The organism is Pollutimonas rozaliensis (assembly GCF_048751585.1).
Classification (GTDB): domain Bacteria; phylum Pseudomonadota; class Gammaproteobacteria; order Burkholderiales; family Burkholderiaceae_B.
Genome location: NZ_JAZHOB010000006.1, coordinates 230,148 through 286,628, shown reverse-complemented (window position 1 = coordinate 286,628; position 56,481 = coordinate 230,148). Strand labels below are relative to the sequence as shown.

The window sequence follows — 56,481 nt, the reverse complement described above, 5'->3', positions numbered from 1 at the left end:
TAACCGCCAACCAGATATCCCTGCTTCATACTCTGCCTCCTTCCGAATCCACCGGCGCCGAAACGCCGGTCCGCCCCGATCCCCCCACCTTCGCGTCGGCCCTGGGCAAAGTCCTGAGAGGCCGCTAGGTGCCGTTCCCCCCTATTCATTCCGCCATCGCGCCGCCGCGCGGCCGCCGCATGCCGGCCCTGCCCCTGGCCGTTCTGCTGGGCCTGCTGCTGGCGCTGCTTTGGTTTCCGTCCAGCTCGCTGGCGCAAGCCACGCTGCCGGCCATTACGTCGACGACCAACCAGAACGGCAGCCAGACCTGGTCGCTGAGCATCCAGACACTGGTCCTGCTGACCATGATGTCTTTCCTGCCGGCCATGCTGATGATGATGACGGGCTTCACGCGCATCATCATCGTGCTGGGCCTGCTGCGCAATGCGATGGGTACCGGCGCCTCGCCGCCCAATTCCGTGTTGATCGGCTTGTCGCTGTTCCTGACCTTCTTCGCCATGTCGCCGGTGTTCGACCAGATCTACAGCACGGCCTACCAGCCGCTCAGCACAGGGGTCATTTCCTTCGAGGAAGCCCTGGACCGGGGCATCAAGCCGCTGCACACTTTCATGCTGCACCAGACGCGGGAAACGGATTTGAGCATGTTCGCCAACATGGCCAATGTGCCGGAGATAGACAGCCCCGAACAGGTTCCGCTGCGTGTCCTGGTGCCGGCCTTCGTCACCAGCGAGCTGAAGACGGCGTTCCAGATTGGGTTCACGATATTCATACCTTTCCTCATCATCGACCTGGTCGTCGCCAGCGTGCTGATGGCGCTGGGCATGATGATGGTGCCGCCGGTCACGATTTCGCTGCCGTTCAAGCTTATGCTGTTCGTGCTGGCCGACGGCTGGCATTTGCTTCTGGGCTCTCTGGCCCGAAGCTTCTATCAGTAGGGGTAGGCGCATGAATTCCGAAACCGTCATGTCCATGACTTACCTTGCCATGAAAGTCGCGCTGACCATGGCGGGTCCGTTGTTGCTGGTCACCCTGGTCGTCGGCCTGTTCATCAGCATCTTTCAGGCTGCAACGCAGATCAACGAAATGACCTTGTCGTTCATCCCCAAGCTTCTGGCGGTCGGCGCGGCGCTGGTCCTGCTGGGCCCATGGCTTATCACCACCATGGTCGACTACATGCAAACCCTGTTTTCACAGATTCCCGGCCTGGTGTCCTGATGCCGCGCCCGCGTGATTCGCTTGCCCGATTCCGGCGCCCACGGCCCGCATACGGAGTCGCCGCAGCGCCCGGCCTATGATTTCGGTCGACATCGAACAGCTCTATGCGTGGATGAATGCCTTTCTATGGCCCTTCTTCCGCATCCTGGCGCTGGTGGGCACAGCCCCCCTGCTGAGCGACTCGGCAATACCTCTACGAGTAAAGGTAGGTTTCTCGGTTCTGCTGACGGTGGCCATCGCGCCCGCCCTGGCCCCCATGCCGTCTGTGCCCACCGCATCGTTCGCAGGCCTGTGGATAGGCTTGCAGCAGGTGCTTATCGGCATGGCGCTGGGACTGGTCATGCGCATCGTGTTTGCCGCTGTGCAAACCGCCGGTGAATTCATCGGCCTGCAAATGGGCCTGTCCTTCGCGTCTTTCTTCGATCCCGCCACGGGCGCGAACACGGCGGTGCTGGCGCGCATCATGAACATCGTCGCGATGCTGCTGTTTCTGGCGCTAAATGGCCATTTGATGATGCTGGGCGGCATTATCCGCAGCTTCGACGTGCTGCCCATACAGGTGGGGTCGCTGGACCCCAACGGCTGGGGCATATTGTTTGAATGGAGCTCGGAAGTGATGGTATCGGGCATGCTGCTGGCGCTGCCGCTCATCATCGTGCTGCTGACCATCAATCTTTCGCTGGGCATCCTGAACCGGACCGCTCAGCAGCTGTCGGTATTCGCCGTGGGCTTTCCCATCAGCCTGATGACCGGCCTAGTTTTGCTGGCTGTCGTGCTGCCCCAGTCGGCGCCCTTCCTGGCCCGCTTTTTCGAGCGCGGCTACAGCACCATGGCGCGCCTGGCGCAGGCCCTGGCAGGGTCTTGAAGACGAGTACCGCCGCATCGGTCAGTAAAAAGTAAAAAAGCGCCGCGATGAATCGCGGCGCTTTTCCTTGCTGCTGCCGAGTGATCAGGAGTAGGAGCTTTCCAGAGCGTTGTAGCCGGTGGGACCCGATACTTCCACCGCCTTGGCCTGCATGTCGATGACTTCATTGGCATTGATCTTGAACACCGCCACCGCTTCGGCCAGGCGCGTGGCCTGATCCTGCAGCGAGCCGGCCGCCGCCGCCGCTTCCTCGACCAGCGCCGCGTTCTGCTGCACCACGCTGTCCATCTGCGTGACCGCCTGGTTCACCTGCTCGATCCCGTCGGACTGCTCGTGCGAGGCCGAGGAGATCTCGCCCATGATGGTCGTGACCCCTTGCACCGAACCGACCACCTCTTGCATGATCTCGCCCGCCTGGCCCGCCTGCTTGGCCCCGGCCGCCACCTTCAGTTGCGATTCTTCAATCAGCACCTTGATCTCCTTGGCCGCCTGCGCGCTGCGCTGCGCCAGCGAGCGCACTTCGCCCGCCACCACCGCAAAGCCCTTGCCCTGCTCGCCCGCCCGCGCCGCTTCCACCGCCGCGTTCAGCGCCAGAATGTTGGTCTGGAACGCAATCCCGTCGATCACCCCCACGATCTCGACCATCTTGCCCGAGCTGGTGGAGATCTCGCTCATGGTGTCCACCACCGCCGAGACCGCCTGGCCTCCGCGCGCGGCCACATCGGACGCGCTCTTGGCCAGCGTGTCGGCCTGCGTGGCGTTATCCGTGTTCTGGCGCACCGTGCTGGCCAACTGCTCCATGCTGGCCGCCGTCTCTTGCAAGGACGCCGCCTGCTGCTCGGTGCGGCTGCTCAGGTCCGTGTTGCCCATGAAGATCTCGCGCGAACCCAGCGTGATCTCTTCCACGCCCTGGCGCACCGTGCTCACCGTGCGCGTCAGGCTTTCCTGCATGCGCCGCAAGGCTTCGTACAGCACGCCGATCTCGTTGCGCGAACGCACCTCCACCCGCTGGGTCAGATCACCGCCCGCAATCCGGTCGAAATGCGTGCCGGCTTCGACCAGCGGCCTGACCACGACGCGGCCGAAGACGATGCGCATGATGATCATCAGCACAAAGCCGATGATCACCGCGACGCCGATGGCTATCAGGGCCTGGCTGAAGCTGGCCACGGCATCATCGTAGAAACCGGCCTGCACTTTGTCGACGTGCTTCACGAAAGCCTCGATGGATTGATCGAACGCTTCGCTGCGGGCGATGCCGAATTCATTGTTGACGAAGTAGAAGGTGGTGTAGTCCTGGCTTTCCAGGGCTTGCACCATAGGGTCGATGCCATCGTCCAGGTAAGGCCGGTAGGAACTGACGATGCGGGTCGCCAGGCGGCGGCCGTCGGCTGTCTCGGGCGTATCCTTGCGGAACTCGTCGTAACCCTTCTGGACATCTTCAAGCTTGCCGTGTGCGGCCAACAGCATGGCCTTGCCGGCCTCGCTCAGTTTGGCGTCATTGTTCGCGGCGGCTTCCTGCTGGTAGCGCGCGGCCACCAGCAGCGATACGCGCGCGCTGAGCATATCGTTGCCCAGCTTGTACACGCTCTGCGCCAGCTTGTTCTGCTTTTGCATGGCATTGACCTGATTCAGGTTGTTCTGCAGAAACCAGGCGCCCAGCCCGCCCACCGCCACGATAAGAATCATGAAAGTGGCCAGAACCAGCATCAAAATGGAGCTGACTTTGGCATCGCCAAAACGGAACCCGCGCTTGCCGCGTGCTTTGCTTTTCTTTTCAGTGATGGGAGACTGCATCGAGTTGGACATAATTAAACCTGAATAGCGTTATGGGTGCATGAGCACAAGCAGAAACTGCTGTTTTTATAGATCTACTGCAATACCGGGTAAGTATGCGCGGGCTTGGGTATGACGCCGGATAACGATGCGTCGGACGTTGCGGCAGGGTTGCTGCCATCGGCGGAAACAGCGCCTGCCGAATGTTCTGGATTCACCGTTGCCGCGGCCGGCGCCTGGCGCACCCGCGTGTCGTAGGGAACGGTCTGATTTTGTTCGCCATATTCATAGGCGCGCGGAATATTCACGCTTTTCACAACATGCTGGAAACGGCCGTCCGGCCCGAAGGCCAGCCATAGTTCCTGATTGAAGTACACGGCGTCGGTGGCCAGCGTCAGCTTGTGCGACCAGATGGCCAGGGCTGATCCGTCCTGTTGCCGATAGACATTGACCGGCTCCGCATGCAGCAGCACACTGGCCTCGGTCATGGTGGTCTGGCCGGGCGCCAGCAATGGCATGGCGGCCGAATCAAAATTATTGCCCGTGGTGCTGCATGCGCTCAAGCCCAGCATGCCCGTCAGGGCAAGCAGCAAGGCTGGAAAGAAGCGGCGAAGCAAGCCATGCGCCGGCATGATCAGAACTCGACCCAATCGTCGTCGCTGGCCGACTGGCGGCCCGATCCCGACTTCATCACATAAGAAGGCTGAGCCGGCGCAGCGGCTTGGGCCGGAGCCGGCCGGCTTCCAGCGGAAGGCCGGACAGCCGCCGCCGGCTTGGCATCTGGGGCCGGCTTGTCAGCAGCCGGTACGCGAATATCCGCTTCCGAATTGCGCCGGGCGGGCGCCGCAGCCCCATGGCCCACTAGAGCGGCGGCCGAGCCAGGCTGAGGCCTGCCAGCCGCGGGCGCGTTGGCCACGGCGGGACGCTGCTTCGGCGCGGCGGCGATCTGCTTGGCGGAAACGTCAATCACTTCCCTGCCCGTCGTCTTGAATGCCGACACTGCGCCGCTGACGCTGGATACCTGTTCGCGCAGGCTGGCGGCGGACGATGCGGCCTCTTCGACCAGCACCGCATTCTGCTGCGTGACCATGTCCATCTGGGACACGGCGCGATTGATCTGATCGATGCCCGACGATTGTTCCGTGGTGGCGGCGGAGATTTCACCCATGATGTCGGTGACGCGCGCCACCGAGCTGACGATCTCTTGCATGGTGTCGCCCGCGCGCTCGACCTGCGCCGAGCCTTCGGACACCTTCTTGACCGAATCTTCGATCAGGCCCTTGATTTCCTTGGCCGCCTGGGCGCTGCGCTGCGCCAGGGCGCGCACTTCGGACGCCACGACGGCGAAACCCTTGCCTTGTTCGCCGGCGCGCGCCGCTTCCACGGCGGCGTTCAGCGCCAGAATATTGGTCTGGAACGCGATGCTGTCGATGACGCCCACGATGTCGGATATCTTGCGCGAGCTGGCCGAAATGCCTTCCATGGTGGAGATGACCTCGCCCACGGCCTGGCCGCCGCGCTGCGCGACGTCGGAGGCCGTGGCCGCCAACTGGTTGGCCTGACGGGCGTTGTCGGCGTTCTGCTTGACGGTGCTGGCCAGCTCTTCCATGCTGGCGGCGGTTTGCTGCAAGGCCGCGGCTTGCTGCTCGGTTCGGCCGCTTAAATCGGTGTTGCCGGCAACGATTTGCTGTGACCCGGCATGGATTTGCTCCATACCCATCCGCACCGTGCCGACCATGCGGCCCAGGCTGTCCTGCATGCGCTTGAGCGCAAAATACAACATGCCGATTTCATTTTCGGACTCGACTTCGATGCGCTGAGTCAGGTCGCCCGCCGCCATGTGCTCGAAGTGCTGGCCCACTTGCTTTAGAGGACGCAGAACCGCGCGCGACAAGACGACATAAGCCAGCAAGGCCAGCACCACGGCCAACACGGCCAGCGCCACGAAAGCATAATGTGTCCAGGTGAAATGCTGCTCCAGCGATTGCAGGGCACCGGCATTGCCGCCGCCGCTCACCAGCGCGAGCACCGTGGACTGGCTGTTCCAGCCGACCCCCACGGCGACAAGAGTCAATACCGAGAGGAAAATCACAACGATGGAAAGCGTGGCTTTAAGTTGCAATTGCTTGAGGCTCATCTATTATTCTCACTTCACACCAAAACGACGGGAAATCTGTCCGGCGGTGTCTCCGCTCCGGATTAAGCGTCCTGCTAGTTCGAACCCATGTTGAACAGGCTGAGCGACTGGATTTTTCGGAAAGCCAGGGAAGCCGCTTCCAGCGCCGAGGAACGAAGCTGCAATTGCGTCGTGGCGGTGTAGTAGTCCAGGTCTTCCATTTTTGATAACTGCGAGCTATAGCCCAGGCTGCGCTGGGCGCCGTTGGCATCCAGCGCATCCAGTTCATTCATGCGTGAACCCACCGACGCGCGCACGGTCAACACGTTGTTGTAGTTGACGTCGATGCGCTGTATTGCGGTGGCCAATGTGTTCTGGAAGGCCGCCGTAGCAAATTCGTCGCCCTGCATGGGGTTTTCCAGCGCGGCGATGATGCTGTCCAGGGTGTCGAAGATGTTCAGGTTGGTATTGGTGCCTGCGGCTGTGGCCTGGACCTCGATAGTATCGCCGGCGATGGGCGCCCCCGATACCTGCAACTGCATGCCGTTGGACAGTTCCAGGGTATTGGATGCCAGGGGATCATAAACGCCGTTGCTGATATTGGCCGTGACATTGCCGTCGCCGTCGGTCATGTCCACTTCATAGGTCGTAGGCGACGTGAACCGGACAGTAAACTTGTTGGCCGGATCAGCCAATGAAGGATCGGACACGCGCGGCGTGCCGACAATTACGCTGGGATCAAGCGCCGCGCCCGGTGTCGCCGTATACGCCGGAGCGCTGGCGGGTTCAACGACGAACTTATCGCCCACCGCCGGCTGTCCGGAGAACTCCACCTGCACGCCGCCTTGCAGCGCAATCGACTTGGTGCTTCCGGCCGCATAGCCCGTGCCCGTATAGCTATAGACCGCGGCACCGGAGGAATCCGACACATCAACCGTATAGTCCGTAGCGGACGTAAACGTAATGGTATAGGTCTGCCCAATGCCCGCACCCGCCGGATCGGTAATCGATGGCTTGCTGATCAGACCAGTGCCGGCGTTGGCGGCACCGGCCGTCGATAGATAAACACTGGTTCCAGGCGCGGCGCGATCGAAGATATCCGAGCCAACGTCGCTGCCGGCGATGCGCCGGGTCTGGTCGGCCTGGATGTTGCGCTGGTTCTGATCGCCCATGTAGACGATTTTGCCGTTCACTTCCTGGAAGGCGGCGGTATTGCCCTTGGCGCCCGAGAACAGATACTGTCCGCTGCCGTCCGTGGCGTTGGCCAGGCCCAGAAGGTTGGTGCGCGCGCTGGCCAGCACATTGCTGAGCGTGGCGCGGTCGGCGTCGGCCATGGTGCCGTTACCCGCTTCGATCAAGCGTGTCTTGATGTCCTGCAGCAGCGTGGTAACCGAATTAAGGGTGTTTTCCTCGATGCCCAGGTTGCTCTTGGCAACGTCCCGATTATCGGCAAAGCGCTTGTTCAGCGATTGCGATTGGCTGATGTTGATGGCTTGCGCCGCCGCCAAGGGATCGTCGGCAGGGGTCACCATGCGTCGGCCGCTGCCGATCTGCTGATACAGGTGCATCAGGTCGGACTGCTGCGCGTTGATGGAATTCAGTCCCGTCTGAAAAAACAAGGTGGAACTAATACGCATGGTGAAAATCCTGAAAAAATAAGCGACTAATCAATCAAAAATGCAGGGCGTCCAATTAACTGCGCAAACTCAGCAGGGTATCGAACAAGGTGGAACTGACATCGATCAGTCGTGATGCCGCGCGGAACTGCTCTTGATAGCGGTCCAAATTGACATATTCTTCGTTGAGGTTCACGCCCGACACCGCCTGCTGCGCCGCGTAGTTCTGCTGAATCAGCGTAGCTTGGGCCTTGGCTTGGGTAGCATTCTGCTGAGTCAGCACCCCAACCTTGTTGACGATCTGCGAAAACGACTCGTTCAGGCTCATGGCGCCGTTACCCAGAAGCTTCTTGGTTTGCAGCTCGGCCAGGGCCAAGGCATTGTCGCCATTGGCTGTGCCGGTGCCGGGCGCCGAGGCGGCGATCTTGGCCGGGTCGTTGATGGCCAGCGACAAATTCGCCGCTGCCGCGCGGGTGGGCTGCACCAGCCAGGAATCACCCACGGCGGGCGCGCCGCCGGTGAAGTCGAAGCTTACTCCGTCAACCGTACCGGTGGTGCCGGTCAGCGCGGTGGTCGTGCCATTGGGAATGCTGGTAACTGTATAACCGGTGGCGGTACGTTCTACCCGGTAGTCTTGACCCGTAAGCTGATTGGCGTCGGCCAAATCGATATTCAGCACCGCTGCGCCGGCGTTGCGAGCGCCGGGGAGGGCTTCGACTGTACCCAAGTTGAAGAAATCGCCGCCGCCCACGCCGTTCAGATCTTCGCCTTGCTTATGCAAGGCGTTGACGGCGGTGGCCAAACCTACGGCCAGACGGCCCAGGTTGTTCTGCACGGTATCCAGCGCATCGCGGCGGTAGGCGATAAGACCGCCCAGCGTACCGCCCTTGATGCGGCTTTCGTCCAGCTCGAGCTTCAGGGTGCTGCCGTTGGGGCCGGGCGCCGAGTACGCCACGACAACGCGCGCCGGATCGTCGGCCGAAGGCTGCGCATGCAGCGGGAATAGCGTGTCGCCCCCTAAAAGAATCTGGCCGTTGCCCACAGTAAGGCTGAAACTGCTGTCTTGCTCGATGACCTTCACTTCCACCAGTTGGCTAAGCTCGGAAACCAGTTGATCGCGCTGGTCCAGCAGGTCGTTGGGCGCGTGCTGCGATGCGGTGGCGTACGCCGTGGTGATTTGAGTATTCAGATCGCGTATGCGTTCGGCATAGCTGTTGATTTGGGTTACGACCGTGGTCAACTGGGTATTGATGTTATTGCGCTGGCTGTCCAGAAAGGCATTGCTGTCGTTGATCTGGCCCACCAGACTGCTGGCGCGGCCCAGCAGTTCCTGGCGCGCGGCGCTATCGGCCGGCGCCGATGCCACAGCCTGGATGCCGTCGAAGAATTTTTGCAGGGCGGGTGTAATGCCCACGGTGCGATCGGCGAACAGGTTATTGATCTGGGTGATTTCATTGCCATAGGTGGCGATGGACGCGCCCGTGGTCTGCGCATTGACCAACTGGCGGTACAAAAAGCCGTCGTAGGCGCGCTGCACCGTAACGGCCTGCACACCGCGGCCGATGTAACCGGCGCTGGTAGAGGCGGCACCGGCCGTTGCAACCAACACGGACTGGCGGTTATAGCCTTCGGTGGCCGCATTGTTGATGTTGTGGCCGGCCGTTTGCAAGCGGTTTTGCGCCGCCGTTAAAGCGCTAAGACCCAGATTGGATAGATTCATGAAGGATTCCGCGTTCAGTCAGCTGGACTATCATCCATCTGTATTTAAATACTATGTACCGTATTAACGGCTGCAGCTCCAAAAGGTTTAGCTCTGTGCTCAACCTCGGTTTGGCCTATCCGCCCTCAGCCCGCCCGCTTGATCGACCCCGAGTCGAAGTAAGACATGATGGAGATCAGCTTTTCCGCATACGCCGGGTCGGTTGCATAGCCGGCCGCCTGTATCTTGCGGGCGGCATCTTCGGCCGACGTGGCGGCAACGACCTCGCTATAGCGCTCATTTTCGCTTATCAAGCGTGCATAATCGGCAAAGGACTCGGCATACGAACCGTAGGCTCGGAATGGTTGCGTTACCTTTTTGGCCACACCGTTTTCAAACTCGGTGGTCGTGATATGCACGACATCGCCTTTCCAGCCAGACGTCGCTTTGATGCCGAACAGGTTGTAACTGGTGGAGCCGTCGGGTCGCATGATTTCGCGTTTGCCCCAGCCCGACTCCAGCGCCGCCTGGCTAAGGATCAGTTTTTCCGGCACGCCGCTTTGATTGGCGGCCACGCGGGCCGCGCTGGACATCTTGGAAACAAAGCTTTGAATGTGATCGGGCGCGCCCTTGATGGCCGAATAGATTTTTTCGGTAAACGGGTTACGGGTCAACAGATTGATCAGACTGTCTATCGACGAGGCATCGTTGCGGCGGCCGTCCCCTATCCGCGACGTCAGGCCGGGCAGGCGCGAGCTGGCCAATTCCGGCGGCGTCGATCCGCCGGCGATGACACCGGATGGCCCGCCCTGTGCGGCCTGGATCTGATCCAGCAAGGCCTGGGCCAGGCCTATGCCCGGATTGGCCAGTTGCAAAGACATCTGCTCATCGCTCATGCTCTGCGCCAGCCGGGTCTGCTGGCTGTCGAACGCGCCGGGCGCCACCGAAACCTGCCGCGCCTGCTTGAGCATTTGCTGGATGAACAAGGCCTCGAACTGCTGCGCCACTTCTTTCTGGGCCTCCGGCGACGCGCCTGCGCCCGATCGAACGCCCTGCTTCAGGCTGTTCAATCCGCTGAAGTCAAGCGAAGAAGCAATGTTGCCGTGGCTGGGACGGGGAATGTACTGTACGAATGCCATATCGCCCCCTATATGATTTCCAGGTCGGCGCGCAAGGCGCCGGCACTCTTCAGGTTCTGCAATATGGACAGCAAATCCTGCGGCGTGGCGCCCAGCGCGTTCAAGGCCTTCACCACATCGGCCAGGTTGGCGCTGGTGGTGACCCGCTGCAGGCTGCCGGTGTCGGAGCGCAATTCGATATCGGTGCTGTCGGTCACCACGGTCTGTCCGCCGCCGAAAGGCGTATCGGGCTGGCTGACCTGCGAATTACGGCTGATGACCACCGAAAGATTGCCATAGGCGATAGCCGCTTCGTCTATGGTGACGGTACGGTTCATGACCACCGATCCGGTGCGCGCATTGACGACCACCTTGGCGCGCGCGGGCGGCAGCTTGACCTGCAGGTTTTCCACCTGCGACAGGAAGGCCGTTTGCGCCGCCGGGTCGACGGGGCCGCGCACCTGGATGACCCGCCCGTCCAGGGCAGTGGCGGTGCGCTGGCCAAACTGGCGGTTCAACGCCGCCACCATGCTCTGCGCCGTGCCGAAATCGGTGTTGTTCAGTTCCAGATTGATAATGCCGTCGCGGGCATAAATGGTGGGCACGCTGCGTTCGACGATGGCGCCGTTGGAAATGATGCCGCCGTTAAGCTGGTTGACCTGGACGCTGGACCCGCCCGCTTGCGCGCCGGCTCCGCCGACCAGCAAATTGCCTTGCGCAATGGCGTAGACCTGGCCGTTCGCGCCTTTCAGCGGCGTCATCAGCAAGGTGCCGCCGCGCAAGCTCTTGGCATTGCCCATGGACGACACGACCACGTCCATGGTTTGCCCGGGCTGGGCAAACGCGGCCAGCTTGGCGGTCACCATGACCGCCGCCACGTTCTTGACCTGCATATTGGTGCCCTGCGGCACGGTCACGCCCAACTGAGAAAGCATATTGGTCAGGCTTTGCTGCGTGAAAGGGGTCTGACGCACCTGGTCGCCGCTGCCGTCCAGGCCCACGACCAGACCGTAGCCGATCAACTGGTTGGCGCGCACGCCCTGGATGGAGGCCAGGTCCTTGATGCGTTCCGCCTGGGCCGGGCCAAAGGCCGCGGCGCACAGCGCGCCCAGCGCCAGCGCGCTTGCGTAACGGCCCAGCTTGTCGAGGAAATAGGAAATCAAAGCCGGCACCCTGTCAGAACGGGGAAATATTCAGGAAGAAGCGTTGCAGCCAGCCCATGGTCTGTACTTCGTCCATGGTGCCCTTGCTGCGGAACTCGATGCGGGCATCCGCCACCTGTGTGGACGACACCGTGTTCGAGCCCGTGATGGAGCGCGGATCGACCACACCGGAGAAGCGGATGTGTTCGCTGCCCCGGTTGATGGCAATCTGCTTGTCGCCGGCGATCTGCAGATTGCCGTTGGGCAACACGCCGATGACCGTCGTTGTCAGCGTGCCCTGGAAGGTGTTGTCGGCGCGGGTGGACCCCTTGCCCTGCGATGCATTGTTGCCGCTTACGCCGAAATTCTGCTTGGCGCCCAGGTCGGTGGGCAGAATGGCCGGAGCCAGCGTCATGTCCAGGCCGGCGCTGCCGCTTCGATCCGTCGTGGTCTGCACGTTCTTGGCCGCGTTGGTCTTCTCCTGGATGACGACCGTGACGATATCGCCCACATTGCGCGGCCGGCGATCCTCGAACAGGGGGTAGTTGCCGTAGGCGGTGGGCTGATAGATGGCCCCATTGGCCTGCGCGCTGGGCAAGGCAGGCAGCGGCGGCGGCGCTGTCAAGGGACCCGTTACAACAGGCTCGGGGGGTACCAGGGCACAACCCGACAAAGCGGCGGCAACCAGACAAAGCAGAAAGCGGATAAGACGTTTAAGCATTATTACAGTTGAGTCAGGCGCGCCAGCATCTGGTCCGAAGTCTGGATGGCCTTGCTGTTCATTTCATAGGCGCGCTGTGTGGTGATCATGTTCACCAGTTCCTCGGCCACGTTCACGTTGGACGTTTCGGTATATTGCTGCAGCAGCAGACCGGCGCCATCCAGGCCCGGCTGGGCGAAGTTGGCCGGACCCGAAGCGTCGGTTTCCAAATACAGGTTCTCGCCGGCGCTTTGCAGGCCCGTGGTGTTGACGAAGGTAGTCAACTGCAACTGACCGATCTGCACATTGACGCCGGCGGCGCCCGGCTGGGTGACCGACACAGTGCCGTCGCGCGCAATCGTAAGGGTCAGGGCGTTATCGGGGATATTGATGGGCGGCTGGATGGGATAGCCGCCGGCCGTCACCAACTGGCCGTTCTGGTCTTTTTGCAGGTTGCCGTCGCGCGTGTAGGCAAAGGTGCCGTCGGGCAATTCCACTTGCAGGAAGCCATTGCCCTGGATGGCGATATCCAGAGGATTGCCGGTTTCTTTCACATTGCCCTGGGTATGGATGCGCTCGGTCGCCACCGTGCGCACGCCGGTGCCGATCTGCAAGCCCGAAGGCAGCTGGTTGGCGGCGCCCACCTGGGCTCCGGGCTGGCGTATGGTCTGGTACATCAGGTCTTCGAACACGGCGCGACCGCGCTTGAAGGCGCTGGTGTTGACGTTGGCCAGGTTGTTGGAAATCACATCCATATTGGTCTGCTGCGATTCCAGCCCGGTTTTGGCTATCCAGAGTGAACGTATCATTTATTTTCCTTGCGGCGCGGGCAAGCCGGCGCCATTGCACACAAGCGTTAATTGGTCGACAGTATGGAATTGGCCCGCTCCGCATTGGCGCTGGCGTCCTGTATTACCTTCATCTGCATTTCGAAGCGGCGGGCGTTGGCGATCATGCCCACCATGGCTTCGGCGGGATTGACGTTGCTCTTTTCCACAAAGCCGGCAATCATGCGCACCTGCGGGTCGGCCTGCGCCGCTTGGCCGCCGGCCACGCGAAACAAACCGTCGTCGCCGCGCACCATGTCGGCGGCGGGCGGATTCACCAGCTTCAACTGCCCGATAAGCTGGATGTCGTTGGGATTGTCGCCCGCGCCCAGGGCCGAGATCTGCCCGTCGCCTGAAAACGTGACCGCGCCCCGCTCGGGAACTTCCACCGGCGCGCCGTCGGCCGACATGACGGGAAAGCCTTGCTGGGTGACCAGCAGGCCTTGCGTATTGACCGCGAACTCGCCCGAGCGGGTGTAGGCCTCGCCTTGCGGCGTCTGCACACTGAACCAGCCATCGCCCGTAATGGCCGCATCCAGGGCATGGCCGGTTTCGACCATGGTGCCCTGCTGAAGATTGCTGCCCGGCGTGGACGTTACCGTGGACACGCGGGTGGGCATGCCGGGGTGGCCCACGACGGGAACCGAGCGGTAAATGGCCAACTGTTCGCGGAAACCCGTGGTGCTGACGTTGGCCATATTGTTGCTAATGACGGCCTGCTGCTCCAGCACTCTTGCGGCGCCGCCCGCGGCGGTGTAGATGATGCGGTCCATTTACGCCCGCTTAACGCATGTTGATCAGGGTTTGCACAACCTGATCCTGGGTTTTGATGGCTTGCGCATTGGCCTGGTAGGTGCGCTGCGCAATGATCATGTTGACCAGTTCCTGGCTCAGGTCCACATTGGATTCTTCAACGGCCTGGCTCTTGACCAGGGCCAGGCTGTTGGTGCCGGGGCGGCCCAAAATAGGCTGGCCCGATGTCGAGGTCTCGGCCCAGGCGTTGCCGCCCTCGGGCCGCAAGCCCTGCAAGTTGGCAAAGTCGGCCAAAACCAGGTAGCCCAGGCCTTGCGTTTGGCCGTTGGTGTAGTTGGCAACGATAGACCCGTCCGCCGTGATCGACATGCTGGCGTATTCACCGGTGGCGAAACCGTTACGGTCGAACTTGTAGGTGAAGTCGCCGCCAAATTGCGTGGAGTTGGCGTAGTCGACGGTGAAATTCAGTTCGTCGGCGGGAGAACCGCCGGTGGGGGGCGTTACAGTAAGCAGCTGTGGTGTCGTCGGAGAGGTAAGCCGGCCAGCCTTATCGAACTGTAGCTTCAGGCCGCCGTCCACCGGCGAGGTCAAAGGCTGGCCACCCAAGCGATAATACACATCCCATTCACTGCCGCCAGCCGTTGCCGGGCGCTTGGCAAAATATTGGGTCACCTGATGAGAATTGCCCAGGGAGTCGTAGATATTGATGGGTAGCTGGTGAGTAAAGCTACTCGCGACAGCAGGGTCAAACGGGGCAGCGGCGACGGGCGCAACGTAGTCCGTGTTACCGCCGCCCTCAGGAATAGCAGGCGGATTGGCCGCGTCGGGAACGCCAGCCGCAAAGGTTACTGACACACCGGCAGTGCCGGTGGTAAAAGTACCATTAGGAACAGCTCCAGTCCACGTCGGGGCGGCCCAGCTACCTGTATAGGTATAGTTTGTGCCACCCAGCACCACTACGCCCTCCTTCTCCAGCACCTGCCCGCCAGCAAGCTCCGCGTTCGCATCCAGATTCATCGTCGACCACATGGTCGTGGTGGCCTGCGGTGCGATATTGCCCGTGGGTACGCGCACTGGAACGATGTTGGTGCCGCCTTCCTCGTAAGCCGTCAGGCGATAGCCCTGGGCGTTGACGATGAAACCTTCCTTGTTGGGGAAGAACTGGCCGTTGCGGGTATACAGGACGTTGCCATTGGGATCCAGGACACGAAACAGGCCCTTGTCGCCATCGATGGCCAGGTCGAACTGATTGCCTGTATTGGAAATCGTGCCTATGGTGAAGCGCTGACTGATGCTGGAGACCTGGGTACCCAGACCCACGCCCGAGCTGGCATAGACGTCGGCGAAGGTGGCGCTCGCGGACTTGAAGCCCACCGTGCCGGAGTTGGCGATATTGTTGCCGATGACATCCAGTGTCTGCGATGCGGCATTCAAGCCGCTTAAACCTTGACCGAAACTCATGATTAACCTCGTTTACTATTAACTTGTTAGTGATGCGGCACGCCACAGCGCCGCAGCGAATGCCGCAAAACTACATAATTTTCCGGATATCCAGCAGGGAAACCTTGCCGGCCAGGCCAAGATCAAGCTGCAAGCCGTTGGAGGAGTACGCCACGCTGGCCACCTTGCCATAAGTCAGCGGACCGGCGGCTACTTCCTTGCCGTCCTCATCGGACGCCGATACCTTGATGGTGTAGCCGCCGTCGGGCAGCTCTGCCCCGCCGTCGGCCTTGCCATCCCACTCCACCGAAATGATGCCGGCGGACTGGGGCTCCAGTTCGATCTGGCGCACCGCCTTGCCCGAACCGTCCATGATGGTGACCGTGATTTTGGTGGCGGGCGAAATAAGGTCCACGCCGAAAGGCGTCGCCACCTTGGCGCCGGCTTCGCCGCCCAGCGATATCTTGGTGCCGGGCACCAGAACGTCTTTGCCGATCAGCGCGGCCGCCTGCATGGACTGCGAAACATCCATCTGGCCGGACAGCGCCAGCAGGGTATTGTTCAACTGACTGATACCGTTAACCGTGGCCATCTGGGCAATTTGCGAAGTGACTTGCGCATTGTCCATGGGGTTGAGCGGGTCCTGGTTTTGCAACTGGGTGACCAGCAGAGTCAGGAAGCGGTCCTGAGTATCGCCCATCAGGTTGTTGTTGCTGGCATTGGCGGCTGCCATGGCTGCCGCGTTGCCCGTGGTATCGACGTTATTGACTGTAGCCACGCCTTGCTCCGTATAAAAAATGCCGGGTTATATAACCCTGGCTTACTGGCCTATGGACAGGGTACGGGTCATCAGGCTTTTGGCCGTATTGATGACTTCCACGTTGGCCTGGTACGAACGCGATGCCGAAATCATGTTTACCGTTTCAGCGACCACATCCACATTGGGCATGACCACATAGCCGTCGGCATTGGCCAGCGGGTTCTTGGGGTCGTACTGCATGCGCGGAGGCGCGGCGCTTTCAACCACCGCCGCCACGCGCACGCCGCCCACCGACTGCGCATAGGCCTGGCCTGGCGTCGGGGCCATCTGGAACACCACTTGCCTGGCCTTGTAGGGCTGCCCGTCGGGGCCGGCCACGCTGTCCGCGTTGGCCAAGTTGCTGGCCGTGACGTTCATGCGCTGGGACTGCGCGGTAAGCGCCGAGCCTGCAATCTGGAAAATACTCAATGAAGACATCGCTGATCCTGTTTTATGCCGTGCCTGCTTACTGCTGCAGGGCCGCCATAATGCCCTTGATGCGGGCGGAGATAATGCTCAGGTCGGTTTGATAACGCATCGTGTTGTCGGCGAACTGCACACGCTCGACATCCATATCGACCGTGTTGCCGTCCATGCTGGGCTGCAAAGGCTGGCGATACAACAGTTCGGCGGGATCGGGCGCCACGGCCTTGGCCGGTATATGGCGCGCCGAGGTCAGCGCAAGTTGGGTATCGGGCAGGCGCATGCTGCCGCCGCCGCCCATGGCCTGCTCCAGCGCCGAGCTAAAATCGAAGTCGCGCGCTTTATAGTTGGGCGTGTCCGCATTGGCGATATTTGCCGACAGCACCTCCTGGCGCTGCTGACGCAGGTCGATAGCCTTCTGATAAAAGCCCAAATCGTCACCGATCCGATCAATCATTTGCCACTCGCAAGATAAATACCCGCCTTTTGCAAGGCATGGAACTGAAATAACGGCCTACTACCGCCTATACACCAGCATAGTAAAGTGGCGACCCTATTCGTAAACTACGAAACAAGCCACCAATTGACAGCCAATTCCGGAAATGCGGGCGCGGCACCTTCTATAAAATGGCGTCATGCTGAAGTTTTTTGCCCTTTTCGCCCTGGCGGCAAGCGCCTTCACCAGCGCTTCCACCTGGGCCGCCGCACCCGGTGCCGTCCCGCCCGCGCAGGACCCAGCCCTGGTCGTCGAAGAAGTCGAACGTTTCCTGCTGGGACAGGCCAGCAGCTATCCGGGTTCGGCTCATATCAATGTGGAAGCGCCGCGCATCGCGGGCCAGGCGGCCTGCGACCATTTGCAGCCCTTCCTGCCCAGCGGGCAGCGCTTGCGCACCCGCATGACCGTCGGCGTGCGCTGCATGGCGCCCGAGGCCTGGACCAGCTATGTGCAAGCCAGCCTTAGCATTCAGGGTTACTACTATGTCGCCAATCGCAACATACAGTCGGGCGACGTCATCAGCCTGGACGACATGAGCGCGCGCGAAGGCGACATCCTGCGCCTGGCGGGCGGCGTGGTGTTCGACCCCAGCCAGGCGGTGGGCTATATTGCGTCGCAACGCATTTCGGCGGGCACACCGATCAAGTCGCGCGCCCTGCGCGATCCCAACTCCATACAACGCGGCCAGACTGTGCGCACCGAGGCGCGCGGCACCGGTTTTGTCGCCACCGGCGAAGGCCAGGCCCTGCAAAGCGGCGCGCCCGGCGCGCAAATCCAGGTGCGGTCCAGCTCGGGCCAGATTGTCAACGGCACGGTATTGAATGCCAACACCGTTCAAGTGATAATGTAACAATCCGGGCGACCGCGTAAGCGCAGGTAAAAACAGACAACAAGGCTAAAGTTTGCCCGCTGTTGGCCGTAAAAGAACACAGCAAACAAAGTAAACTAGTCGCCAGTTTCCGGAGAATACCTTGAAGATCACCACACCCTCATTGAAAGGCCCAGCCGCCAGCCCCCTCGCCGGCACCCGGACCGACGTGACCGGTGCAAACGTGTCTTCGACCGGTACGGCCAATAGCGGCAAAGTCGACTTAAGCGCCGCCGCCCGCCATCTATCCAACCTGCAAGGCAGCGACAACGACATCAACGTCGCGCGCGTCCAGGAAATCCGCGACGCCATCGCCTCGGGCCAACTGAAGATAGACCCAAGCCGCATCGCCGACGGCCTGCTGGCCAGCGTGCGCGACCTGCTGAAGTAATCCCGTCCTGCCTGTATTCGTATTCATGAACGACGCGCTTGCCCAACTAAATACCTGCCTGCTTCAGGAAAATGAACTGCTGCGGGAATTCATCACTATCCTCGAGGCTGAAACCCTGGCCCTCACCGAGGCCGCCAACGAACAAGCCCTGGCCGAAAGCACCGCGCAAAAGAACGATTACGCCGAGAAGCTGGCTGCGGCCTCCGAGCGCCGCCTATCATTGCTGACGCAGCTTGGATACAGCGCCGACAAGGCCGGACTGGACGCCGCCGCCCTGGAACACGCCTCGCTGCAGGCGGCCTGCCGCCAGCTCTACGACAGGGCCCGCCAGGCCAACGAACTGAACGCGTCGAACGGCATCATCATCGATACCTTTCTTACGCATAATCAGCAGACCCTGGAAACCCTGCGCACGCTTGCGGGCATAGGCAATTTATACGATGCCAGCGGCCGCACCCAGGCAGGCGCCAAGGGACAGACCCGCAATATCAAGGTCGGTTGACCCCATACATACGCGAAAAGTTTCGCCCAAAGAGACGAGGCCGGCTGAATTCAGCCGGCCTCGTCTTTCTGACCGCATCATTCTGTCCGAAAACCGGCTAAGGTCCCACCATTTCCTTCAGGGCGAATAGCTTGAACAAGCCGGCCGCGGCCAGGCCCGCCGGCAATTCGGGCTTGCCGGCAACCAGGCTGGCGGCCACGGCGCGCGCGGTGGCCCCTTGACCGTCCTGCTTCAGCTGCCAGGCGGCCAGGCCCGATTGAACGGCCGTCAACGCCTTTTTCTGTAAAGAACCGGCTTCGCTGCGCGGGGCCAGGCTCTGCCAGCAGCGCGCGGCATAGCGCATGCCCTGCTTGGCCTGGGCACGGATCAACAAGCCGCCCGCCAGCCACTCGGTGGTGGCCGGCGAACCTGCGGTACGGGCCAGGCCGAACAAGGTCTTGACCAGGACGCCGTCGCTGCGCTTCAAGATGCGCAAAGTCAGCAGCTGCACGTCCACGGCCGCCAATCCACGACCAGTCAGTTGGACCTTTTCCGTTGCCGCCCATATAACCACATCGCCGGCGGCATGCCCCGCCAATTCGCCCAGGGCGGGCAGTTGCGCCGCATCGAGCGGCGTGTGCTTAAGGGTCTTGGACAAGGCGCCCGCCGTGGTCGCGCAGGAGTCGAATTCGATGCGGGTCGCGGGGGTGCACTGCGCCAGCCAATCGACCCGCAAGGCATCGATGCGCCTTAGCAAAGCCTGGCTGCCGCCATCGAAAAGGTGAACCATGGGAAGCTGCCCATGGTTGCTTGCCAGCCACTGGATCTGATGATGCAGGGCGTCGTTGGCGTTGGGCGCATGCTGGGCGGCCGCGCCGCAAGACGACAGCCAGCCATCGGCAAAACTCAGCTGCTGCATGGGTGTGGCCAGGGCCTGGCCGCCATCGTCGATCAGCAAGGCGGCGCGCAAATGGCCGCGCCCGCCGGACTGCTTGGCAATGGCCGCCTGCTCATGCACGGCCAGCACACGGCGGCCGCTGTCGGCCAGCTCGTTCTGGGCAACCCGGACCATGTGCCGGACATAGCTGTCCAATAGCGTGGCATCCGGCTTGGCGTTGGTATAGCTGCGCCACAAATCGTAAGCCTCGGATACCGAGGCCTGATCGTCGATGTAGGCGCAAGCGGCATGCAGATCGTCCATCGTCAGGCCCAGGCCGGAGCCGCCGGCCATGGACAGCAGCCCGGGCAGCAGGCGTTTGCGCCGGCTCTCGGCGGCCGCGGCCTGAGTGGTGTCCTCCGGCACTTTGGTCAAGGACATGAGCGCGGCAAAATCCGCTTCGGTCGGCGCATACAGGGCGCTGGCCTGCTGATTGTGCGCCAGGGCCTGGTCGACCAGATCAGCCGCGTTCGGCAAGATCAGATTCTCGGGAACCTTCTGCCCATTGGATACATAGTGTATGGGCAACTGATAGCGTATGGCGGTATCCAGGGCGGCGCCCAAGCGGCTGGCTTCGTCGATTTTCGTGATGATGCAACCCATGGGCGGAGAGCCGCCGTCGCTCGCATAGGTTCGCGCCACCTCGTCCAGGGTATCGCCATGGCTGGACGCATTCAGGACCAGCAGCCGATTGACCGCCCGGCCGGCTCCCGCCAGCATGGCCGCCTGTTCCGAAATATAGCGATCGCGCTGGCTGATGCCCACGTTGTCGATCAGGATGGTCTGCTCGGGGCTTATACCCTGCACGATGCGGCGCAGTTCCTGCATGTCCTGCACCACATGCACCGGCACGCGCAGCATCTGCCCGTATATCTTCAGTTGCTCGTGCGCGCCGATACGATAGGTGTCGGTGGTCAACAGCACCAGGCTGCCCGGCCCCGCACGCCGCACGCAACGCGCGGCCAGCTTGGCGATAGTGGTGGTCTTGCCCACGCCGGTCGGCCCCACCAGCGCAAGAGCCCTGCCGGGCGTCCACAATGCATCTTCGCTTTCCAATACAGGAAGATGGGTGGCCAGCTCGTTGCGCGCCCACTGGAAGGCCGCCTTGGCGGACAAGTGTTCGGGCAGGCGCTTGAGCATGGCGCGCAACAGCGCCGTGCTGAAACCGAAACCCAGCATGCTTTGGAACAGCAAGGCCGCCTGCGGCACGCGGCGCAATTGGTTGCCCCACATCAGCTCGTCGATGCGGCTTTCCAGCGCGCCGCGCATTTCTCCGATAGCGCTCATGACTTCGACACGGGCATCCGGCGCCGGCTGGCGAGGCGGAGCCGGACGAGGGGCCTCGCCAAGCGCCGGCTGGGCCGGGGGCATCGCCTGGACCGCCTCATCGGCCGCCGCCGACGTGGGATCGGCGGCCAGGATCTCGACCCCGCCGTTGATGCGGCGGTTGGAGACGATCATTGCGTCCGGGCCCAACGCCAGGCGCACCTGGCGCAAGGCCTCGCGATTCGTGCTGCCAAAGAAGCGGCTTATGTTCACGGCGCGCTCCCGCCTATCACCGAGGTGATTCTCAAGATGCGCTCATCGGGGATTTCAACGCTGGACAGCACGCCCAGCTGAGGAAAATGATGGCGCAGGAAACGCGACAATGAAGGACGCAAGACGGGCGGAACGACCAGCACCGTGGCGTCGCCGTTGGCCTCCTGCGTCTGTATGGCGCGGCCGGCCTCGGTCAGCACGTTTTCGGCCAAGCCCGGCTCCAGCGCCCCGCTGGTGGTCAGGGCCTGGGTCAGGACACGCTCCAGGCGGGCATCCAGGCCTATGACCCGAAGCTCGGCGTCGCCGGGGAACCACTGCTGGGTAATCGCCCGGCCCAGGGCCGAGCGGATCAGGGCCAGCAGCTCGCCCGGATCGGGTCCCGCGCCGGCCGGATTGAGCGCGGCCAGGCGCGGCGCGTGTTCGGCCAGCGTTTCGATGATGGTGCGCACATCGCGTATGGGTACTTCCTCGTCCAGCAGCCCGCGCAGTATTTTCTGCAAAAGCGTAAGGCTGACCGTCTTGGGCACCAGGTCTTCCACCAGCTTGGGCGCTTCGCGTCCGATGTGGTCCAGCAACTGTTGGACTTCCTGGCGGCCCAGCAATTGTGCGCCGTAGCGATGCATCAGATGGTTCAGGTGCGTGGCAATGACCGTGCCTGCATCCACCACGGTATAGCCGGCGATCTGCGCCTGTTCGCGCAGCGCAACATCTATCCAGACGGCCGGCAGGCCGAAAGCGGGGTCGGTCGTGGCCGTGCCCGGCAGCTTCATGGTGACGCCGCCCGGATCGATGGCCAGCCACTGGCCGGGAGTGGCCGTGCCATGCCCGATCTCGACCCCCGACAACAGGATGCGATAGTCGTTGGGCTTGAGTTCCAGGTTGTCGCGTATATGAACGACCGGGGGCAGGAAGCCGACATCCTGGGCGAACTTCTTGCGCAGGCTGCGAATGCGGTGCAGCAGCTCGCCGTTCTGGGCATGGTCGACCAGCGAGATCAGGCGATAGCCCACTTCCAGCCCCAGGGGATCGAGCAGCGCCACGTCGTCCCAACTGGCCTCGGCGGCGGCAGCCTCGACGGCCGCCTGTGCTTTGATGGGTTCCTGGGCTTGTTGGGCCAGTTCAGCCTGCTGGCGCTTGAGCATGAGCCAGCCCCCGCCGGCCAGGGCGGCGGCCAGCAGCAGGAAAGCCACATGGGGCATATTGGGAATCAGGCCCATGGCGGCCATGATGCCGGCGGTGATGAACAGTACGTTGGGATTGGCGAACAGCTGGCTGACCATTTGCTGGCCGACGTCCTGGTCGGTGGCCACGCGCGACACCACCACACCGGCCGCGGTCGAGATCACCAGGGCCGGGATCTGCGCAACGAGGCCGTCGCCGATGGTCAGCAAGGTGTACACGCGGCCGGCTTCGGAAAAAGCCAGGTCATGCTGGCCCACCCCGATGATCAGGCCGCCTATGATATTTATGACCATGATGAGCAGGCCGGCCACGGCATCCCCGCGCACAAACTTGCTGGCGCCGTCCATGGAGCCGTAGAACTCGGCCTCCTGGGCGACTTCGGTCCGGCGGCGGCGCGCCTCGTCCTCGCCCACCAGGCCGGCGTTCAGGTCGGCGTCGATGGCCATCTGCTTGCCCGGCATGGCATCCAGGGTAAAGCGGGCGCCGACCTCGGCGATACGCCCCGCACCCTTCGTAATGACCACGAAGTTGATGATCACCAAGATGATGAACACCACGATGCCGACGGCGAAATTGCCGCCCACCAGGAAGTGGCCGAAGGCCTCGATGACCTGTCCGGCCGCATCGGGGCCCTTGTGTCCGTGCAGCAGCACCACGCGGGTCGACGCCACGTTCAGCGCCAGGCGCAGCAAGGTTGCAAACAGCAGCACGGCGGGGAAGGCGGCGAAATCCAGCGGCTTCTTGGTGAACATGGCGACCAGCAATATCATCACCGACAGGGAGATATTGAAGGTGAACAGCAAGTCCAGGATGAACGGCGGCAGCGGCAGGATCATCATGGCCAGGACCATGAGGATCAGTATCGGCCCCGCCAGGAGGCGGGCATGGGCCGAACCGTTGTCTTTGAGTAAAGCTAAAAAACTGTTCATGATGCGCTTGTCGCGACCCTATTCTTTTCCAGGGGATCGAACCCCGGCGGAACCGGCAGACTGGAAGGCTGCCGCGGTTCCGCCCCCATTCCCATGGTCCAGCTGCGTAGTTGAAACACCCAGGCCAGCACTTCGGCAACGGCCGAATACAGCTCGGCCGGAATCTCGTGGCCCAGTTCGACATTATGGTGCAAGGCCCGCGCCAGGGGCGGCGCGCTGAGCATGGGCACTTTATGCTCGGCGCCGATTTCGCGTATGCGCGCGGCAACCAGCCCCGACCCTTTGGCGATGACCTTGGGCGCGCCGCCCTGCCCTTCCTTGTAGGAGAGGGCCACGGCGTAATGGGTCGGATTGGTGACGATGACATCGGCATTGGGCACCTCGGACATCATCCGCCGCCGCGCCATGGCGCGCTGCTGCTGGCGGATGCGGCCCTTGACGTGCGGGTCGCCTTCGCTTTCCTTGTGCTCCTGCCTGACGTCTTCGCGCGACATGCGCATTTTCTTGAAGTGGCTGAATATCTGCCAGGGGGCATCGATCAGCACAATCAGAAACAAGGCCGCCACGATCAGGGCGCAGCACAGGGCCACCAGGCCGATGCCCGAGGTCAGGGCCTCGGTGGGCGTGGTGTGCATCAGCGAAATCATCTGATCCCGGTAATTCGAAATCACCAGCGCGGCGACAATCCCGATCACCGAGGCCTTGGCCAGCGTCTTGACCAGCTCCACCATGGTCTGGGCCGAAAACATGCGGGCCACACCCTTGATCGGGTTCATCCGCTCGAACTTCGGCTCTAGCGCCTTGGTGGAAAAAAGAAAGCCGCCCAGAACCACCGACGCGAAGATCGCCACCGCGACCAGCAAGCCGAACAAGGGCAGCAAGGCGAGCAAGGCCTGGAAGGCCGAATTGGTCGCCACGGCCAGCATGACCTGCGTGTCGCCGGCGACACGCGGGTCGAACCATAAGCCCGAGCGCAGGATGCCGGTCAGGCTCTGATACATGCCGGCGCCGCCGAACCATAGCGTCGCCACACCGGCTGACAGCAATAAAAAGGTGTTCAGCTCGCGCGAGCGCACAACCTGCCCCTCCTCGCGCGCCTTCTCAAGGCGCCGGGGCGAGGCGGGTTCGGTTTTCTCGAGGTCGCTGTCCTCTGCCATGCGGTGCTTAAAACGGGGGGGGTTGACGGGGGTGGATTATTCCACGTGAATTCTAGTCGACCCCTGTATGCAACGAATGGCCAAGCAAACAGGATAAATGCGCTTAATTCGGCCGCTGTCCTTCAGAGGCCAGCTCTTCGAAACGCGAATAATCCACCCCTATGCGCACAGCCCCCCAGCGGCCGTCGTCGATATCCAGCGGAACCGACAAGTCGGTAACAATTTCACCTGTATCGCGCATATAAGTCTGGCACAGCACGCCCGCCCGGTTCCCGGCCGCGCCCAGGCTGACCGGATCATCGAAAATGCGCTTGTTGCGCACATGGCGGGTATCGTGATCCAGGTCGCCGGTGGGCTGGCGGGAATAGCGGGTGTTGTGAGTTGGGCAATAGCCGTTGCGATCGATCAGCAGGGTATAGAAACCGCCCGGCAGTTGCTCCAGCATATAGTCCAGCACTTGCGTCAGTTGCTGGTCGATGGCGCTGTCGTAGCGGGTGTGGTAACGCGGAGGATTGCTGCCGGGAATACGCTGATATTGCTGATCGAAAATATCGGTGCCCTGCTCCCTGGCTTGCAGCAACAGCTTTTTGCAAGCCGACTGCAGCGAATCGAGCATGGCGGCCAAGGCATCGAAGGGGGTGTTGCCGGTGCGCAGCGCCGCCAGCATCTCTTGCAGATGCTCGGACTTGTCGCGCACGGCAACCACCTGGTCGTTCATGGTGACCATGCGGTTCTGGACCTGCGAACTGAGCACGGCTATCCGTTCGATGGCATGGTTCATTTCCTGGTTGGTCGAAGCCACTTGCGACACGGTGTGCACCACTTCGTTCATCTGGATGTCCATATGCTCGAAGTCTTTGACGAACTGATCGAAATTGGCGGTGAACTGGGTAACCACTTTGCCCGATGAGGTCATGTCCTGATGGATATGGTCGGTTTTCTCGCGCGTGCTGGCGACCAGCTCCAGGATTTCGCCGGCATGCGCCACGATTTCCCCGGTGGCCGCATTGACGCGCTCGGCCAGCTTGCCCACCTCGCTGGCGACCACGGCAAAGCCCTTGCCCGATTCGCCGGCGCGCGCCGCTTCGACCCCTGCATTGAGCGCCAGCAAATGGGTCTGAAGGGCAATATCCTTGATAAGCCGGCTGGTGTCGTCCACCGACTGGGCGCGCTGGCTAAGCTGCGACACCACGCCGGAGAAGACCTCCATCTGCGTCGTGACGCGACTGACGCGCTGGTGCAGTTCATTGAGTTGACTCAGGGTTTGCCGGGCGACATTCATCTGGTCGTGAAAGGTGGATGCGATTTCACCGACGGATGCCGAGGTTTCTTCGGACATGGCGGCGATCTGGGCGCCTCGGGTGGCCAGGCCCTGGGACTCGGCGGCCTGTTCACGGGCCATGTCGCGGCAGGCCAGCGTTTGCGCAAGCAGGCGGGCCGTGTTCAGGGAAATATCGATACTGGCCTGGCGCATTGTGACGAAACGATCGCGCAAAGCCGACAGGAAACGGGATAAAGGCCAGGCTAACGGGCTGAACGTCCAGGCGCGGTCGGACAATGTCGCCCGCCCGCTGCTAAGCCGGTTAAGCAAACGCGATACACCCACCGTGCGTTTGGTCGTCTGTTTCATGTTTGTCTCCTGACTTTGCTTTATTTATGTGGATCGGGGGTGGCCCATACGGATCACCCCCTCGCGCAAATAACCAGTTTTTCGAGGCGGTGCCGCTTAGCGTGCCCGCCCGTTCTTATCGTGATGTCTACTTCAGCTCGATGGCCTCCACTGTATCAAAATCGAAAGTATTTGTATCGAAAATGTGTCAAAAACCCAGGCTGGACAACAAATCGTCGACCTGATCCTGGCTGGTGACGACATCGACCTTGCCTTCGGGATTGACGGCCGGGCCGTTCATAAGCGATTTGGTTTCTTCACGCCGCTCTTGCGGCACATTGTCGACCAGCACCTGCACCAGCTCGGTCTCGATGGCCGACACCACGCCCAGCATTTTCATGATGACCTGACCGGTCAGATCCTGGAAATCCTGCGCCATGATGATTTCAAGCAGGTAGTTCTGCGAAGCCGCCGTTTTTTCAGGAACCGACTTCAACAAAGCCCGGGTGTCGTCCACCAGCTCGCGCGCTTCGACCAATTCGACCGGGTGGTCGAACCAGGCCTGCCAGCGTGCGTCCAAGGCTTTGGCATCGCGCTGCATGCTGTCTTGCAAAGGCTGCGTCTGCTCAGCGGCGTTCAAGACCCGATTGGCCGCCTGCTCGGTCATGTGGGCGACGTAATGCAAGCGGTCGCGCGCATCGGGAATGGCATGCGCGGCATCTTTGATAGCCTGGTCCAGTCCCAGCTCGCGCATGCTTTCGCGCAGCATGCGCGTCAGCGATGCAATACGATGTATCAAATCGACGGGCGGCTCGCCGCCTATCGCCCGAGCTGTGGGATTGTCTGCGGTATCCATGCTTGCCTTCCCTTACGACTCGAGTTTTTCGAAGATTTTATTCAGCTTCTCTTCAAGAGTGGCTGCGGTGAACGGCTTGACCACATAGCCATTCGCGCCGGCCTGAGCGGCGGCGATGATGTTTTCCTTCTTGGCCTCGGCCGTCACCATCAGAACAGGCAGCTTGGCCAGCGCGGCATCGGCCCGGATATTCTGCAACATGGTCAGTCCGTCCATATTCGGCATGTTCCAGTCGGACACGACGAATTCGAAATTGCCGTTGCGCAGTTTTTCCAATCCCATGGCGCCGTCCTCCGCTTCATCGACGTTCTCGAACCCCAGGTCCTTGAGCAGGTTCTTGATGATGCGACGCATGGTCGGAAAATCATCAACGACCAGGATTTTCATGGTTTTCTGTACCACTTAACACTCTCCAAAATAATAAAACCAACGGTCCGGCAAAGAAATCAGACCCGATGGCCATAAGAGCCGGCGCTGGCCAAAATGCGCTCGCTCATTTCCGATAACGGCACCGCGTTCTCCGTTGCACCGATGTGCAGGGCTTCGCGCGGCATTCCAAATACAACACAACTGGCTTCGTCTTGCGCAAAGGTCGTGGCGCCGGCCTGTTTCATGGCCAGCAGTCCTTGCGCTCCGTCCTTGCCCATGCCGGTCAGGATCACGCCCACGGCGTTCTTTCCCGCCACCTGGGCCGCGGAGTGAAACAATACATCAACCGAAGGGCGGTGCCGATTGACCGGATCGCTGTATTCCAGCTTGACCACGTAATTCGCGCCCGAACGGGCCAGCTTCATGTGGGCCAGCCCGCCCGGAGCCAGATAGACATGCCCCGGCAGGACGCGCTGGCCGTCCTCGGCTTCGTGAACCTGGACCGCGCACAGGTTGTCCAGGCGCTGCACGAACGACCGGGTAAAACCGGCCGGCATATGCTGCGTGATCATGATGGCGGGGCTATTGGCCGGCAAGGGTTCAAGCACCTGCCGTATGGCTTCGGTCCCGCCCGTGGAAGCGCCGATCAGCACCAGCTTTTCGGTGGTGGAAAAAGGCTGGGTCAGGCGCGCGCGCGGAGCGGCGCCGGCCTGCGCAGCCTGGCGCGGCTTCGAATTCGCCGCCGCGCGTATCTTGTCGGCGATGAGTTCGCCGTACTCCATCAAGCCATCGCGCAAGCCCAGCTTGGGTTTGGTCACGAAATCGACGGCGCCCAGTTCAAGCGCGCGCAGGGTCACCTCGGAATTGCGCTCGGTCAGCGACGACACCATGACCACGGGCATGGGCCGCAGCCGCATCAGGCGCTCCAGAAAATCCAGACCGTCCATGCGGGGCATTTCGACGTCCAGGGTCAGGACATCGGGATTGTGCTGCTTGATAAGCTCGCGGGCGATCAGGGGATCGGGCGCGGCCGCGACCACCTCCATATCGGGATGGCTATTGATGATTTCCGTCATCAGTCCTCGGACCAAGGCGGAATCATCAACACACAGGACACGAATTTTCTTCATTCTTTACGATTCAAAAAACGAGCGCCAGGCGCTACGTTGTCACGTACACGGTCTGCCCTTGCAGGCGGAACGACTTGGTCAGGTACGTGAAATTTTCGGAATGGCCGGCAAACAACAGGCCGCCTGGCTTCAATATGGCGGAAAAACGCTCCAAAATACGCGTTTGCGTAGCCTTATCGAAATAAATCATGGTGTTGCGGCAAAAAATGACATCCAGCTTATCGGCGATGGGCCAATTGGGCGACAACAGGTTCAGGGTGTCGAACTGGATCATGTCGCGCAGGATGGGCTTGACGCGCACCATGCCCGTGCGCCGGCCGGTGCCGCGCTGGAAATATTTTCTAAGGTAGTCCTCGGGCACGGGACCGGCCCGCTCCATGGAATACATGCCTTCCTGGGCTTTCTGGACCGCATGGGTATCGATATCGGTCGCCAGGATGGACACCCCGCTGTCGGGCGCGGGGCAGGATTCGCGCAGCGTCATGGCGATGGAATAAGGCTCTTCGCCCGTCGAGCTGGCGGAACACCAGACGGAAAACGGCTTCTTGCGCGTCTTGGCGAACTTGGCCAGGATGGCGAAGTGGTGCTGCTCGCGAAAGAAGGCGGTGTGATTGATGGTGAAGGCATTGACGAATGCCTCCCACTGCGGCGACTGGCCGTTCAGTTCGAGATGATCGAGATATTCCTTGACATTGGCCATGCCCAGGCTTTTTGCCCGCATGGCCAGGGTCCGCTCGGCCATTTCCTGCTTGTGTCCCCCCAGCACAATACCGGCGCGGGCGCGCAAGATGCGCGCCGCTCGCTCAAAATCGTTATGCCCGACCTCGGGTAAGGCGGGCATGGTGAAGATGGATTGCGCTATTGATGACATGGTCTAGGAGCTGGTTAGAGCTCCAGCAGGTTGTGCCAGGTTCAAGCGTCCTGTACCGGACGCGTCTCCCGACTTGGAATGTTGCAGCCGCGCAGCGGCCACATCGATGACTTCATTGGCATTGATCTTGAATACCGCCACGGCTTCGGCCAGGCGCGTGGCCTGATCCTGCAGCGAACCGGCTGCCGCCGCCGCCTGCTCGACCAGCGCCGCGTTCTGCTGCACCACGCTGTCCATCTGCGTGACCGCCTGGTTCACTTGCTCGATCCCGTCGGACTGCTCATGCGAGGCCGAGGAGATCTCGCCCATGATCGTGGTCACGCCCTGCACCGAACCGACCACCTCCTGCATGATCTCCCCCGCCTGGCCGGCCTGCTTGGCCCCGGCCTGCACCTTCTTCTGCGACTCCTCGATCAGCACCTTGATCTCTTTGGCCGCCTGCGCGCTGCGCTGCGCCAGCGAGCGCACTTCGCCCGCCACCACCGCAAAGCCCTTGCCCTGCTCGCCCGCCCGCGCCGCTTCCACCGCCGCGTTCAACGCCAGGATGTTCGTCTGAAAAGCGATGCCGTCAATCACCCCCACAATCTCGACCATCTTGCCCGAGCTCGTGGAGATCTCGCTCATGGTGTCCACCACCGCCGAGACCGCCTGGCCCCCGCGCGCGGCCACATCCGAGGCGCTCTTGGCCAGCGTGTCGGCCTGCGTCGCGTTATCCGTGTTCTGGCGCACCGTGCTGGCCAACTGCTCCATGCTGGCCGCCGTCTCCTGCAACGACGCCGCCTGCTGCTCGGTGCGGCTGCTCAAATCCGTGTTGCCCATGAAAATCTCGCGCGAACCCAGCGTGATCTCTTCCACACCCTGGCGCACCGTGCTCACCGTGCGCGTCAGGCTTTCCTGCATGCGCCGCAAGGCCTCGTACAGAACGCCGATCTCGTTGTGCGAACGAACCTCCACCCGCTGGGTCAGGTCCCCGCCCGCGATACGGTCGAAATGCGTGCCGGCCAGACGCAAGGGACGCAGCACCACGCGGCCAAGGAACACGTAGGAAAGAAAAGCAATAAGTACGCACATCAGCATTGCGACGGACACCAGCATGATCACCAGTTCGTATTGATCAGCCTCGGTCTGATAGCTGCGGTCGATAAGGCGCTGCTGGAAGGATTGCAGGCCGCCCAGCGAACTGTAGAGGTCCTCTTCCAGAAACAGGGTGGTGCTTCCCAGGAAGCTGTGATATTCGCGGATATTGCCCGATGAAATCAGGCTGAACAAAGGCATGACGCCGCCTTCCATCAGCGTGGTATAGCCTTCGATCACGCGGCGGTAGCGGCTTTCCGGATCGGGAACGTTTTGCGCCAGATCCTGGAAGGCCTTGAAGCGCGACATCGACTGGTCGTATTCCTTGCGCGCGGCGGCAATGAGCTGGCGCGACTCGTCGCTGAGGGCGGAAGCGTCGGCGCCGCTTTCACCGCCCCATTCATTGGCGATGGCATAGCTTTGCTGATCGCTGTTGACGATGAAGCTGGCGACGGCGCGACCCAGTATGGTCTGGACGTTCTTGTAGCCGTCGATGGCCGTGCTCAGGTTGGCGCCCAGGCGCTGATTCAGGACGATGTTGTTCAGGGCCTGGTTGTTGGCGCGCAGGGACAAGACCCCCAGGGCGGCGCCGGCCATCAGCATGGCCAGAAAGAAAACCAGCACCAGGATGAGGCTGCTGCGTATCTTCATATCGGAAAACAGGGAAATCTTGCGCATCCTGCTACGTACCTTTAAATAGGACTCCACCCGCCGCCAACGCCCACTACCCGACGGCGTCTGCCGTTACTTAAACGACGGCATTTTCCACCAGCGCCATTTCCTCGCTGGTCATGAGTTTTTCAATATCCACCAGGATCAGCATGCGCTCGCCCAGGGTGCCGATGCCCGTCAGGTATTCGGTGGAGAACGCCGTGCCGAATTGAGGCGCCGCGCTGATCTGCGACTGCTGCAGCATGAGGACGTCGGACACGCCATCGACCACCACCCCCACCACGCGCGTCTGCAGGTTCAGAATGACAACCACGGTTTGGTGATCGTATTCGACGCGTTCAAGATTGAACTTGATGCGCATGTCGACAATGGGAACGATGATGCCCCGCAGATTGGTAACGCCCTTGACGAACGAGGGCACGTTGGCGATCCGCGTAACGCTCTGGCTGTCGTAGCCGCGGATTTCCTGGACTTTCAAAATGTCGATTCCGTATTCTTGCGCCGCCAGCGTGAATACCAGGAATTCCTGGCCTGTGGTGTCGACCTGCTGGGCATTGGATTCGAATTTGTTGAACATTGCTTTCTCCGAAACTTTAAAGAGGCGTTATATCGTCGTTTTGTCGCGCGTAACACGCATCAGCGCGAATACGTCGACTATCAGCGCTACGCTGCCGTCACCCAGGATGGTGGCAGCGGATACACCCGGTATTTTTCGATAATTGGATTCCAGGTTCTTGACGACAACCTGGTGCTGTCCTATTAGGTGATCGACCAGCAGGGCGAAGCGTACATCCTCGGCCTGCAGCACCACCGCTATCGCGCGTGTGATGTCGGTTTCCGCTCCGTTGACCGCAAAGACGTTGTGCAGGGCCACCATTGGAAGGTATTCCCCGCGTACGTGCAGTACGTGCTCAGACTCGGAAATGCTGCGTATCTGATCGGCCGAAGGCTGCATGGACTCGGTGACATGGCTGAGCGGCAGGATAAAGGTTTCTTCGCCGACCTTCACCGACATGCCGTCCAGGATGGCCAGCGTCAGGGGCAGCACGATGCGCGTGGTGGTGCCTTGGCCGGGGCGCGACGACAATTGTATGTGCCCGCCCATGCCCTGGATATTGCGCCGGACGACGTCCATGCCGACGCCGCGGCCGGAAATATCGGTGACCTTTTCCGCCGTGGAGAAACCGGGCGCGAAAATAAGCTGCCAGAGTTCTTCGTCGGGTGTGTTTTCGGTGACCGCCATGCCTTGCGCCATGGCTTTCTTGAGGATGCGCTCGCGGCTAAGGCCGGCGCCGTCGTCGGACACCTCGATGACGATTTGCCCGCCATGATGCTGGGCCGACAGAATCATGTTGCCTTCGGGGCTTTTGCCCGCGGCGACCCGCACTTCGGGCAGTTCGATGCCGTGATCGATGCTGTTGCGCACCAGGTGGGTCAGCGGATCGATGATGCGCTCGATAAGGCTTTTATCCAGCTCGGTGGCCTGGCCGTATGTGGTCAGCTTGATCTGCTTGCCCATCTTGGCCGCATTTTCGCGCACGACGCGCGGAAAGCGGCTGAATACGTAATCCATGGGCATCATGCGTATGGACATGACCGCTTCCTGCAGGTCGCGCGCGTTGCGCTCCAATTGCTCGATGCCGTTGAGCAGGCGGTCGTGCACGACCGGATCCAGCGTGGATGCGGTCTGCACCAGCATGGCCTGGGTAATGACCAATTCGCCGACCAGATTGATGATCTGGTCGACCTTCTCGACACCCACGCGTATGGTGCTGCTATTTGACGAGCCGGCGGCGGATGCTTTTTCAGGTTTGGCGGGACGCGGCGCAGGCGCGCTTGCGGCCGCGGCGGGCTTTGCGTTTGGCGCTGGGGATGCCGGGCTTTCGGCGGCAGCCGGCACAGCGGCCTGTTGGATCGCTTGCGCAGCGGCCTGGACCGGAGGCTCGGCCTGAGCGGCCGGACTTGCGGCCGCGGCCGCGGCAGCCGAAGGCGCGGCTTCCCGGGCAATGTCAACCTGGTCATCGTTGACGATGAACCCGCATACCGCTTCAAGATCGTCCGCACTGGCGGTGGTGTTTAACCAGATGGTCAGCGTGTCGGCTGTTTTTTCCTGGTGCAGGACATCGCCCAGCAAGGCCATTTCGGCGGCCAGGGCTTCCATGTCTTTGGCGGCCAGGCGGATTACCCGCACGCGCAGCGGCAGGTTCGCGTCGGCGGCGAGAGGGGTGGCTGCAACAGCGGGAGCCACCATGGCAGCCGGCGCAGGGGCCTGAATGGGCTGGGCCGCTGGAGCCGGCGCGGCCGGCTCGCCCTGCTGTTCCAGGGCCAGTTCACGCAATTGAGCGCAAATGCGTTCGTATGCCCCCACGTCGGGTTCTTGAGAATTACGGTACGCCGCCACTTGCTCTGTCAACACATCTTTGGTTTCCAAGAATAGATCGATCATGTCCTTGCGCAGCGGCATTTCACCTCTGCGGATATTGTCCAGCAGGTTTTCCAGCAAGTGCGTGGTCTCGGCCAGATGGCCGAAGCAGCCGAACGTGCCCGCCCCCCCCTTGATGGAATGGGCCGCCCTGAAGATGGCGTTGAGCTGGTCGGTATCGGGATTGTCCAGATCCATTCCGAGCAGCAACTGCTCCATGTCGGCCAGCAACTCGTCGGCCTCGTCAAAGAACGTTTCGAAAAACTGGCTCAGGTCCACGCCCGCACTCATGATTGCTTCCTTTTACTGTAGAGCTCTGTCATTCGCCTTCCCCAATTCCGGCCCGCCTCATTATGATTTGTTGTCGGCAACAATACCAGCCCGCGCCCGGGAACCATGGATCAGCCGGCAACGAAAGCGCCAGCCTTGCTCCGGTCGCGAAGCAAGGCGGCCTATTGTCCGTTCGGCAATAGCGGCTTGACGGGCAGATCCAGCAAGTCGGGCAGCCCCGGCACGGCCCCTCGAGGGATCAGCGCAGGCGCCGGCTCCAGCAGGTCTCTCAGGCTGGCGGCCGAGGCCGCGGATGCGTTCTGCTCGTCGATGCGGCGTTCGGCACGACTGTTCAACACAACAATACTGATACGTCGATTAACGGCTGCCGCCGGATTATCTTTAATCAGGCTGACCGATGCGGCCAGACCCAATATGCGCTTGATCTTGACCTCGTCCATCCCGCCGGCCACCAGCTCCTTGCGGGCCGCATTGGCCCGATCGGCCGAGAGTTCCCAGTTGCTGTACTCGCGCTCGCCGGTCGCGTACTGGATGGAATCGGTATGGCCGGCGATGCTGATGCTGTTGGGCAGCCTGTTGAAGACCGGGCCCAATTGGCGCAGGATATCGCGCATATAGGACTGAACCTGGGCGCTGCCGGTCGCGAACATGGGACGGTTCTGCTTGTCGATGATCTGAATCCGCAAACCGTCCGGAGTCATGTCCAGCAGCAACTGGGGGCTGAACTGCTGCAGCACGGGATCGGTCTTGATCAGATCCTCGAGTTCGGTCTTCAGGCTTTCCAGGCGCTGCACGTCGCGCAGGTCGCCCTCGGTATGGACATCGCCGCGCGAGGGGATGGGACTGGGATTGGGGATCACGCTGGATGCTCCAGCGGGTATCACGCTGCTGCCGCTTTCGTTTTTGGGCCCGCCGGTGACGGCTGTCATGAGCGGCATGCGGAAATACTCGGCGATCGCCTGCAGGTCTTTTTGCGGAACAAGCGAAAGCAGCCACATGACCAGGAAGAAGGCCATCATGGCCGTCATGAAGTCCGCATAGGCGATCTTCCAGCTGGAGTTGTGCTTGGCTTCCGCAATGCTGCGCTTGCGCCGGATGACTATCCGCGGCTGGGGTTTCTTCATGACGGCTCGTTACGCCTTGCGGGCGGGCGCACGGGTTTGCCGGACATGGTCTTCCAGTTCCATGAACGACGGCCTGACGTATGAATACAGAACCTTGCGGCCGAATTCCACCGCCAATTGCGGCGGGTAACCATTCATGCTGGCCAGCAAGGTGACCTTGATGCACTCCAGGACCTTGGAGGACGCAACGGAACGGCGTTCTATCGAAGCAGCCAACGGGGCGACGAAGCCATAGGCCAGCAGCACCCCCAGAAAGGTTCCAACCATGGCTTTGGAGATGAGGTCGGCCAGGACGGCCGGCGGCTGATCGACCGAGGCCAGGGCCTTGATCACGCCCAGCACCGCCGCCACAATCCCGAAAGCCGGCAAGGCGTCGGCCACGGAGTGCAGCGCGTTGGCGGGCACATTGCGCTCCTGGTGATGCGCTTCGATTTCCTGGTCCATCAGGGTTTCGATCTCATAGGAGCTCATGTTGCCGCTGACCATCAGGCGCAGGTAGTCGGTAATGAACTCCATCAGCTTTTCGTCGCGCAGGATGCGCGGGTAGTCGGTGAAGATGGGGCTGGTTTCGGGCTCTTCGATGTCCGATTCGATGGACATCAGGCCGTCGCGGCGCGCCTTGTTCAGCAATACGTACAAGAGCGCCATCAGCTCCATGTACAGCTCCTTGCTGTAGGGGCTCTTGCGGACAATCAGAGGCAGCGACTCGAACAGCAGCTTGACGGATTTCCCGCTGCTCGAAGCAATGTAGGCACCTAGCGCGGCTCCGGCGATCAGAACGAATTCGAACGGCTGGTACAAGGCGCCCAGATGCCCGCCCAAGCCGACATAGCTTCCGAATACCGAGAAGAAAACGATCAGAAATCCAACGAAAATAAACACGGATACGCCTTCAGTAAACACATGCTGCATATGATCCCTTCTTTTGGCTGCCGCAAAAGCGCCTTTCAAAGGGTGTTTTTGAGCCTAAATCCCCGCTCTGGGCAAAAAAAACCGCCTCGGAACCCCGGGGCGGATCGATCGTTTCATGGCATCGGCCATCGCGGCCGTCAACCCGACACAGGGCTGATCTTGCCGGCGGCCTTGCGGGCCGAGCGCAAGACCTCGACAGGGTGCGCGGCCGCGGCCTTGCTGCGCGTCTTTCCGGCCCTGGGCGGCGGACGGCAGATGGCGCAGACGAAATCGTTCTGAGGGTCGTGGGCGTGAGCAACAAAACCGCCCTTGCAGCGGGTGCAGTGCGACAACTGCACCATATTGCTGTCAAAAAACCGAACCAGCATCCAGGCGCGCGTAAAGCTGAGCACGGGCTCTTCGGTGGAATCGGCGGGGCGGCCGGTGGACGATTGTTCCAGGTACAGCCTATACGCCTCGACCAGCGCTTTCGCTTTCTTGGCCGGCGTATGCTGATCCATGTACTGATACACGCTGTAGAACACGCTGGAATGGATATTGGGCAGCCATGTCATGAACCAATCGACCGAGAAAGGCAGCATGCCCTTGGGCGGCGAGCACCCTTTTACCTCCCGGTACAGCCGGGCCAGGCGATCATAGCTAAGGCTGGTCTCGGCTTGCAATACCTGCAAACGGGCGCCCAACTGGATCATTTCGGTGGCCAGAAGAATTTCTTCCGCTTCCCTAGCTACGCTTTTTGTTGCCATAATAATTATTGTCGAGGCGTCCGGCCGCTTACGCGGGCTGTTCGCTGGCCTGCTGGGAAAGAAGAATGGTGGAATGGGCTTTTTGAAGCACCCCGCCAAGCACGTCCTGCGTCAACGAGGACAGCAGGTCGTAGTCGTTAAGACGAAACTTGCAGATCAAGGAGCTGGAACCCGCCAGCTTGACCAATTGGGCAGGCGACAAGCGCATGACAATATCCGCGACGTCGGAATCGAAACCCAGGCGGAACATGCCGGCGGCATAGTTTTCGCGCAACATACGCTGAGCGAGCATCAAGTACGATAAATTGACTTCTTGAATGTCGCTTAATAACGAATTATCCGTGACGGGCATTGTGCCCTCCTTGTTGAAAACCGAAACAGGCTCACCGCAGAAATCAGAGGTTTTAAGATGCTAACAAATGTTAATGGGTTAACAAAACCTAATTAGTGTATCTGCGGCAGGTATCCGATCAGCTTACGCTGGTAATTTACAAAAAAGCCATCGAAACGCTTACAACCATGCACATTCTGTATAAATGACATAGGCATAGTATCAAATATTTAAAGAAAATTACATGACAGCGCTGTCGTAGTTACACAATATTCTGCGAAATATCAGGGATAAGTTACATTGTCCTGTAAAAAAACAACGCTATGCATACACTTGTATTAAACCTGTCAAAGCCCTTATGCTGATTCCCATGCTTATCCGCCGCTTATTATGCTTGCTGTTTGTGGCTGCCGAATTACTGCTGCTGGCTGGATGCGCGGTACGTGGTCCTGATGGCTCCGCGTCGCAAGGTGTTCACGCCCCCCTCGGCCGGGCGATAACCCTGGCGCCTGGGCAGCGCGGCGACGTCGTGCTGACCGCCATGGGCTTGCTGGAATCGAACTACCGCTACGGCGGCTCGCACCCCGATGCCGGTTTCGACTGCAGCGGCCTGGTGGCCTACGTATTCAGCCAGGCGGCCAGCCAGCCCCTTCCTCATAACACGGCTGAAATTGCAAGGCTAAGCCGCCCTATCCCGCGAAGCCAATTGAAAGCGGGCGATTTTGTCTTTTTCAACACGCTGAATCGGCCTTTTTCCCATATGGGTATATATATAGGCGATGCGAGATTCGTTAACGCGCCATCGACAGGCGGACGTGTGCGGGTCGATTCGCTGGACAACCCCTACTTCGCCAAGCGGTTCGAATCGGCGCGCACCCTGTTCGGGTCTTGAGCCTTCCTTGCTTTCGCGGCGCGCACATCAATCGGGTAGCCGTTGATACTGGCCGGCCAACGCCAGGAACTCGTCCAGCCGGGGATCCACACCGGTCTCCTCGCCCAGGATGTCGGCCGCGGCCGGCGCCAGTTTTTGCGCAAGGCGCGCATCCAGGAACAACAGGCGGGAACGCCGGGCCAGCACGTCTTCCACCGTTCGGGCATATTCGTTGCGCGCGGCGAAACGCAGCATCGCTTCGGTCAAGCCCGGAGCCAGTTCGACTTGCGCTCCGGGCAGGCCGGCCAGCCATTCGGCCTCGGTGCCATAGGCGTCCAGCCCGGGCGTCCCCGTAAGGCTGGTTCTGCCCTGGCCGGTCACCGGGGCGCCCACCAGCTTGAAGTCGCCGGTTTCAGAAGGCGGCAAGCGTTCCAGCAGCGCGCTTTCCATGCATTTTTCCAGCACGTCTTCCGCCATTGCCCTATAAGTGGTCCACTTGCCGCCGGTGACGGTCACCAGGCCGCTGGGGCTGACCAATACCGTGTGTTCGCGGCTGATTTTCTTGGTGTTGTCGCCTTCATTCTGGGGCGGGCGCACCAAGGGGCGCAGCCCAACCCATATGCTCTTGACATCCGATCGCGATGGCGGACGAGCCAGGTATTTGGCCGCCTCGCCAAGGATGAATTCGACTTCCTCGGCAAAGGCAAGCGGCTCGCGCGACAGGTCGTGGCGCGGCGTATCGGTGGTGCCCAGGATGACCTTGCCCAGCCAGGGCACCGCAAACAATACCCGGCCGTCCTGCGTCTTGGGCACCAACAGGGCATGATCGCCCGGAAAGAACTCACTGTCCACGACCAGATGGACGCCCTGGCTGGGCGCCACCATGGGCTGGGTGTCGCGTCCGGTGGCCGAACCATCCATCTGGCGGATCTCGTCGACCCAGACGCCGCTGGCGTTGATGACGCAGCGCGCCCGCAGGGTATGAACATTGCCTGTTTCGGCATCCCGGCATTGCAGGCCGGCCACCCTGCCCAGCTCGTGGATCAGTTCGATGACGGGACAGTAGTTGATCAGCAAGGCGCCCTGCGAGGCCGCGGTTCGCGCCAGGGCCAGCGCCAGACGGGCATCGTCGAATTGCCCATCCCAGTATTTGACGCCGCCTTTCAGGCCTTGCGTCCTGACACCCGGAATGCAGCCTTGCGTCTGCCGTAAATTAAGAAATTCGGTGGAACCCAGGCCGGCCTTGCCGGCCAGGGCGTCGTAGATTTTCAGGCCGGTGCCGTAAAAAGGCGTTTCCCAGCACTTGTAGCCGGGCATGACAAAAGGCAGGGGCCGCGCCAAATGGGGAGCATTGTGCAATAGAGTGGAACGCTCGTGCAGCGCTTCGCGCACCAGGGCGATATTTCCCTGCGCCAGGTAGCGCACCCCGCCGTGCACCAGCTTGGTCGCGCGCGAAGACGTGCCCTTGGCAAAATCGTGCGACTCCAGCAAAACCACCGACAGGCCGCGCAGCACGGCATCCAGCGCCACCCCCAGGCCGGTTGCGCCGCCGCCAATGATAGCCAGATCCACCTGGCCCAGACCGGCCAGAGTCCTGAAAAGCTGCGGCCGATCGGTCGGCTGGGGAGATACAAGTGATGTCATAAAAAACAGTCAGAAAATGGAAGCAGCGTAAGTGTAGAACAGCGGACCGGGCCCAAGCGAAAGGCCGTGTGCCGGGATTTGCGCACACGGCCTTTCGCTTGCTGGACAGCCAGGCTTAACGCACCCGGCCCTCTTTCCAGGCATTCAGCAGCGCCTCGTAGGCCACTGTTTCACCCTTGGGATTTTCGTTGGCCAGTTTTTTCCAGGGCGCCTGCTTGTCGCTGAGCCACTTGGACGGGTCGCTCTTGGGATTGAGCTTGGGCGCGCAGTGGCTCATGCCGGCGCGTTCCAGGCGCGCCATGACAGCGTCCATTTCGGTAGCCAGGTTATCCATGGCCTGCTGGGGCGTTTTCTCGGCGGTAATCGCCGTGGCTACATTCTTCCACCATAACTGGGCCAACTTGGGGTAGTCGGGCACGTTGGTGCCGGTGGGCGTCCAGGCCACGCGGGCGGGGCTGCGATAGAACTCGATCAGGCCGCCGTACTTATTGGCGTTCTTGGTGAAGTATTCGCTGTGTATGTCGCTGTCGCGAATGAAGGTCAGGCCGACGATGGATTTCTTGAGCGATGCCGTCTTGGACGTGACGAACTGCGCATACAGCCAGGCGGCCGCCACTTTCTTGGGATCGTGGTTCTTGAAGAAGCTCCATGAACCGACGTCCTGGTAGCCATTCTGCATGCCATCCTTCCAGTAGGGACCGTGTGGCGCCGGCGCCATGCGCCACTTGGGCGTGCCGTCGTCGTTGACCACGGGCAGGCCTTTCTTGGTCATGTCGGCGGTGAAGGCCGTGTACCAGAATATCTGCTGCGCGATATGCCCCTGCGCGGGAACCGGACCCGATTCGCTGAACGTCATGCCTTGCGCTTGCTTGGGCGCGTATTTTTTCATCCAGTCTATGTATTTGGTCAATGCATAGACCGCGGCCGGAGAATTGGTTGCGCCGCCGCGCGAGACGGATGCACCCACGGGGGTGCACTTATCGTCGGCGACCCGTATGCCCCATTCGTCCACCGGCATGCCGTTGGGCGTTCCCTTGTCGGCGGTGCCCGCCATGGACAGCCAAGCATCGGTAAATCGCCATCCCAGCGAAGGATCTTTCTTGCCGTAGTCCATGTGGCCGTAGATGGGCTTGCCGTCGACGGTCTTGACATCGTTGGTGAAGAAATTGGCGATGTCTTCGTATGCGGTCCAATTGACGGGCACGCCCAGCTCGTAGCCGTACTTGGCCTTGAACTTGTCTTTAAGGTCCTGCCGCGCGAACAGGTCGGCGCGGAACCAGTACAGGTTGGCGAACTGCTGGTCGGGCAGTTGATACAGCTTGCCGTCGGGCGCCGTGGTGAACGAAGTGCCGATGAAGTCCTTGACGTCCAGCGTCGGGTTGGTCCATTGCTTGCCGTCGCCATTCATGTAATCGGTCAGGGACAGCATTTCGCCGTAGCGGTAATGAGTGCCGATCAGGTCGGAATCGGAAATCCAGCCATCGTAGATGGACCTGCCCGACTGCATGGACGTCTGCAGCTTCTCGACCACGTCGCCTTCCTGGATAAGGTCATGATGCACGGTAATGCCGGTGATTTCGGCAAAGGCCTTGGCCAGGGTCTTGGCTTCGTATTCATGAGTGGTGATGGTCTCGGATACCACCGATACTTCGTTGACACCCTGCTCCTTGAGCTTGTTGGCGGCTTCGATGAACCATTTCATTTCAGCCAGCTGCTGATCCTTGCTCAAGGTGGATGGCTGGAATTCGTTGTCTATCCATTTCTGGGCTTCGGCTACGCCGGCGTATGCCTGGCCGGACAAGGCGCAGGTTATGGCAAGCGCCAGGGCTGTACGGCGAAATAACATGATGGTCTCCTCGGTAGAACATGTCCCCGTTTTCCCGTCCCGCCGCGTTGATCCGGGGAAAGGTCAAATCACGCGGCATCAAGCATTCAGCCCTTGCGCAGAATCAGCGCCAGGACCAGCATGGATACGACGAAACTTATCCAGACGCTGGGTTCCCGCTCCATGCCGAACCAGCCGGCCATGCCGCCGGCCAGGCCCAGGAAGCCCAGGTTGATATAGGCGGCCACCAGCAGGCCGATGAACAAGCGATCGCCCCGCGTGGTGGCAATGGGCAGAAAACCCTTGCGCAGCGTAGTGGGCGATTTAAGTTCCCACACCGTCATGGCCGCCAGCATCAGGCCTATGCAAATGAAGAACACGGCGGTGGGCAAGGTCCATACCATCCAGTCGAACATGGCGGCTCTCCTTTACACGCGGCCCATTGCAAATCCCTTTGCAATGTAATGACGCACGAACCAGATGACGATGGCGCCCGGAATGATGGTCAGCGTTCCGGCCGCGGCCAGCGTGGCCCAATCCATGCCGGACGCCGATACCGTGCGCGTCATGGTGGCCACAATAGGCTTGGCGTTCACGCTGGTCAGCGTGCGCGCCAGCAGCAGCTCCACCCAACTGAACATGAAGCAGAAGAAGGCCGCCACGCCCACGCCCGATTTGATGAGCGGCAGAAAGATGGTCAGGAAAAAGCGCGGGAAGCTGTACCCGTCTATATAAGCGGTCTCGTCGATTTCACGCGGAATGCCGCTCATGAAGCCTTCCAGTATCCAGACCGCCAACGGCACGTTGAACACCAGGTGCGCCAGGGCGACCGCCCAGTAGGTGTCCATCAGGCCCAGGGTCGAATACAACTGGAAGAATGGCAGCAGGAACACGGCCGGCGGCGTCATGCGATTGGTCAGCAGCCAGAAAAACACATGCTTGTCGCCCAGGAACTGGTAGCGCGAGAATGCATAGGCCGCCGGCAAGGCCACGGTCAGCGAAATCACCGTATTCAATGCCACGTAGATCAGGCTATTGATATAGCCGCTGTACCACGACCGGTCGGTAAAGATGGTTATGTAGTTGTCCCAGGTGAATTCCCTGGGCAACAGGGCGAAACTGGACAAGATGCCCGAATTGGTCTTGAAGCTCATGTTGACCATCCAGTAGATGGGCAGCATGGCGAAGAGCAGGTACAGGATCAGGAACAGCGTGCGTACCCGGAATGGCTTTTTCCTATTCATGGCCGGCCTCCTTGTCCTGGGTTCCGACCCGCAGCATCCAGTTGTATAAAATAAAGCAGAACAGCAGGATGATCAGGAAGTAGATCAGCGAGAAGGCGGCGGCCGGCCCCAGGTCGAACTGCCCCACCGCCTTCTGCGTCAGGTACTGGCTAAGGAAGGTCGTGGCATCGCCCGGCCCTCCGCCCGTCAGCACGAAAGGCTCGGTATAGATCATGAAGCTATCCATGAAACGCAACAGCACGGCTATCATCAATACCCCGCGCATCTTGGGCAGCTGGATGTAGCGGAACACCGCGAGCCGGCTGGCCCCGTCTATGCTGGCCGCCTGATAATACGCATCGGGAATGGAGCGCAAGCCCGCAAACGCCAGCAGGGCCACCAGCGGCGTCCAATGCCATACATCCATCAGCAACACCGTCAGCCAGGCCTGGGTGGGGTTGCTGGCGTAGCTGTAGTCGATGTCCAGCATATACAAGGCCCGTCCCATAAGGCCGATATCCGTGCGCCCGAATATCTGCCAGATGGTGCCCACGACGTTCCAGGGAATCAGCAGCGAGAGCGCCACCATGACCAGCACGGCCGAAGATTTCCAGCCGGTGGATGGCATGGACAAGGCCAGCAGCACACCCAGCGGAATCTCGATGGCCAGGACGGAGAGCGAAAATATCAGTTGACGCAGCAAGGCCGAATGCAGTTCCTCATCGCGCATGACGGCGCTGAACCATTCCGTGCCAACAAACACTGCGCGACTTGGCGAGATGACATCCTGCACCGAATAGTTGACCACGGTCATCAAGGGGATCACGGCCGAGAACGCCACGCAAATGCATACGGGCAAAATCAGCCACCAGGCCTTCTGATTGACGGGTTTCACGTATTGACTCATGCGATGAGCTCCTCGTTCTTGTACAGGCAGGTGTGCCGCCCAAGCAGCGCGAGGCCGACGGCGGCGCCCGGTTCCGGCAATTCCTGCTCCAGCCCCAGGCGGGCGCGCAACTGATGCGGCCCCACGCGCGCGGTGAGCAATTGGCCTGTGCCTATGTTCTGCACTTTCTCGACCCGCGCCTGCACCGCGCCCATTTCGCGCGGATCGGCCACATAGGTGTATTCGGGGCGTAGCCCTAAGGTGAACTCGCCTTCGGGGATCGCCAGGTCCGGCGGAGGCTGCACCGCCTGCCCGCCCACCAGGATACGGCCGCCCGCGGCGGACAGGGGCAACAGATTCATGCCCGGCGAACCGATGAAATGTCCGACAAAGGTATGGGCGGGGCGCTCGAACAATTCTTCGGGCGTGCCTTCCTGGACGACGCGGCCGCGCGACATGACCATGATGCGTTCGGCAAAGGTCAGCGCCTCGACCTGGTCATGCGTGACGTAGATCAGCGTGAGCTTGAGCTCGTGGTGGATCTGCTTGAGCTTGCGGCGCAACTGCCATTTCAGATGCGGGTCGATAACGGTAAGCGGCTCGTCGAACAGTACGGCGGAAACATCGTCGCGCACCAGCCCCCTGCCCAGGGAGATTTTTTGCTTCGCGTCGGCCGAGAGGCCGGCGGCGCGCTGATTCAGCTGATGGCTCATTTCCAGCATTTCCGCTATCTGGCCCACGCGCTCCTTGATCCGGGCGGGCGGCACCTTGCGGTTGCGCAGCGGAAACGCCAGGTTCTCGCCGACTGTCATGGTGTCGTAGATGACGGGGAACTGGAATACCTGCGCAATATTGCGTTCTTGGGGCGTGGCGGCGGTTTTATCGACGCCATCGAAAAACACGGTCCCCTGCGATGGCGCGAGCAAGCCGGAAATAATATTCAGCATGGTGGTCTTGCCGCAGCCCGAAGGCCCCAGCAAGGCATAGGCGCCGCCATCCTGGAAGGTCATTTTCAGGGGCAGCAAAGCGTAGTCCTCTTCGCTTTGAGGCTTGGCCTTATAGGCGTGCGACAGGTCCAGGTCGATACGGGCCACTATGAGCTCCTTGCGCCGGAGGGGGCCAGCAAGAGGTCGCCGGCCGCATCGAAGACGTATACGGCCGACGGCGCAAAATACATGGTTTGCGCCGCGCCCAGGGTGAAGTGGTGCACGCCGGCCAGCTGGGCCACCAGATCGCCGATATCGCTGCTTAAATGCACGAAGGTGTCCGAGCCGGAAATTTCCGCCAGCAGCACCTTGCCATGCAGGGACAGGTCGCCGTCCCGCTCCCGCAGGCGCAAGGCGCTGGCGCGCAGGCCGACGGTAACGTCTTGCCCCGCCCCCGCGGCGGCATCCGGCAGAGCCATGGGCAACAGGGCCGATCGGGGCAGTTGCACACCGCCGGGAACGCGAAATGCCTGGAAGAAATTCATGGGCGGATCGCTGAAGGCGCGGGCCACCCGCAAGGACCGGGGCTGCTGAAAAACCTGTGCCGTGGGGCCGTATTGCAGCAGTTCTCCCTTATCGAGCACCGCGGTGTAGCCGCCCAACAGCAGGGCTTCGCCGGGCTCGGTCGTGGCGTAGACGATAGTGGCGTCGCCCGCGCTGAATACCTGTCCCAGTTCTTCGCGCAGTTCTTCCCGAAGCTTGTAGTCCAGATTGACCAGGGGTTCGTCCAGCAGCATCAGCGGAGCCTTCTTGGCCAATGCGCGCGCCAAGGCGACGCGCTGCTGCTGCCCGCCTGAAAGCTCGGCGGGCAGGCGATCCAGAAACGTGCCGATATGCAGCTTGTCGGCCAGGGCGCGCACGTGTTCGTCCACATTTTTCTCGCCCCGCAGCCTCATGGGCGAGGCGATATTTTGCGCCACGGTCAACGACGGATAATTGATGAACTGCTGGTAGACCATGGCCACATTGCGCCGGCGCACCGACTGTCCCGTGACATCGCGCTCGTCGACCAGCACCTTGCCGGTGCTTGGCGCATCCAGGCCGGCCATGATGCGCATCAGGCTGGTCTTGCCGGCGCGGGTGGCGCCCAGCAATACCGTTACCGCGCCCGGCTGCGGACTGAGGCTCATTTCATAGAGCCAGTCTTCGCTTCCCACCTTCTTGCCGATGCTCTCCAGCCTCAACTGCATGGTGTATGTCTCGCTGATTTTGTTCTATTCTGCGCATTATTGTTCGTTTTGTATAAGAATTCCCTTGATGAAAACCCTAGGATCGATTCCTTTTCTTTCGATGTAAATTCCCTTTTGTCATATTTGCAATAAAGAACATGAATCCGAATCCACGCCAGCTCAAGCTCCTGCAGCATGTTCACGAACGCAGTTCCAGCACGGTGGACGAACTGGCCACCCATCTGGATGTCACGGTGCAGACGGTGCGGCGCGACCTTCAGCGGCTGTCGGAAGCCGGCCTGCTGGCGCGCTTCCATGGCGGGGTCCGCATGCCCAACTCCACCATCGAGAATATTGCGCACCACCAGCGCGAAAACCTGCACGCCGAAGGCAAGCGGCGCATTGCCCTGGCGGTGGCACGGGCCGTGCCCAATGATTGTTCGCTGCTGATAAACATAGGCACCACTACCGAAGCCATCGCCAAGGCGCTGCTGCACCATACAGGCTTGCGTGTCATTACCAACAACATCAACGTGGCGGCCATCCTGAGCCGCAACCAGAATTGCGAGGTCATCGTCGCGGGCGGCGTGGTGCGTCCCCGCGACCATGGCATAGTGGGCGAGGCCACGGTGGATTTCATTCGGCAGTTCAAGGTCGATATCGCGCTGATCGGCATCTCGGGCATCGAGTCCGACGGCTCGCTGCGCGACTACGACTACCGCGAAGTCAAAGTGTCGCAGGCCATTATTTCGCATGCGCGCGAGGTCTGGCTGGCCACGGATGTCAGTAAGTTCAATCGTCCCGCCATGGTTCGGGTGGCGCAGCTTAGCCAGATCGACCGCCTGTTCACCGACGCGCCGCCGCCCGACCCTTTTCCCGATCTGCTGTCGCACGCTCAAGTGCAGTGCGATGTAGCCGCCCGGGAAGCCTTGTAGCCCGGCGGGCCTGCCCTTACACTGCAAGCCAACCCTTAATCCAACCGCCGCCATGACCTATATACTTGCCCTCGACCAAGGAACTTCCAGTACGCGCAGCATCGTCTTCGACAAAGAAGGAAATATCGTCGCGCTGGCCCAAAAGGAGCTCACGCAGATCTATCCCGAATCGGGCTGGGTCGAGCATGATCCGGTCGAAATATGGCAAACCCAGCTTGCAACGGCGCGGGAAGCCATTGCCAAGGCGGGCCTGCGCGCCGCCGACATCCATGCCCTGGGCATCACCAACCAGCGTGAAACCACAGTGGTCTGGAACCGCAAAACGGGCAAGCCCATACACAACGCCATCGTCTGGCAGGATCGCCGCGCGGAGCCCACCTGCGCGGAACTGCGCGCCAAGGGACTGGAAAGCATCATCCAGGACAAGACCGGCTTGCGCATCGATGCCTACTTCTCGGCCACCAAGCTTAAATGGATACTGGACCACGTGCCGCAGGCGCGCGAACAGGCCAAGAAAGGCGAACTGGCCTTCGGCACCGTCGACAGCTGGCTGATCTGGCAACTGACGGGCGGTCAAAAACACGTGACCGATGTCAGCAACGCCTCGCGCACCATGCTGTTCAATGTGCACAGCAATGAATGGGACGCCGAACTGATGCAGGCGCTGGACATCAACCCCGCCATGATGCCGGCCGTGCTGCCGTCCAGCGCCGAGTTCGGAGCCGTGCAGGCCGAGCTTCTCGGCCATGCGATTCCCATCTGCGGCGTCGCGGGGGATCAGCAAAGCGCCTTGTTCGGCCAGGCCTGCTTTACGGAAGGCATGGCGAAGAACACCTACGGCACCGGCTGCTTCATGCTGATGCATACCGGCACCAAATTCCGGATTTCCAAAAATGGACTGGTAACCACCAGCGCGGCGCAAACCGGTCCGCAAACCGAGTACGCCATGGAAGGCAGCGTCTTCGTGGCCGGCGCCGTGGTGCAATGGATGCGCGACGGCCTGAATGCCTTCAAGAAAAGCAGCGAAATCGAGGCGCTGGCGCAAAGCGTTCCGGATTCCGGCGGAGTCATGCTGGTACCGGCCTTTACCGGCCTGGGCGCCCCCTACTGGAAGCCCGATGCCCGCGGCACGATAACCGGCCTGACCCGGGGCAGTACGATGGCGCATATCGCCCGCGCCGCGCTGGACAGCATCGCCTACCAAAGCGCCGCGCTGCTTCAGGCCATGAGCCGGGACGCCGTGGCGGCGGGCGCCAAGCCGCTGGCCGAACTGCGGGTGGATGGCGGCGCCTGCGTGAACGACCTGCTCATGCAGTTCCAGGCCGACTTGCTGGGCATACCGGTGGTCCGGCCCACCATGGTGGAAACCACGGCGCTGGGCGCCGCCTACCTGGCTGGCCTGACCAGCGGGATCTACAGGGACCAGGCGGAATTGTCGGCCCTATGGCAAGTGGAGCGCAGGTTCACGCCGCAACTGCCGGCCGGCCGGGCTGAAGAACTGATGGCCAACTGGGAACACGCCGTGCGGCAAGCCTGCACGGACTAGTCCGCCAGCAAAGCCAATAAAAATAGAAAGGTCCGTCCATGATCCAGCGCCTGTCCAAAATCGCGTGCGTCGCGGCCATGGCCTTGTTCGCCAGCCTGGTGGCCCTTGGCAATATCACCGACTACGGCGCCAACCTGCCATTCGTGCAGCACGTGCTGGCCATGGATACCATTTTTCCCGATTCGGCCATCCGCTATCGCGCCATCCACACGCCATGGCTGCAGCATGCGGCCTACGCCGCCATCATCCTTCTTGAAACCGCCACCGCCGTGCTTTGCTGGCTGGGCGCCATCGCGCTGTTTCGGGCCAGAAGGGCTGGCGCCGGCGACTTTCATCGCAGTAAAAATCCGGCCATAGCGGGCCTGACGCTGGGCTTCCTGACATGGCAGGCGGGCTTCATGTCGATAGGCGGCGAATGGTTCGGCATGTGGATGTCCGAAACCTGGAACGGCGTACCCAGCGCTTTCCGCTTTCTTTGCACGCTTATGCTGGTGCTGATCTATCTGGTGCAGAAAGATGGCGAACTATCCGGATAAGGCCGGCTCACTCCGGACCGCCGCGCAATAGTCTTTACAATGGCGGCATTCCCTCTTGCATCTATCTTATGCCCGCCCTACCCTCCAACCGCGCGCCGTCCCATGCATGCTGGACCGAAAACGATGAGTCCCGCAAGGCATGGTGGCCGTCCGGGCTGCAAGGCGCCCCGGCGCGCCGCATCGTCGTCGCCGACGACACGCTAAGCGCGGACAGCGCCTATCGCCTTATCAGCCAAGGCACATCCCTGCTCTGGCGCGGCGATTTCCAGAACGCCCGGCAGCTTTTGCAGGCACTGGCGCGGCGGATCGATAAGAAGCAGGACGGCGGGAAAAAGAAGCACGGCAAGGACGACGCGCCTGCAACCCCGCTGGATGTATTCAACCGGCACCGGCTGCAACAATCGCAACGCACGGATTTGCTGAACCGCCTGCTGATCGAACTGGATGCCGACGCCGGGATCGCACTGCGCCGCGCGCCCGATGTGCGTGAAGCCTGCCTGGCGGCCATGGAACTGCCGGGCGAACCTTTCCTGCTTTCGCTGCGGGCGTTGCAGGGCATTATCGGCGCACACGAATGGCGCAAGAAAGGCGTGGCGATTCCGGGCCTGGCGCAACCCATACATGTCCACTACGGCGTGTACTCCCCCAATCGGGGCGAGTACCTGGACCTGCTGTCCCAAGCCCCGCTGCCCGCGACGGAACTGGCCTTCGACATCGGAACCGGCAGCGGCGTGATCGCCGCCATGCTGGCGCAGCGCGGCGTGCGCCGCATCGTCGCAACCGACACGGACGCCCGCGCGCTGGCCTGCGCCAGCGAAAACATCAGTCGCCTGGGCTTGGAAAACATCGTTCAGCTTGAACAGGCGGACCTGTTTCCCGAAGGACGCAGCCCGCTGATCGTTTGCAATCCGCCCTGGCTGCCCGCGCGGCCCACCACGTCGATCGAGCATGCCATCTACGATCCGGACAGCCGCATGCTGCTGGGCTATCTGAATGGGCTGGCGCAACACCTGGAGCACAACGGCGAGGGCTGGCTGATCATGTCGGATTTGGCCGAGCACCTGGGCCTGCGCGGACCCGATTTCCTGACCGACGCGATTGCCGCCGCCGGATTGCGTGTAGCCGGCAAGCTGGAAACCCGGGCGCGCCACCCCAAGGCCATGGATGAGTCTGATCCTCTGCACGCGGCGCGGCGCGCCGAAACGACTGCCTTATGGCGCTTGGCGATAAAAACCTGACGCCTTGCCGGCACCAAAAGGACGGCCGTGGCATTTGTTGACAATCTTGCGGTCCAAGCTTATTAAACTAAGCATATATATCTGTCCTGGAACCTGACCCATCATGCTGCAAAAAATCATACTGGCCATCGTCGTTTTCATTGTCATCCTGCTTGCGCTGACTTTTGGCGAAGCCATCGCCTACGATGCCTTCGCGTGGCTATCCCACCTGACCGGGCTGGTCATCCATAATTTTTCGGACATTTATTACGCCATCAAGGGCTACGTGAGCGTTCATGCCGGCAAGGTACTGATCGCCCTGGCGTTGACGGTACCCATCAGCCTGTGGATCATCAAGAACAAGGGCGACGAGCTTAGAAAGCCGCACAGCCACCGGAAAATCGCGATCGTGCTGGCTGTCTTCCTGGGCTGGCTGGGCGCTCACCGCTTCTACCTGGGCCAGATAGGCTGGGGCATCGTGTTTCTGATCATCCTCTATTTCTTTGCGCCGCTGGCCGTCGTGCTCGGCTTCATCGATGCCATACGGTATATGTTCATGACTGACGACGAGTTCGAGCCGGCGCGTGTTTAGGCTGTTGCCCGCGACGGACGGTGCGCGCGATGCCCGCCACGATGAGTCGCTGATCGGGCTTGCCGCGGCGCATGGCCCGCATGCCTGTATCTGGGAATCCGATCAGGGCCTGGTCGTACCGCGCACATACCAGCGCTTTCCCCGGTTCGCTCCGGCCTGCGCGGATTTCGCCGCCCAGGGCTGGCCTGTTGCCCTGCGGCAGTCGGGCGGCGGCATCGTTCCCCAAGGGCCGGGCATCGTCAACCTTAGCCTGGCCTACGCCGTGGAAGGCAAGCCGCTGGACCATTCCGATGAAGCCTATCTGCTGATCTGCCGCGTGATCGGCCTGGCTCTACAAGAGCACGGCGTGACCGCACAGCCGCAAGCGGTCCAGGGATCTTTCTGCGATGGCCGCTACAACCTGGCGGTGGGCGCGGGCGGCCAGGCCCGCAAGATTGCCGGCACCGCGCAACTGTGGCGCCGCCATCGCCTGGATCCGTTGCCGGAATACCGCCAGATTGTGCTGGTGCACGCCTTGATACTGGCAAGCGTCGATATAGACATGGTCACATTGCGGGCCAATGATTTCGAACAAGCGGTAGGCAATGACAGGCGCTATGCATCCACAAGCGCCGTCTCGCTGTCCGAGTTGTGCGGCTCAGGCTGGAACCCGCCTTCGCTGACGGAAAGCCTAAAGCAATCGCTGGCTCGAAAAATCGCCGCTGTTTGACGAAAGCGCCCTAAAGCCCTGTGCTAAGATCGGTTACAAATGTAAACGCTCGTATCGGGACTTATTCTCATGATCATGATGCTGCCATTTCTTACCGGCATGCTGGCAGTCTGGTTTGGCATACGCGGGCAGCGCCGCATGTGCCTGTCGCTGTGGTTCATTACCTTGGTGATTTTTGCGGCCTGGTGCCAAGTTCACATGACCGATCCACTGGGTTTCTCGCTATAAGCCATGGCCAGCAATTACTTTTACAACGACGCCTTCCGCTTCTCGCGCGCATTGAATACATTGGCGCTTGCGGGCATTTGCGCCATCTTGTTGACAGCCTTCGTCTGGCAGATCGCGTTCAACGAGCTGCCCTGCCCCTTGTGCCTGCTGCAGCGCCTGGCCTTTGTCATGGTCGGCGTCGGGCTGCTGCTTAATATACGGTTCGGACCATCGCCCTTGCACTACGGCATGGTCATTATTTCCGCTCTGGCCGGCGCATTCGCTTCGGGCCGGCAGGTTCTGCTGCATATCGCTCCCGGCGACGCCGGCTATGGCTCGCCCTTCCTGGGCCTGCATTTCTATACCTGGGCGCTGCTGCTCTTCGTGGCATTTATTGTGTACTGCGCCATCATGCTGATGCTGGACCGGCGCAGCGCCGACCACGCCAATCCGCGCCGTTGCAGCCGCACGGCCGGCGCCGTCATGTGGCTGTTCTTCCTGCTGGTGCTGGCCAATATGGTCTCGACGCTGCTGGAATGCGGATTCGGCCCATGCGCGGACAATCCCGTCGCCTACCTGTGGCTATCGCTAAGCTCGTAAGCGGATAAGCCGCCGCGCAGGCGCCGGCCCATGACTATCTGCTTATAATTCGATGATCATCATCGACATCGCGCGCACCATGGAAAGCAAGACCGCAAGACTTACCGTGCTTATCGACCCGGAAAAGAAAAAGGCCTTCGAACGTCTTTGCGCAAGCCAGGACATTACGCCCTCACAGGTCGTTCGCCAATTGATACGCGACTACCTGGCCCATCACGGCGTGGCCTACGGCAAGGCGGCCGACACAGCCAACCCCATCGTCAAGAACAAGCGCTAGCAAGCGCCTCGGGCAGGCTTTGCGCCACGCCGCCGGGGCCCAGTTTCTCGATCAGCCTCATTTTTCGCAGCTTGCCCAGCACCCGCTCGTTCGCCTCGGTCAGTATCACCCTGACGCCGCGCGCCTGCAGCTCGAACACGGATTGCTCCAACACCTGCAAGCCGGTCGCATCCATGAATGGGACATGCGCCAGGCGTATGACCAGTACTCTTGGATCGGCATGCGTATCGCTGAGCACGCGCTGGAAGGCATCGACTGCCGCAAAGAAGAACGGACCCTCAATCGCATAGACCAGCACGTCGGACGGTAGCGAACCCAGACCGTCGTGCTCCAATTCCCTTTGCAGCAATTGCGTATCCTGCCGCTGGACCACCACGCTTTCAGCCATCCGGCGCAGGAAATGCAGCATGGCCAGCACCACCCCTATGTTCACGGCAACGACCAGATCGGCGAATACCGTCAGGCCGAACGTGACCAGCAGAATGATCACGTCGGCGCGCGGGGCGCGGCGGACCATCTTGACCACATGGCGGATTTCGCTCATGTTCCAGGCCACCATGAACAATATCGCGGCCAGGGTGGCCAGGGGAATGCTGGCCGCCAGCGGCGCCAGGAACAGCAGCACCAGTATCAGCAACAAGGCATGCACCACCCCTGCAATGGGACTGTTGCCGCCATTGCGGATATTGGTGGCGGTGCGCGCGATGGCCCCGGTCGCGGCGATGCCGCCGAACAGCGGCGCCAGAATATTGGCCACGCCCTGCCCCACCAGTTCCTGATTGGAATTATGACGTGTACCCGCCATGCCGTCGGCCACGACCGCCGACAACAGGGACTCGATGGCGCCCAGCATGGCGATGGCGAAGGCCGGCCCGATAAGTTCAATGCAGCGGGTCAGCGTGATTTCGGGCCAGGTCAGGGAAGGCAAGCCGCGCGGAATCTCGCCAAAAGTGCTGCCTATGGTCGCCACGCTGTCGAAGTTGAAAACAGCCTGTATGCCGGTGACGACGATAAGGGCGGCTAGCGGCCCCGGTACGCGCCCCATGTACGGGATGCGCGATGTGAAGATCACCAGCAGCAGGGAAATGATCGCAAGAGCGGTGGTGGTCGGATCGAACTGCGGCAACACGTGCAGCAAGGACCAGAGCTTCTGGTGGAAATGGGTTCCGGCAACGGCGGGCAGGCCGAAAAAATCTTTCCACTGCCCCACCCAGATGATGACGCCTATGCCGGCCGTGAAGCCGATGATGACGGGCGCCGGAATGAACTTGATGACCGCGCCCAGGCGCGCTAAGCCGAACATCAGCAAGATGATGCCCGCCATCAGGGTGGCAATTTGCAGGCCGTCGACGCCATGCTGCGCGACGATGCCCGACAGAATGACGATGAAGGCCCCGGTGGGGCCTGCGATCTGCACCCGGCTTCCGCCCAGCAGCGACACCGCAATGCCGGCCACAATGGCGGTATACAGGCCCTGTTCCGGCTTGACGCCGGAGGCGATCGCGAAGGCCATGGCCAGCGGCAAGGCGACCACGCCGACAATGAGCCCCGCAACAATATTGGATAGCCAATGTTGGCGGCCTAGCAGGCCGGCGCGTTTCGCCTCGACGAGAGCAAGCATTCTGACCCTACACAAACCCATTGAATGAGTCTTTTATTATAATCCAACGCACACGACGGTCAGGGTTCCGCACACTGGCCGGCTCAGGATCGCACGGCGCAACGAGGCATGAAGGCCTATGCCTTCAGGTTTGGCGGGCAGTCTACTTGCGCAGCAGGCGTAGGCTGTTGGCCACCACGATCAGGCTGGCGCCCACGTCGGCGAACACCGCCATCCACATGGTCCCCAGGCCCGCGACGGTCAGGCCCAAGAAAGCCAGCTTGATGCCCAGGGCCAGGCAGATGTTCTGCACCAGCACACCATGCGTGGCCCGCGACAGGTGTATGAAGCGGGGAATCTTGCGCAAGTCGTCATCCATGATCGCAACGTCGGCGGTTTCAATGGCCGTATCGGTCCCCATCGCCCCCATGGCAAAACCGATATCTGCCTGGACCAGCGCCGGAGCGTCGTTGATGCCGTCGCCCACCATGCCCACCACGCCCTGGCTTGCATAGCGCCGAATGACCTCTTGCTTGCCGTCAGGCAGGAGTTCCGCATGCACGGCATCGATTCCGGCGTCACGGGCGATGTTGCGGGCCGCGCCCGCGTTGTCGCCGGACACCATTGCCGTGCGCACGCCCAGTTCGTGCAGCGCTTGTATGGCTTCCCGGCTGGACGCCTTCAAGGAATCGGAAATTGCAAACAAGGACAGGATGTTGTCGGCCGCGGCAAGCACGACCACGGTATGGCCCCGTTGCTGCCACTGCTCCACGCGCGCCGCCACATCGGCATCGGCGGGCATGCCGCGCAGGGCGGACCGATAGCTGCCCAGGAAATAATCCACGCCATCGATCGTCCCATGCACGCCGGAACCCGCCGAGGCGCGAAAGCCGTCGACCGACACAAGGGCGCCGCGCCAATCCTTGGCCAGCGCCTGCGAAGCGGGATGATCCGACCGGCTGCCCAGGCTGGCCGCCAGCTGGCGCAGGGCCGGCGCGTCCAGCGCGGAGGCGAGCGCCGCGGTATCGACCAGTTCGGGCCGGCCGTGGGTCAGGGTGCCGGTCTTATCCAGCGCCAGCCAGGCAAGCTTGCGCCCCTGTTCCAGGTAAACGCCGCCCTTGACCAGAATGCCATGGCGCGCGGCCGCCGCCAGGCCGCTGACAATTGCCACCGGCGTGGAGATCACCAGTGCGCAAGGGCAGGCAATGACCAGCAGCACCAGCGCCTTGTAGATCCAGTCGGCCCACGCTCCCTGCATCAGCAAGGGCGGGGCGATAGCGATAAGCAAGGCGATCAGGCAGATGATGGGTGTGTAGATACGTGCAAACCGATCGACGAAACGCTGGATGGGCGCCTTGCTTCCCTGCGCCTGACGCACGGCATGGATGATGCGCGCCAGCATGGTTTGATCGAAGCGCGCCGTTGCGCGGTATTCGAGCTCGCTCATGCCGTTTATGGTGCCCGCATACAGGATGTCGCCCGGCGCTTTCGTTACCGGCATGCTCTCACCCGTGATCGGCGCCTGGTTCACGGCCGAGCTGCCCCGCTCCACCTGGCCGTCCAGGCCTATGCGTTCGCCGGGACGGACGCGCAGCACTTCGCCGGGAAGCACTTCCGAAGCCGCCTTGCCGGCCCAGTTTCCTTGCGCATCCCTGGCCCATACCGTCGCCGGCGCCACTTCCATGAGCCGATCGACGGCATGCCGCGCATGCTCCAGCGATCGCTCCTCGATGTGCTCGGCAATGGCAAACAGCACCATCACCATGGCGGCCTCCGGCCAGTGGCCCAGCACGACAGCGCCGGTCACGGCGATGCTCATCAGCGCATTGATGTTCAGATCCCCCCGGGCAATGGCGGCGATTCCGTTTCGATAGGTGTCCAGTCCGCTAAGGATGACGGCCAGGACAGCCAGCACGATCGTCAGCCATGCGGGACCGCCGAACCAGCCCAGCGCCTCGGCCGACAGCGCCATGGCGGCGGCCAGGGCCAGCGGCAGCCAGGATGGCAGCCGCGAGAGCGGCGAAGCGTGCGCATGAGCGCCGCCATCGCCATGGCAATGGTCCGAGCAGCATGAAAAGGACAAATCGCCGCCGTCGGCCGGTCCGTCTGTGTGGTGATGTGATGACATGATGTTTTCCGTCGTCTTGCTTATTGCATGTGGACAGTAAACACCTTAAAGTAACTACAAGGTCAACCTTAGTCGAGGAAATCCCGAAATGCGAATAGGCGAACTGGCCAAAGCGGCCAATTGCGGCACCGAAACCATACGCTATTATGAAAAGGAAGGGCTTTTGCCCGCCCCGGAGCGCAATGACAGCAACTACCGCCACTACGGCAAAGAGCATGTCGAGCGCTTGCGCTTCATACGCAATTGCCGGACGCTGGACATGGCTCACGACGAGATCCGCAGCCTGCTGGCCTTTGTCGACAGGCCGCGAGGCGATTGCGAGCCCGTCAATGAGCTGCTGGACGAGCATATCGAACATGTCGACTTGCGGATTGCCGAGCTACAGCGCCTGCGCGATCAACTGAAGGCCTTGCGCCGGCAATGCGCCAGCGCACAATCCATCGAACAGTGCGGCATCATTCACGGCCTGGCCTCGATGCCCACCGAAGAAAAACGCCCTTCCGGCTCGCATTTGGGATAAAAACGAAAAAAGCGCAGCTTGCGCTGCGCTTTTCTTGCTACGGACAGCCCCGCCTTATTCGGCCGCGGCCACCGCCGGGTAATCTATCCACTCCTTGTCCTGCTTCCGGGACTGCAGCAGGCCCAGCACGACTT

57 protein-coding genes (2 of these 57 running past the window's edge) are annotated in these 56,481 nt (G+C 61.4%); 18 read left to right on the top strand and 39 right to left on the bottom strand.

Annotated features, from left to right (window positions below; translation table 11 throughout):
• The 4 genes from fliO to fliR all read left to right on the top strand — a co-directional run.
• Positions 1-128, top strand: partial view of a flagellar biosynthetic protein FliO gene (fliO, locus tag V0R37_RS13240; protein ID WP_420374963.1) — the 3' portion only. 205 nt of this gene lie to the left of the window's left edge; the window shows 128 of its 333 coding nt (coding positions 206-333); its start codon lies off the left edge, out of view; the stop codon is at positions 126-128.
• Between the two features lie 51 nt (positions 129-179).
• On the top strand, positions 180-935 hold the full coding sequence (gene fliP, locus V0R37_RS13235; protein ID WP_420375036.1) for a flagellar type III secretion system pore protein FliP: 756 nt from the start codon (positions 180-182) through the stop codon (positions 933-935).
• Positions 936-945: 10 nt separating this feature from the next.
• On the top strand, positions 946-1,215 hold the full coding sequence (fliQ, locus tag V0R37_RS13230) for a flagellar biosynthesis protein FliQ (protein WP_264131919.1): 270 nt from the start codon (positions 946-948) through the stop codon (positions 1,213-1,215).
• A gap of 76 nt (positions 1,216-1,291) precedes the next feature.
• Entirely contained in the window at positions 1,292-2,080 is a 789-nt protein-coding gene (gene fliR / locus V0R37_RS13225; protein WP_420374962.1) for a flagellar biosynthetic protein FliR, read from the top strand.
• 84 nt (positions 2,081-2,164) lie between these two features.
• Here fliR and V0R37_RS13220 read toward each other — a convergent pair whose 3' ends face one another.
• The 14 genes from V0R37_RS13220 to flgB all read right to left on the bottom strand — a co-directional run bounded on the left by V0R37_RS13220 (position 2,165) and on the right by flgB (position 16,946).
• Positions 2,165-3,889, bottom strand: coding sequence for a methyl-accepting chemotaxis protein (locus V0R37_RS13220; protein ID WP_420374961.1), 1,725 nt, complete (start codon positions 3,887-3,889; stop codon positions 2,165-2,167).
• Positions 3,890-3,951: 62 nt separating this feature from the next.
• Positions 3,952-4,506, bottom strand: a complete 555-nt coding sequence (locus tag V0R37_RS13215) for a hypothetical protein (RefSeq protein WP_420374960.1) — start codon at positions 4,504-4,506, stop codon at positions 3,952-3,954.
• Positions 4,491-5,993 (bottom strand): methyl-accepting chemotaxis protein, encoded by a 1,503-nt coding sequence (locus V0R37_RS13210; RefSeq protein WP_420374959.1) that lies wholly within the window; start codon positions 5,991-5,993, stop codon positions 4,491-4,493. Before V0R37_RS13210 ends, V0R37_RS13215 begins: the two co-directional genes overlap by 16 nt.
• Before the next feature lie 74 nt (positions 5,994-6,067).
• Positions 6,068-7,609: a flagellar hook-associated protein FlgL gene (gene flgL, locus V0R37_RS13205; protein WP_420374958.1), complete on the bottom strand. Its 1,542-nt coding sequence runs from the start codon at positions 7,607-7,609 to the stop codon at positions 6,068-6,070.
• Between the two features lie 55 nt (positions 7,610-7,664).
• Entirely contained in the window at positions 7,665-9,308 is a 1,644-nt protein-coding gene (gene flgK, locus V0R37_RS13200) for a flagellar hook-associated protein FlgK (protein WP_420374957.1), read from the bottom strand.
• Positions 9,309-9,433: 125 nt separating this feature from the next.
• Positions 9,434-10,426 (bottom strand): flagellar assembly peptidoglycan hydrolase FlgJ, encoded by a 993-nt coding sequence (gene flgJ, locus V0R37_RS13195; protein WP_420374956.1) that lies wholly within the window; start codon positions 10,424-10,426, stop codon positions 9,434-9,436.
• 8 nt (positions 10,427-10,434) lie between these two features.
• Complete coding sequence (locus tag V0R37_RS13190) at positions 10,435-11,568, bottom strand: flagellar basal body P-ring protein FlgI (protein WP_420374955.1); 1,134 nt, start codon at positions 11,566-11,568, stop codon at positions 10,435-10,437.
• A 13-nt stretch (positions 11,569-11,581) separates the two neighbouring features.
• Positions 11,582-12,268, bottom strand: a complete 687-nt coding sequence (locus tag V0R37_RS13185; protein ID WP_420374954.1) for a flagellar basal body L-ring protein FlgH — start codon at positions 12,266-12,268, stop codon at positions 11,582-11,584.
• 2 nt (positions 12,269-12,270) lie between these two features.
• Positions 12,271-13,056 carry a flagellar basal-body rod protein FlgG gene (gene flgG / locus V0R37_RS13180; protein WP_420374953.1) on the bottom strand — a complete coding sequence of 262 codons (786 nt, stop codon included), beginning with the start codon at positions 13,054-13,056 and terminating at the stop codon, positions 12,271-12,273.
• Positions 13,057-13,103: 47 nt separating this feature from the next.
• On the bottom strand, positions 13,104-13,847 hold the full coding sequence (gene flgF / locus V0R37_RS13175) for a flagellar basal-body rod protein FlgF (protein WP_420374952.1): 744 nt from the start codon (positions 13,845-13,847) through the stop codon (positions 13,104-13,106).
• A 10-nt stretch (positions 13,848-13,857) separates the two neighbouring features.
• On the bottom strand, positions 13,858-15,288 hold the full coding sequence (locus V0R37_RS13170; RefSeq protein ID WP_420374951.1) for a flagellar hook protein FlgE: 1,431 nt from the start codon (positions 15,286-15,288) through the stop codon (positions 13,858-13,860).
• Between the two features lie 70 nt (positions 15,289-15,358).
• Positions 15,359-16,000 carry a flagellar hook capping FlgD N-terminal domain-containing protein gene (locus tag V0R37_RS13165; RefSeq protein WP_420375035.1) on the bottom strand — a complete coding sequence of 214 codons (642 nt, stop codon included), beginning with the start codon at positions 15,998-16,000 and terminating at the stop codon, positions 15,359-15,361.
• 87 nt (positions 16,001-16,087) lie between these two features.
• Positions 16,088-16,504, bottom strand: coding sequence for a flagellar basal body rod protein FlgC (flgC, locus tag V0R37_RS13160; RefSeq protein WP_420374950.1), 417 nt, complete (start codon positions 16,502-16,504; stop codon positions 16,088-16,090).
• Positions 16,505-16,532: 28 nt separating this feature from the next.
• Complete coding sequence (gene flgB, locus V0R37_RS13155) at positions 16,533-16,946, bottom strand: flagellar basal body rod protein FlgB (RefSeq protein ID WP_420374949.1); 414 nt, start codon at positions 16,944-16,946, stop codon at positions 16,533-16,535.
• A 178-nt stretch (positions 16,947-17,124) separates the two neighbouring features.
• On the opposite strand from flgB, the gene flgA reads away from it, so the two are divergent.
• The 3 genes from flgA (at position 17,125) to V0R37_RS13140 (ending at position 18,746) form a co-directional block, all read left to right on the top strand.
• Entirely contained in the window at positions 17,125-17,835 is a 711-nt protein-coding gene (gene flgA, locus V0R37_RS13150; protein WP_420374948.1) for a flagellar basal body P-ring formation chaperone FlgA, read from the top strand.
• Positions 17,836-17,956: 121 nt separating this feature from the next.
• Complete coding sequence (gene flgM / locus V0R37_RS13145; RefSeq protein ID WP_420374947.1) at positions 17,957-18,244, top strand: flagellar biosynthesis anti-sigma factor FlgM; 288 nt, start codon at positions 17,957-17,959, stop codon at positions 18,242-18,244.
• A 25-nt stretch (positions 18,245-18,269) separates the two neighbouring features.
• Entirely contained in the window at positions 18,270-18,746 is a 477-nt protein-coding gene (locus V0R37_RS13140) for a flagella synthesis protein FlgN (RefSeq protein ID WP_420374946.1), read from the top strand.
• A 97-nt stretch (positions 18,747-18,843) separates the two neighbouring features.
• Here V0R37_RS13140 and flhF read toward each other — a convergent pair whose 3' ends face one another.
• The 15 genes from flhF to flhD form a co-directional block, all read right to left on the bottom strand.
• A complete protein-coding gene (gene flhF, locus V0R37_RS13135; RefSeq protein ID WP_420374945.1) occupies positions 18,844-21,201 on the bottom strand; it encodes a flagellar biosynthesis GTPase FlhF in 2,358 nt (785 codons plus the stop codon).
• The gene (gene flhA / locus V0R37_RS13130; RefSeq protein WP_420374944.1) at positions 21,198-23,312 is read right to left on the bottom strand and encodes a flagellar biosynthesis protein FlhA; all 2,115 of its coding nucleotides are present in this window, start codon (positions 23,310-23,312) and stop codon (positions 21,198-21,200) included. Before flhA ends, flhF begins: the two co-directional genes overlap by 4 nt.
• Positions 23,309-24,469: a flagellar biosynthesis protein FlhB gene (flhB, locus tag V0R37_RS13125; RefSeq protein ID WP_420374943.1), complete on the bottom strand. Its 1,161-nt coding sequence runs from the start codon at positions 24,467-24,469 to the stop codon at positions 23,309-23,311. Before flhB ends, flhA begins: the two co-directional genes overlap by 4 nt.
• A gap of 103 nt (positions 24,470-24,572) precedes the next feature.
• Positions 24,573-26,099, bottom strand: coding sequence for a methyl-accepting chemotaxis protein (locus V0R37_RS13120; RefSeq protein WP_420374942.1), 1,527 nt, complete (start codon positions 26,097-26,099; stop codon positions 24,573-24,575).
• 187 nt (positions 26,100-26,286) lie between these two features.
• Positions 26,287-26,934 (bottom strand): protein phosphatase CheZ, encoded by a 648-nt coding sequence (gene cheZ / locus V0R37_RS13115; protein WP_420374941.1) that lies wholly within the window; start codon positions 26,932-26,934, stop codon positions 26,287-26,289.
• A gap of 12 nt (positions 26,935-26,946) precedes the next feature.
• Positions 26,947-27,336: a chemotaxis response regulator CheY gene (cheY, locus tag V0R37_RS13110; protein ID WP_420374940.1), complete on the bottom strand. Its 390-nt coding sequence runs from the start codon at positions 27,334-27,336 to the stop codon at positions 26,947-26,949.
• 44 nt (positions 27,337-27,380) lie between these two features.
• Entirely contained in the window at positions 27,381-28,433 is a 1,053-nt protein-coding gene (locus V0R37_RS13105) for a protein-glutamate methylesterase/protein-glutamine glutaminase (RefSeq protein ID WP_420374939.1), read from the bottom strand.
• A 31-nt stretch (positions 28,434-28,464) separates the two neighbouring features.
• Positions 28,465-29,304 carry a CheR family methyltransferase gene (locus V0R37_RS13100; protein WP_420374938.1) on the bottom strand — a complete coding sequence of 280 codons (840 nt, stop codon included), beginning with the start codon at positions 29,302-29,304 and terminating at the stop codon, positions 28,465-28,467.
• A 3-nt stretch (positions 29,305-29,307) separates the two neighbouring features.
• Complete coding sequence (locus tag V0R37_RS13095; protein WP_420374937.1) at positions 29,308-31,056, bottom strand: methyl-accepting chemotaxis protein; 1,749 nt, start codon at positions 31,054-31,056, stop codon at positions 29,308-29,310.
• 70 nt (positions 31,057-31,126) lie between these two features.
• A complete protein-coding gene (locus V0R37_RS13090; RefSeq protein ID WP_420374936.1) occupies positions 31,127-31,627 on the bottom strand; it encodes a chemotaxis protein CheW in 501 nt (166 codons plus the stop codon).
• A gap of 27 nt (positions 31,628-31,654) precedes the next feature.
• Positions 31,655-33,763: a chemotaxis protein CheA gene (gene cheA / locus V0R37_RS13085; protein WP_420374935.1), complete on the bottom strand. Its 2,109-nt coding sequence runs from the start codon at positions 33,761-33,763 to the stop codon at positions 31,655-31,657.
• Positions 33,764-33,924: 161 nt separating this feature from the next.
• Positions 33,925-34,887, bottom strand: coding sequence for a flagellar motor protein MotB (gene motB / locus V0R37_RS13080; RefSeq protein WP_420374934.1), 963 nt, complete (start codon positions 34,885-34,887; stop codon positions 33,925-33,927).
• Positions 34,888-34,896: 9 nt separating this feature from the next.
• Entirely contained in the window at positions 34,897-35,769 is an 873-nt protein-coding gene (motA, locus tag V0R37_RS13075; RefSeq protein WP_420374933.1) for a flagellar motor stator protein MotA, read from the bottom strand.
• Positions 35,770-35,936: 167 nt separating this feature from the next.
• Positions 35,937-36,545 (bottom strand): flagellar transcriptional regulator FlhC, encoded by a 609-nt coding sequence (gene flhC, locus V0R37_RS13070; protein WP_420374932.1) that lies wholly within the window; start codon positions 36,543-36,545, stop codon positions 35,937-35,939.
• 28 nt (positions 36,546-36,573) lie between these two features.
• Complete coding sequence (gene flhD / locus V0R37_RS13065) at positions 36,574-36,897, bottom strand: flagellar transcriptional regulator FlhD (RefSeq protein WP_420374931.1); 324 nt, start codon at positions 36,895-36,897, stop codon at positions 36,574-36,576.
• Positions 36,898-37,279: 382 nt separating this feature from the next.
• On the opposite strand from flhD, the gene V0R37_RS13060 reads away from it, so the two are divergent.
• A complete protein-coding gene (locus V0R37_RS13060; RefSeq protein ID WP_420374930.1) occupies positions 37,280-37,768 on the top strand; it encodes a C40 family peptidase in 489 nt (162 codons plus the stop codon).
• A gap of 27 nt (positions 37,769-37,795) precedes the next feature.
• Here the strand turns inward: V0R37_RS13060 and V0R37_RS13055 are convergent, their stop codons facing one another.
• The 7 genes from V0R37_RS13055 to V0R37_RS13025 form a co-directional block, all read right to left on the bottom strand.
• Positions 37,796-39,391, bottom strand: coding sequence for a glycerol-3-phosphate dehydrogenase/oxidase (locus tag V0R37_RS13055; RefSeq protein ID WP_420374929.1), 1,596 nt, complete (start codon positions 39,389-39,391; stop codon positions 37,796-37,798).
• Between the two features lie 115 nt (positions 39,392-39,506).
• The gene (locus tag V0R37_RS13050; RefSeq protein WP_420374928.1) at positions 39,507-41,237 is read right to left on the bottom strand and encodes an ABC transporter substrate-binding protein; all 1,731 of its coding nucleotides are present in this window, start codon (positions 41,235-41,237) and stop codon (positions 39,507-39,509) included.
• An 86-nt stretch (positions 41,238-41,323) separates the two neighbouring features.
• Complete coding sequence (locus V0R37_RS13045) at positions 41,324-41,632, bottom strand: DUF2160 domain-containing protein (protein ID WP_420374927.1); 309 nt, start codon at positions 41,630-41,632, stop codon at positions 41,324-41,326.
• A gap of 12 nt (positions 41,633-41,644) precedes the next feature.
• Entirely contained in the window at positions 41,645-42,460 is an 816-nt protein-coding gene (locus V0R37_RS13040) for a carbohydrate ABC transporter permease (RefSeq protein WP_420374926.1), read from the bottom strand.
• Positions 42,453-43,346, bottom strand: a complete 894-nt coding sequence (locus tag V0R37_RS13035; RefSeq protein WP_420374925.1) for a carbohydrate ABC transporter permease — start codon at positions 43,344-43,346, stop codon at positions 42,453-42,455. Before V0R37_RS13035 ends, V0R37_RS13040 begins: the two co-directional genes overlap by 8 nt.
• Positions 43,343-44,419, bottom strand: coding sequence for an ABC transporter ATP-binding protein (locus V0R37_RS13030; protein WP_420374924.1), 1,077 nt, complete (start codon positions 44,417-44,419; stop codon positions 43,343-43,345). Before V0R37_RS13030 ends, V0R37_RS13035 begins: the two co-directional genes overlap by 4 nt.
• On the bottom strand, positions 44,419-45,501 hold the full coding sequence (locus tag V0R37_RS13025; RefSeq protein ID WP_420374923.1) for an ABC transporter ATP-binding protein: 1,083 nt from the start codon (positions 45,499-45,501) through the stop codon (positions 44,419-44,421). Before V0R37_RS13025 ends, V0R37_RS13030 begins: the two co-directional genes overlap by 1 nt.
• A 137-nt stretch (positions 45,502-45,638) precedes the next feature.
• Between V0R37_RS13025 and V0R37_RS13020 the strand changes: the two genes are divergently transcribed.
• From V0R37_RS13020 to V0R37_RS12980, 9 genes are all read left to right on the top strand, one after another.
• Positions 45,639-46,415, top strand: a complete 777-nt coding sequence (locus V0R37_RS13020; RefSeq protein ID WP_420374922.1) for a DeoR/GlpR family DNA-binding transcription regulator — start codon at positions 45,639-45,641, stop codon at positions 46,413-46,415.
• 52 nt (positions 46,416-46,467) lie between these two features.
• Positions 46,468-47,961 carry a glycerol kinase GlpK gene (gene glpK, locus V0R37_RS13015; RefSeq protein WP_420374921.1) on the top strand — a complete coding sequence of 498 codons (1,494 nt, stop codon included), beginning with the start codon at positions 46,468-46,470 and terminating at the stop codon, positions 47,959-47,961.
• 38 nt (positions 47,962-47,999) lie between these two features.
• Positions 48,000-48,497 (top strand): DUF2165 family protein, encoded by a 498-nt coding sequence (locus V0R37_RS13010; protein ID WP_420374920.1) that lies wholly within the window; start codon positions 48,000-48,002, stop codon positions 48,495-48,497.
• 68 nt (positions 48,498-48,565) lie between these two features.
• Positions 48,566-49,735: a methyltransferase gene (locus V0R37_RS13005; RefSeq protein ID WP_420374919.1), complete on the top strand. Its 1,170-nt coding sequence runs from the start codon at positions 48,566-48,568 to the stop codon at positions 49,733-49,735.
• A 103-nt stretch (positions 49,736-49,838) separates the two neighbouring features.
• Positions 49,839-50,306, top strand: a complete 468-nt coding sequence (locus V0R37_RS13000) for a TM2 domain-containing protein (RefSeq protein WP_420374918.1) — start codon at positions 49,839-49,841, stop codon at positions 50,304-50,306.
• Positions 50,299-51,015, top strand: coding sequence for a lipoyl protein ligase domain-containing protein (locus V0R37_RS12995; RefSeq protein ID WP_420374917.1), 717 nt, complete (start codon positions 50,299-50,301; stop codon positions 51,013-51,015). Before V0R37_RS13000 ends, V0R37_RS12995 begins: the two co-directional genes overlap by 8 nt.
• A gap of 69 nt (positions 51,016-51,084) precedes the next feature.
• Positions 51,085-51,243: a DUF5993 family protein gene (locus V0R37_RS12990; RefSeq protein ID WP_420374916.1), complete on the top strand. Its 159-nt coding sequence runs from the start codon at positions 51,085-51,087 to the stop codon at positions 51,241-51,243.
• 3 nt (positions 51,244-51,246) lie between these two features.
• Entirely contained in the window at positions 51,247-51,822 is a 576-nt protein-coding gene (locus tag V0R37_RS12985) for a disulfide bond formation protein B (RefSeq protein ID WP_420374915.1), read from the top strand.
• Between the two features lie 79 nt (positions 51,823-51,901).
• Positions 51,902-52,099 carry a ribbon-helix-helix protein, CopG family gene (locus V0R37_RS12980; RefSeq protein WP_420375034.1) on the top strand — a complete coding sequence of 66 codons (198 nt, stop codon included), beginning with the start codon at positions 51,902-51,904 and terminating at the stop codon, positions 52,097-52,099.
• On the opposite strand, the gene V0R37_RS12975 is transcribed toward V0R37_RS12980, so the two are convergent.
• Both V0R37_RS12975 and V0R37_RS12970 read right to left on the bottom strand, forming a co-directional pair.
• Positions 52,083-53,720 carry a SulP family inorganic anion transporter gene (locus tag V0R37_RS12975; protein WP_420374914.1) on the bottom strand — a complete coding sequence of 546 codons (1,638 nt, stop codon included), beginning with the start codon at positions 53,718-53,720 and terminating at the stop codon, positions 52,083-52,085. The genes V0R37_RS12980 and V0R37_RS12975 overlap by 17 nt on opposite strands.
• A gap of 142 nt (positions 53,721-53,862) precedes the next feature.
• Positions 53,863-55,827 (bottom strand): heavy metal translocating P-type ATPase, encoded by a 1,965-nt coding sequence (locus tag V0R37_RS12970; protein WP_420374913.1) that lies wholly within the window; start codon positions 55,825-55,827, stop codon positions 53,863-53,865.
• 88 nt (positions 55,828-55,915) lie between these two features.
• Here V0R37_RS12970 and cadR point away from each other — a divergent pair, with 88 nt between their 5' ends.
• Positions 55,916-56,347 (top strand): Cd(II)/Pb(II)-responsive transcriptional regulator, encoded by a 432-nt coding sequence (gene cadR / locus V0R37_RS12965; RefSeq protein ID WP_420374912.1) that lies wholly within the window; start codon positions 55,916-55,918, stop codon positions 56,345-56,347.
• Between the two features lie 54 nt (positions 56,348-56,401).
• On the opposite strand, the gene V0R37_RS12960 is transcribed toward cadR, so the two are convergent.
• Positions 56,402-56,481: the 3' end of a nitric-oxide reductase large subunit gene (locus V0R37_RS12960; RefSeq protein ID WP_420374911.1), read on the bottom strand. 2,203 nt of this gene lie beyond the right edge of the window; only the last 80 of its 2,283 coding nucleotides appear in the window; its start codon lies beyond the right edge, outside the window; it ends in the stop codon at positions 56,402-56,404.

Excerpts from the sequence above, each read along its gene's own strand:
- fliP (WP_420375036.1), top strand. The coding sequence starts at position 180 with ATGCCGGCCCTGCCCCTGGCCGTTCTGCTGGGCCTGCTGCTGGCGCTG.
- fliQ (WP_264131919.1), top strand. The coding sequence starts at position 946 with ATGAATTCCGAAACCGTCATGTCCATGACTTACCTTGCCATGAAAGTC.
- fliR (WP_420374962.1), top strand. The coding sequence starts at position 1,292 with ATGATTTCGGTCGACATCGAACAGCTCTATGCGTGGATGAATGCCTTT.
- V0R37_RS13220 (WP_420374961.1), bottom strand. The coding sequence starts at position 3,889 with ATGTCCAACTCGATGCAGTCTCCCATCACTGAAAAGAAAAGCAAAGCA.
- V0R37_RS13210 (WP_420374959.1), bottom strand. The coding sequence starts at position 5,993 with ATGAGCCTCAAGCAATTGCAACTTAAAGCCACGCTTTCCATCGTTGTG.
- flgL (WP_420374958.1), bottom strand. The coding sequence starts at position 7,609 with ATGCGTATTAGTTCCACCTTGTTTTTTCAGACGGGACTGAATTCCATC.
- flgK (WP_420374957.1), bottom strand. The coding sequence starts at position 9,308 with ATGAATCTATCCAATCTGGGTCTTAGCGCTTTAACGGCGGCGCAAAAC.
- flgJ (WP_420374956.1), bottom strand. The coding sequence starts at position 10,426 with ATGGCATTCGTACAGTACATTCCCCGTCCCAGCCACGGCAACATTGCT.
- V0R37_RS13185 (WP_420374954.1), bottom strand. The coding sequence starts at position 12,268 with ATGCTTAAACGTCTTATCCGCTTTCTGCTTTGTCTGGTTGCCGCCGCT.
- flgG (WP_420374953.1), bottom strand. The coding sequence starts at position 13,056 with ATGATACGTTCACTCTGGATAGCCAAAACCGGGCTGGAATCGCAGCAG.
- flgF (WP_420374952.1), bottom strand. The coding sequence starts at position 13,847 with ATGGACCGCATCATCTACACCGCCGCGGGCGGCGCCGCAAGAGTGCTG.
- V0R37_RS13170 (WP_420374951.1), bottom strand. The coding sequence starts at position 15,288 with ATGAGTTTCGGTCAAGGTTTAAGCGGCTTGAATGCCGCATCGCAGACA.
- V0R37_RS13165 (WP_420375035.1), bottom strand. The coding sequence starts at position 16,000 with ATGGCAGCCGCCAATGCCAGCAACAACAACCTGATGGGCGATACTCAG.
- flgC (WP_420374950.1), bottom strand. The coding sequence starts at position 16,504 with ATGTCTTCATTGAGTATTTTCCAGATTGCAGGCTCGGCGCTTACCGCG.
- flgB (WP_420374949.1), bottom strand. The coding sequence starts at position 16,946 with ATGATTGATCGGATCGGTGACGATTTGGGCTTTTATCAGAAGGCTATC.
- flgA (WP_420374948.1), top strand. The coding sequence starts at position 17,125 with ATGCTGAAGTTTTTTGCCCTTTTCGCCCTGGCGGCAAGCGCCTTCACC.
- V0R37_RS13140 (WP_420374946.1), top strand. The coding sequence starts at position 18,270 with ATGAACGACGCGCTTGCCCAACTAAATACCTGCCTGCTTCAGGAAAAT.
- flhA (WP_420374944.1), bottom strand. The coding sequence starts at position 23,312 with ATGAACAGTTTTTTAGCTTTACTCAAAGACAACGGTTCGGCCCATGCC.
- flhB (WP_420374943.1), bottom strand. The coding sequence starts at position 24,469 with ATGGCAGAGGACAGCGACCTCGAGAAAACCGAACCCGCCTCGCCCCGG.
- V0R37_RS13120 (WP_420374942.1), bottom strand. The coding sequence starts at position 26,099 with ATGAAACAGACGACCAAACGCACGGTGGGTGTATCGCGTTTGCTTAAC.
- cheZ (WP_420374941.1), bottom strand. The coding sequence starts at position 26,934 with ATGGATACCGCAGACAATCCCACAGCTCGGGCGATAGGCGGCGAGCCG.
- V0R37_RS13105 (WP_420374939.1), bottom strand. The coding sequence starts at position 28,433 with ATGAAGAAAATTCGTGTCCTGTGTGTTGATGATTCCGCCTTGGTCCGA.
- V0R37_RS13100 (WP_420374938.1), bottom strand. The coding sequence starts at position 29,304 with ATGTCATCAATAGCGCAATCCATCTTCACCATGCCCGCCTTACCCGAG.
- V0R37_RS13095 (WP_420374937.1), bottom strand. The coding sequence starts at position 31,056 with ATGCGCAAGATTTCCCTGTTTTCCGATATGAAGATACGCAGCAGCCTC.
- V0R37_RS13090 (WP_420374936.1), bottom strand. The coding sequence starts at position 31,627 with ATGTTCAACAAATTCGAATCCAATGCCCAGCAGGTCGACACCACAGGC.
- cheA (WP_420374935.1), bottom strand. The coding sequence starts at position 33,763 with ATGAGTGCGGGCGTGGACCTGAGCCAGTTTTTCGAAACGTTCTTTGAC.
- motB (WP_420374934.1), bottom strand. The coding sequence starts at position 34,887 with ATGAAGAAACCCCAGCCGCGGATAGTCATCCGGCGCAAGCGCAGCATT.
- flhC (WP_420374932.1), bottom strand. The coding sequence starts at position 36,545 with ATGGCAACAAAAAGCGTAGCTAGGGAAGCGGAAGAAATTCTTCTGGCC.
- flhD (WP_420374931.1), bottom strand. The coding sequence starts at position 36,897 with ATGCCCGTCACGGATAATTCGTTATTAAGCGACATTCAAGAAGTCAAT.
- V0R37_RS13055 (WP_420374929.1), bottom strand. The coding sequence starts at position 39,391 with ATGACATCACTTGTATCTCCCCAGCCGACCGATCGGCCGCAGCTTTTC.
- V0R37_RS13050 (WP_420374928.1), bottom strand. The coding sequence starts at position 41,237 with ATGTTATTTCGCCGTACAGCCCTGGCGCTTGCCATAACCTGCGCCTTG.
- V0R37_RS13045 (WP_420374927.1), bottom strand. The coding sequence starts at position 41,632 with ATGTTCGACTGGATGGTATGGACCTTGCCCACCGCCGTGTTCTTCATT.
- V0R37_RS13040 (WP_420374926.1), bottom strand. The coding sequence starts at position 42,460 with ATGAATAGGAAAAAGCCATTCCGGGTACGCACGCTGTTCCTGATCCTG.
- V0R37_RS13035 (WP_420374925.1), bottom strand. The coding sequence starts at position 43,346 with ATGAGTCAATACGTGAAACCCGTCAATCAGAAGGCCTGGTGGCTGATT.
- V0R37_RS13025 (WP_420374923.1), bottom strand. The coding sequence starts at position 45,501 with ATGCAGTTGAGGCTGGAGAGCATCGGCAAGAAGGTGGGAAGCGAAGAC.
- V0R37_RS13020 (WP_420374922.1), top strand. The coding sequence starts at position 45,639 with ATGAATCCGAATCCACGCCAGCTCAAGCTCCTGCAGCATGTTCACGAA.
- glpK (WP_420374921.1), top strand. The coding sequence starts at position 46,468 with ATGACCTATATACTTGCCCTCGACCAAGGAACTTCCAGTACGCGCAGC.
- V0R37_RS13010 (WP_420374920.1), top strand. The coding sequence starts at position 48,000 with ATGATCCAGCGCCTGTCCAAAATCGCGTGCGTCGCGGCCATGGCCTTG.
- V0R37_RS13005 (WP_420374919.1), top strand. The coding sequence starts at position 48,566 with ATGCCCGCCCTACCCTCCAACCGCGCGCCGTCCCATGCATGCTGGACC.
- V0R37_RS13000 (WP_420374918.1), top strand. The coding sequence starts at position 49,839 with ATGCTGCAAAAAATCATACTGGCCATCGTCGTTTTCATTGTCATCCTG.
- V0R37_RS12990 (WP_420374916.1), top strand. The coding sequence starts at position 51,085 with ATGATCATGATGCTGCCATTTCTTACCGGCATGCTGGCAGTCTGGTTT.
- V0R37_RS12985 (WP_420374915.1), top strand. The coding sequence starts at position 51,247 with ATGGCCAGCAATTACTTTTACAACGACGCCTTCCGCTTCTCGCGCGCA.
- V0R37_RS12980 (WP_420375034.1), top strand. The coding sequence starts at position 51,902 with ATGGAAAGCAAGACCGCAAGACTTACCGTGCTTATCGACCCGGAAAAG.
- V0R37_RS12975 (WP_420374914.1), bottom strand. The coding sequence starts at position 53,720 with ATGCTTGCTCTCGTCGAGGCGAAACGCGCCGGCCTGCTAGGCCGCCAA.
- V0R37_RS12970 (WP_420374913.1), bottom strand. The coding sequence starts at position 55,827 with ATGTCATCACATCACCACACAGACGGACCGGCCGACGGCGGCGATTTG.
- cadR (WP_420374912.1), top strand. The coding sequence starts at position 55,916 with ATGCGAATAGGCGAACTGGCCAAAGCGGCCAATTGCGGCACCGAAACC.